The 57,671-nt window shown below is 38.0% G+C and carries 39 protein-coding genes and 2 pseudogenes (2 of these 41 running past the window's edge); 10 read left to right on the top strand and 31 right to left on the bottom strand.

Translation table 11 applies throughout. The features are described 5' to 3' along the window. From MLC52_RS01420 to MLC52_RS01375, 10 genes are all read right to left on the bottom strand, one after another. On the bottom strand, positions 1 to 589 hold the beginning of the coding sequence (locus MLC52_RS01420) for a DUF4214 domain-containing protein (RefSeq protein ID WP_434580946.1). Its footprint begins 4,475 nt before the window's first position; 589 of the gene's 5,064 nt are visible here — the first part of the coding sequence; its start codon is at positions 587 to 589; its stop codon lies beyond the left edge, outside the window. A gap of 42 nt (positions 590 to 631) precedes the next feature. Next, complete coding sequence (locus tag MLC52_RS01415; RefSeq protein WP_434580943.1) at positions 632 to 802, bottom strand: type II toxin-antitoxin system YoeB family toxin; 171 nt, start codon at positions 800 to 802, stop codon at positions 632 to 634. A 2-nt stretch (positions 803 to 804) separates the two neighbouring features. Beyond that, positions 805 to 1,050: a type II toxin-antitoxin system Phd/YefM family antitoxin gene (locus MLC52_RS01410; RefSeq protein ID WP_434580941.1), complete on the bottom strand. Its 246-nt coding sequence runs from the start codon at positions 1,048 to 1,050 to the stop codon at positions 805 to 807. Between the two features lie 219 nt (positions 1,051 to 1,269). Continuing rightward, positions 1,270 to 1,521, bottom strand: a complete 252-nt coding sequence (locus MLC52_RS01405) for a hypothetical protein (protein ID WP_434580940.1) — start codon at positions 1,519 to 1,521, stop codon at positions 1,270 to 1,272. Between the two features lie 257 nt (positions 1,522 to 1,778). Next, entirely contained in the window at positions 1,779 to 18,953 is a 17,175-nt protein-coding gene (locus MLC52_RS01400) for a DUF4214 domain-containing protein (protein WP_434580938.1), read from the bottom strand. Positions 18,954 to 19,131: 178 nt separating this feature from the next. Further along, complete coding sequence (locus MLC52_RS01395) at positions 19,132 to 20,079, bottom strand: acyltransferase family protein (RefSeq protein WP_434580936.1); 948 nt, start codon at positions 20,077 to 20,079, stop codon at positions 19,132 to 19,134. After that, a complete protein-coding gene (locus MLC52_RS01390) occupies positions 20,063 to 23,614 on the bottom strand; it encodes a glycosyltransferase (protein WP_434580934.1) in 3,552 nt (1,183 codons plus the stop codon). The genes MLC52_RS01395 and MLC52_RS01390 overlap by 17 nt, the downstream gene beginning before the upstream one ends. Further along, positions 23,601 to 24,815 (bottom strand): ABC transporter ATP-binding protein, encoded by a 1,215-nt coding sequence (locus MLC52_RS01385; protein ID WP_434580932.1) that lies wholly within the window; start codon positions 24,813 to 24,815, stop codon positions 23,601 to 23,603. The genes MLC52_RS01390 and MLC52_RS01385 overlap by 14 nt, the downstream gene beginning before the upstream one ends. Continuing rightward, positions 24,816 to 25,589 carry an ABC transporter permease gene (locus MLC52_RS01380; RefSeq protein ID WP_434580931.1) on the bottom strand — a complete coding sequence of 258 codons (774 nt, stop codon included), beginning with the start codon at positions 25,587 to 25,589 and terminating at the stop codon, positions 24,816 to 24,818. After that, entirely contained in the window at positions 25,590 to 26,960 is a 1,371-nt protein-coding gene (locus MLC52_RS01375) for a mannose-1-phosphate guanylyltransferase/mannose-6-phosphate isomerase (RefSeq protein WP_434580929.1), read from the bottom strand. Positions 26,961 to 27,016: 56 nt separating this feature from the next. Here MLC52_RS01375 and MLC52_RS01370 point away from each other — a divergent pair, with 56 nt between their 5' ends. Then, complete coding sequence (locus tag MLC52_RS01370) at positions 27,017 to 27,928, top strand: AEC family transporter (protein ID WP_434580927.1); 912 nt, start codon at positions 27,017 to 27,019, stop codon at positions 27,926 to 27,928. Positions 27,929 to 28,053: 125 nt separating this feature from the next. Here MLC52_RS01370 and MLC52_RS01365 read toward each other — a convergent pair whose 3' ends face one another. Next, entirely contained in the window at positions 28,054 to 29,478 is a 1,425-nt protein-coding gene (locus MLC52_RS01365; protein WP_434580925.1) for a hypothetical protein, read from the bottom strand. 231 nt (positions 29,479 to 29,709) lie between these two features. Between MLC52_RS01365 and MLC52_RS01360 the strand changes: the two genes are divergently transcribed. The 5 genes from MLC52_RS01360 to MLC52_RS01340 all read left to right on the top strand — a co-directional run bounded on the left by MLC52_RS01360 (position 29,710) and on the right by MLC52_RS01340 (position 36,748). Beyond that, the gene (locus tag MLC52_RS01360) at positions 29,710 to 31,257 is read left to right on the top strand and encodes a SagB family peptide dehydrogenase (protein ID WP_434580924.1); all 1,548 of its coding nucleotides are present in this window, start codon (positions 29,710 to 29,712) and stop codon (positions 31,255 to 31,257) included. Between the two features lie 97 nt (positions 31,258 to 31,354). Further along, positions 31,355 to 33,250: a TonB-dependent receptor plug domain-containing protein gene (locus tag MLC52_RS01355; RefSeq protein WP_434580922.1), complete on the top strand. Its 1,896-nt coding sequence runs from the start codon at positions 31,355 to 31,357 to the stop codon at positions 33,248 to 33,250. A gap of 1 nt (position 33,251) precedes the next feature. After that, complete coding sequence (locus MLC52_RS01350) at positions 33,252 to 33,674, top strand: hypothetical protein (RefSeq protein WP_434580920.1); 423 nt, start codon at positions 33,252 to 33,254, stop codon at positions 33,672 to 33,674. Then, positions 33,674 to 35,566 (top strand): putative bifunctional diguanylate cyclase/phosphodiesterase, encoded by a 1,893-nt coding sequence (locus MLC52_RS01345; RefSeq protein WP_434580918.1) that lies wholly within the window; start codon positions 33,674 to 33,676, stop codon positions 35,564 to 35,566. Before MLC52_RS01350 ends, MLC52_RS01345 begins: the two co-directional genes overlap by 1 nt. Positions 35,567 to 35,638: 72 nt before the next feature. After that, positions 35,639 to 36,748, top strand: coding sequence for a GGDEF domain-containing protein (locus tag MLC52_RS01340; protein WP_434580916.1), 1,110 nt, complete (start codon positions 35,639 to 35,641; stop codon positions 36,746 to 36,748). 3 nt (positions 36,749 to 36,751) lie between these two features. Here MLC52_RS01340 and tkt read toward each other — a convergent pair whose 3' ends face one another. The 20 genes from tkt to MLC52_RS01240 form a co-directional block, all read right to left on the bottom strand. Next, entirely contained in the window at positions 36,752 to 38,674 is a 1,923-nt protein-coding gene (gene tkt / locus MLC52_RS01335; RefSeq protein WP_434580914.1) for a transketolase, read from the bottom strand. Positions 38,675 to 38,676: 2 nt separating this feature from the next. Next, on the bottom strand, positions 38,677 to 39,525 hold the full coding sequence (locus MLC52_RS01330; protein WP_151901211.1) for a polyprenyl synthetase family protein: 849 nt from the start codon (positions 39,523 to 39,525) through the stop codon (positions 38,677 to 38,679). 19 nt (positions 39,526 to 39,544) lie between these two features. Further along, on the bottom strand, positions 39,545 to 40,525 hold the full coding sequence (locus MLC52_RS01325) for a DUF7488 domain-containing protein (RefSeq protein ID WP_434580912.1): 981 nt from the start codon (positions 40,523 to 40,525) through the stop codon (positions 39,545 to 39,547). After that, positions 40,526 to 40,819, bottom strand: a complete 294-nt coding sequence (locus MLC52_RS01320; protein WP_346389203.1) for a YbaB/EbfC family nucleoid-associated protein — start codon at positions 40,817 to 40,819, stop codon at positions 40,526 to 40,528. 21 nt (positions 40,820 to 40,840) lie between these two features. Then, entirely contained in the window at positions 40,841 to 41,206 is a 366-nt protein-coding gene (gene panD, locus MLC52_RS01315; protein WP_151901213.1) for an aspartate 1-decarboxylase, read from the bottom strand. A gap of 10 nt (positions 41,207 to 41,216) precedes the next feature. Next, positions 41,217 to 41,591 (bottom strand): (2Fe-2S) ferredoxin domain-containing protein, encoded by a 375-nt coding sequence (locus tag MLC52_RS01310; protein ID WP_151901214.1) that lies wholly within the window; start codon positions 41,589 to 41,591, stop codon positions 41,217 to 41,219. Positions 41,592 to 41,691: 100 nt separating this feature from the next. Next, entirely contained in the window at positions 41,692 to 42,987 is a 1,296-nt protein-coding gene (locus tag MLC52_RS01305) for a UDP-N-acetylmuramoyl-L-alanyl-D-glutamate--2,6-diaminopimelate ligase (protein ID WP_434580910.1), read from the bottom strand. Next, complete coding sequence (locus MLC52_RS01300; RefSeq protein ID WP_151901216.1) at positions 42,977 to 43,570, bottom strand: hypothetical protein; 594 nt, start codon at positions 43,568 to 43,570, stop codon at positions 42,977 to 42,979. Before MLC52_RS01300 ends, MLC52_RS01305 begins: the two co-directional genes overlap by 11 nt. 9 nt (positions 43,571 to 43,579) lie before the next feature. After that, entirely contained in the window at positions 43,580 to 43,855 is a 276-nt protein-coding gene (locus MLC52_RS01295; RefSeq protein ID WP_151901217.1) for a NifU family protein, read from the bottom strand. 324 nt (positions 43,856 to 44,179) lie between these two features. Next, entirely contained in the window at positions 44,180 to 45,424 is a 1,245-nt protein-coding gene (locus tag MLC52_RS01290; RefSeq protein WP_434580908.1) for an aldo/keto reductase, read from the bottom strand. A 116-nt stretch (positions 45,425 to 45,540) separates the two neighbouring features. Then, entirely contained in the window at positions 45,541 to 45,891 is a 351-nt protein-coding gene (gene rplQ, locus MLC52_RS01285; RefSeq protein WP_151901219.1) for a 50S ribosomal protein L17, read from the bottom strand. 11 nt (positions 45,892 to 45,902) lie between these two features. Next, positions 45,903 to 46,907 (bottom strand): DNA-directed RNA polymerase subunit alpha, encoded by a 1,005-nt coding sequence (locus tag MLC52_RS01280; protein WP_151901220.1) that lies wholly within the window; start codon positions 46,905 to 46,907, stop codon positions 45,903 to 45,905. 27 nt (positions 46,908 to 46,934) lie between these two features. Next, on the bottom strand, positions 46,935 to 47,561 hold the full coding sequence (gene rpsD / locus MLC52_RS01275; protein ID WP_151901221.1) for a 30S ribosomal protein S4: 627 nt from the start codon (positions 47,559 to 47,561) through the stop codon (positions 46,935 to 46,937). Between the two features lie 11 nt (positions 47,562 to 47,572). Continuing rightward, on the bottom strand, positions 47,573 to 47,965 hold the full coding sequence (rpsK, locus tag MLC52_RS01270) for a 30S ribosomal protein S11 (RefSeq protein WP_151901222.1): 393 nt from the start codon (positions 47,963 to 47,965) through the stop codon (positions 47,573 to 47,575). Between the two features lie 11 nt (positions 47,966 to 47,976). After that, positions 47,977 to 48,339, bottom strand: a complete 363-nt coding sequence (gene rpsM, locus MLC52_RS01265; RefSeq protein ID WP_151901223.1) for a 30S ribosomal protein S13 — start codon at positions 48,337 to 48,339, stop codon at positions 47,977 to 47,979. A 2-nt stretch (positions 48,340 to 48,341) separates the two neighbouring features. After that, positions 48,342 to 48,455, bottom strand: coding sequence for a 50S ribosomal protein L36 (gene rpmJ, locus MLC52_RS01260; RefSeq protein ID WP_041675103.1), 114 nt, complete (start codon positions 48,453 to 48,455; stop codon positions 48,342 to 48,344). Positions 48,456 to 48,696: 241 nt separating this feature from the next. Beyond that, on the bottom strand, positions 48,697 to 51,855 hold the full coding sequence (locus MLC52_RS01255) for a hypothetical protein (RefSeq protein WP_434580905.1): 3,159 nt from the start codon (positions 51,853 to 51,855) through the stop codon (positions 48,697 to 48,699). Between the two features lie 70 nt (positions 51,856 to 51,925). Further along, positions 51,926 to 53,140 (bottom strand): O-antigen ligase family protein, encoded by a 1,215-nt coding sequence (locus tag MLC52_RS01250; protein WP_434580904.1) that lies wholly within the window; start codon positions 53,138 to 53,140, stop codon positions 51,926 to 51,928. Beyond that, a complete protein-coding gene (locus tag MLC52_RS01245) occupies positions 53,137 to 53,772 on the bottom strand; it encodes a sugar transferase (RefSeq protein WP_434580903.1) in 636 nt (211 codons plus the stop codon). Before MLC52_RS01245 ends, MLC52_RS01250 begins: the two co-directional genes overlap by 4 nt. Positions 53,773 to 53,933: 161 nt before the next feature. After that, positions 53,934 to 54,209 (bottom strand): hypothetical protein, encoded by a 276-nt coding sequence (locus tag MLC52_RS01240; RefSeq protein WP_434580901.1) that lies wholly within the window; start codon positions 54,207 to 54,209, stop codon positions 53,934 to 53,936. Positions 54,210 to 54,446: 237 nt separating this feature from the next. On the opposite strand from MLC52_RS01240, the gene MLC52_RS01235 reads away from it, so the two are divergent. The 4 genes and pseudogenes from MLC52_RS01235 to MLC52_RS01220 all read left to right on the top strand — a co-directional run. Continuing rightward, positions 54,447 to 54,584: a transposase gene (locus MLC52_RS01235; protein WP_434580899.1), complete on the top strand. Its 138-nt coding sequence runs from the start codon at positions 54,447 to 54,449 to the stop codon at positions 54,582 to 54,584. A gap of 166 nt (positions 54,585 to 54,750) precedes the next feature. Continuing rightward, positions 54,751 to 55,689: pseudogene (locus MLC52_RS01230) on the top strand (IS3 family transposase); the annotation flags it as partial. Between the two features lie 27 nt (positions 55,690 to 55,716). Next, a pseudogene (locus MLC52_RS01225) lies at positions 55,717 to 56,061 on the top strand (IS30 family transposase); the annotation flags it as partial. A gap of 199 nt (positions 56,062 to 56,260) precedes the next feature. Continuing rightward, positions 56,261 to 57,671 carry the 5' portion of a ribonucleoside triphosphate reductase gene (locus tag MLC52_RS01220; RefSeq protein ID WP_434580897.1) on the top strand. It continues 698 nt past the right edge of the window, so only the first 1,411 of its 2,109 coding nucleotides appear in the window; the start codon lies at positions 56,261 to 56,263; the stop codon falls past the right edge of the window.

Raw genomic sequence — 57,671 nt, 5'->3', positions numbered from 1 at the left:
AGGCTTTGTAAGCCGGGTCATCTTCAGGATCTTGCGGATCTGCCACATCTGTCCTTTCTCCCAGTTTGCTGACAAAATCAATGGCAACAACTGTTTTGTTGGTAATGAGGTTTTGTCTCAGTATCGCAGCATCGAGTTCACTTTGGGAGAGATTTGGAAAGTTCTGCGGTGTCAAATCGAGCGTCAGAGACATCTCTATAAATGTTGCTACCATGTCGGAACGGCTTAAACCGTTGTTGAGCAAATTTGTCCAGTATGCTATCCCTTCTGCATCGCCCTCTCTTCCCAATGAGTTTATATATATGGCTTTTACAAAAGATTCATTGTCCAGGCTGCTGTAAGTAGAAGTAAAGACAGGATGTGTGGCAAAACCTGCTGAGAGCTCTTTTAGAACAACCAAAGCACTCTGTCCGTTTGCCTGCACGGCATTGGCTCTTTTTGTCCAGTAAGAGAGTCCTGACATATCAGGCGCACGGTTAAAGAATGCCACATACAGACCGGCTATTTTTTGCTCTGTAGAAACTGTTTTTGCATATAATGTTACTGTGAGAAGTGTTAGAGAGATTAAGACGAGGATCAACTTTTTCATTGTTCTATCCTGTTATTTTTTATAATTATATCATGTATAATTTTAAAGAATTCTTGCATAGAGAAGAATACCGACTGTTCCAAGTCCGTTTGAGTCATCAGGGTTTCTCTTGATATCTTCAAGAAGTGTATTTATTCTTTTTAATATTTTTTTATCATTCTGTACCCAGTACTGATAATCTTCCCAGCCTTTATCAGCAAAGCCTATAAGCATATTTAAATCTCTTTTGTAATAAATTTACTACTTTCAATCTGCTCAATAGCATCATTTAGTCTATCTCTGTTATTTTTTGAGCCCAATAAATACAGAGTTTCTTTTAGGGAACTATATTCAGCATAAGAGATGATGACAGCAGACTTGTTGTTTTTTGTAGTAATTATGTACTCATCAAAGTCATCACAGACTTTATCTATGATATTTCTAAGATTATTTCTTGCTTGTGAATAAAATACAGCTTGCATCAAAACTCCTTTTGTCAATATATTGTCATTATAGCTAAAGCATATACAATATGTCTATGTTCATTGTTTTACAAAACAAAATAGCAAAATAGTGCCTGACACCTTTTCCTGGCACCTTTTTTTTAAAAATAATCTACTATTTTCCAATGCTTTTTATATGCAAATATAGCAATCATAGCTGCAGTCACAAAACCTATACTGTATATCAATATTCCTAAACTACTCATCTCTCAAATCCTTTATTAGTATTTCTAATCTATTTAATTTTAAATAAGCTAACACTATACCAAATGATAAAAATAAAAAAGGAATTAGTAATAATAAACCTACCAATAATTCTTTTTCAAATACAGATAATCCAAAGCCACCGATGGCTCCATTTACTGCCATAAGAATAAAGATTTTTTTATATACTATATCCGCTTCTTTAGATATTATATTTGCTTTATCTTTCCGTTCCTGTAATGTCATAAGATTATTATACAATAAAAAAGGTAAAAAATGATTGGAGTAACATAATGCTTAATTCTGCAGGAAAAGGTTGGTTTGGTGGATGCAAAGAATGGTGCCTGGCAGCTTTGTTAAACTTAAGTTTTTAAAAAGTAAAGTTTCTTTTTGGTGCCTTAAAAAAAAGCCCCGCATTCTCAAAAAGAGAGTGCGGGGCTTCGTTACGCTTTTGCGTGTGCGCAAACCTGCGGGTGCAGGTTTACGAGAGGGTTGAATGCCTGTTAAGCAAAGTCTGCGAAGTCTGCTGCAGTCAATGTACCTGCATCAGTTATACCTGTAAGTGTAGCTATCAATGTAAGTTCATCAGCATCAATAACTAAATCAATACTTGCACCACTAGCTGCATCAGCTTCGAATATAGCTGTGTGCGTTCCATCTGAAACAGCGAGGTAGATTACCGAGTTATTATTTTCATATGCAACATTATCAGTATTTGCGGCACCTTGTTCAATATTTGCAAGATAAGTTGCTACGCTTGCAGTATCCAGTGCTGCCGCATCTGCTGTATTTGTATCACCATTATTAATAATCACCATTCCTGAATTTGCAGTCAGAGTTTCATTTCCAGTTGTATCCGCACTTGCTATAGTTTGCAAACTAACAGCATTAGTTACATTTGCTACATCACTAGCACCAGTAAAGTCGATAACATCTTCTGCTGCTGTAAAGCCGCTTATAGTATCTGCACCTTCACCACCAAATGCGATAGCTACCGTGTCTATTGCTGAATCTGTATCTGTAAGATCTATAGAATCATTACCTGCGCCGCCTGTGATAGTATCTGCACCTGCGCCGCCTGTGAGTGTATCATCACCTGCATTACCATTGAGTATATCAGCATACGCAGTTCCTGTTATAGTATCAGCATTTACTGTACCGTTGATAGTCCATCCTGTATCACCACCGGCACTACTCATGTCTACACCTAAACCGCCTGTAGCCATATTTATAGTAGTTGTTCCACCACCTGTGTTAAAAGTATTGGCATCTGCTATAAATGTTGTAATATTATTTACAGTTAAATCACCGCCAGTCGTCGCTTGGAAGTAATCATTGTTTCCACCATCTGTAACAGTTGCACTTGCACTGTTTTGAGAAACAAATGTATCAGTACCTCCGTTACCTGTAAGTGTTGCTGTGACACCATTACCATCAACTTCAAACAGATCATCACCTGCTCCACCAGTTAGTACTACTGTTATAGCTGCTACATTATTATTATAGACTCGAAGCTCTAAATCACCATCTGTTTCAGCACTTCCATCTATAGTTACATTGTTTGTAAAGCTAAATGCACTAATATCCATCGTAGCACCATTTGCAACAGTTGTATCTAGAAGAGTAATACTTGTTGCAGCATCACCAAGAACTACTGTCTCAACATTGGTTACACTATCAAGATCATCTGTACCAGCACCATTATCTGTAAATCTCAATGTATCAATTCCGTTACCGCCATCAATCATACCTGATTGTGCTAAATTTAGACCAAAGTCGATATCGTCATCACCGTTACCACCTGTAACATTTACAGTTCCGTTACTCTCGGCAGAAGCATCAAGAGTCAGAGCATTTGCAGCAGAGAGTGCTGAAGCATCTATGCTCATTGTATCTCCATTCGCAACTGTTTCATCTATCAGTGTAATACTTGTTGCAGCATCGCCTAGTGTTACTGTCTCTACATTTGTTACACCATCTAAATCATCTGTAGCACTATTGCCGTCTGTAAAGTTCAGCGTATCTGTTCCGGCACCACCATCTATAGTGTTTGCACTTGTTAAGTTAGTACCAAATGAGATTGTGTCATTATTTGCACTACCTGTAACATTTACAACTCCATCTGTTTCTGCTGAAGCATCAAGTGTTAAAGTGTTTCCGTTTCCAGTAGTTAATGCAGAAGCATCTATACTCATACTTTCAGCAGCCGCTACTGTTGTATCAACAAGAGTTATAGCTGTAATAGCATCACCCAGTGTTACAGTATCTATAAATGTCACACCGTCTAAATAGTCAGTAGTCGTTGTAGTATCATCACCTGTAAAACTTAGCGTATTGTAACCTGTACCACCATTAATAGTATCTGCACTTGTTAGATTTGTTCCCATGATGATATCATCATCACCGTCACCAACATTTATATTATCTACACCTTGTGAAGCTGTGACAACATTTGAGCCTGTACCTGTCGCTGTCAGAGTCATATCGCCTGTTGAACCGCTTGCATCTACATCACCGTCAGTAAGCGTTACAGTAAATGCGTCATCACCTGTTACACTAAGTATTTCAGTATCAGTAAGAGCCGTGGCATCTATAGTGTTTGTGCTTGAACCGGTTGCTACACTCATAGCAGTATCAGAAGCAGCAGTTACATCAAGGCTGCCAGTTACATTTGTAGCTGTAAGAGCACTTACAAGACCTGTTACAGTAAAGTTTGCACTTCCGGCAAGCGTTGCATCAGCATCTACTGACATATCGATAGCAGCAGCACCTGTTGCACCTGTCATATTGATAGTTTTACCATTTGCAATTGCTGCAGTAGTAGAAAGTGTTGCACCGTCATCTACACCTGTTGCCACAGTATTATCCAGAGTACCGATAAATGTCAAGCTGTCAAGAACTGTTACAGATGTGAAGTTCGCAGATCCTGCTACAGTTGTCAGGTCATAGCTTAATGCTTCAAAAGTACCAGTTGTAGTATCTCCATCATCATCAGCATTATCTGTATCATAGTTTGCATCCGCATTTGCCATAGTAACTGCTAAAGCACCTTTATCAGGTGCTAACGCTCCACCTACTTCATCAAATGTATGATTTTCCGCATTGGCAACAGATGTTGTCATAGTTACATTGTCAGCGATAGTCACTACAGTATTTGCACCTATGTTACCTGTAAATGTTCCTGTTGTGTTAAAGTCTGCAGTCACAGTTGTCGGCAGAACATTTGACAAGTCAGCATCCAGCGTTGCATCAAGTGCTGTTACATGTAAAGCACCTGTTTCTCCTACTTTGTCTGTTATAACATTACCTGTTATAGTTGCAGCATCAGCAGTTACTTTGACATCGTTACTTATAACAGCTGCATGACCAGCTAGGCTACCTGTAAATGTCTGATCAGCCGTAAATTCTGCGCTGATTTGAGAAGCAGCCATATTTGAACCAATAGTAGCCAAATCAGCCGTTGATTCAGTTTCATCGATTGTTACAACTAATGTACCCTGTGACAGTGTTGTATTGTCTGCATCATCGTTAATAGTATGACCTGTTGCTATAGAGTAGCTTGTTCTCATCTCAACATTATCTTTTACTGTTACTACTGCAGTTCCAAGATTACCTGTGAAAGTTCCTGTTGTATCGAATGCTGCTGTTACAGTTGTAGCAGTGATATTTGATAAATCCGCCGCAAGTGCTGTTGCATCTGCACCTAAATCCGCTACCGCAACCGTACCTGCACCATCTGCAACTCTACTATCAGCTTGATCACCTGTTAGGCTTAGAGTAGCACCACTGTTTACAGTAAATGTTGCCATCACCGTTTCATCTAATGTACTATTATCATTGTCCACATCATAAGTTGCATCCATTGCTGTAACGCTTACTGTAGAATTGCTATTTACAGTTACATGAGCTTTTCCAATATCGCCTGTCAATACTATATCATCAGGATTACCGTCACCGTCAACATCTGCTTCATTAACAGTTGCACTAAGAGTTCCGATATCGCCTGCTGAAGTAAATATACCACTTAAGTCTGCAGTTTGAACACCAGGTGTACCCGAATTAATATCTGTTTGAAGATCCGTTACCACTACACTTCCTGCACCTGTGATAGTCATAGCGTTTGCTTGCGCTGCTGTCAAAGTCAATGTATCACCTGCTGCAACTTCGATAGTTGTGTTTGCGAGTGTCAATGAATTTAGTGTTGAAAAATCTACATTTCCTGTAGTTATCAATGTGCCACCGTCCATATCGATAGAGAGATTACCAGCACCAAGTACTACGCTTTCATCTATAGTCAATGTACTAGTGTTAGCAGAACCTGAGAAATCAAATTTCCATGTGCTTCCTGCATCGAGTGTCGGAGTACTGCCGTTTGCTGCCGTTACTGTTACCGTATTTCTACCAAGACCTGCAGTATATGTGAATGCATCATCTCCTGCATCGTCATTACTGTCGATTTGAGATAGTGTGATGTCTAATGAACCTCGCAAAGTGCTTGCATCAATACTACTTAATTCATTTCCTTCAACCTCTTGAAGAACAACTGCAGTTGTAGAATTTCCAGACGAATCAGTAATCTCCAATGTTTCTGTGTTATCCATATGCATAACAGGGTCAAGTGTACCTGTAAATCCTGTTGTGTTGATAGTTAAACCTGAGATATGTACATCTTCTGTACTAATAGCCCCTATAGTTACATCTGAAGTACCTGTGAGTGTTAGAACCGCATCTACAGTTGCATCATTTCCTGCATCTGAACGAGTTACATAACTCATTTCCAGCTCACCAGTAATCTCAATATCATGATCTGCATTGATAGTTACATTGTAAAGGTTATTTTCATCTGCATTGAATGCACCGTCCGTAACTGCTACTGTTGGTGTACCTATCGTACTGCCAGCACCGTTTAGAGCAAAAGCGATCTCATTTGCAGCTGCATCATTTGGATTTGTTCCACTGTAGATAGCAGCATTTGTAGCATTTCCTACATTGACATTTGTAAATGTAACACTACCATCACCGTTGTCTACAGTTGTATAATTATTGTAGCTACCTGCTGCTATTTTAGCTGCTGCAGTGATATTTGTATCACCATCTGCAAAAAGCACAACTTCCCCGTCAAACTTCATAGAGTCTTCTGCACCTACGATAGCAGTTGCAGCGTCCAAAGTAAGAGTAAATGTCTCTACTGTAGATTCGCTATTTACACCGTCTGTACCATCATCTGCAAATATATTACCATTTAATTTATTTACTGCAGCACCACCTGCAATTGAATCATTAGAGTTAATAGTCAAGGCAGTGAGATATGTCGGCATGTTTACCGGTACCAATGTAACTGGGTCAACATTTGCCTGCGGATCAACATTTTGTGGCAATGAAAGATCTCCATTGATAACAGAATTTCCATTCAATGTAAGATCCAGTGTTCCCACTACTACATCAGGCTGTAAATCATTAAATGCAACATCTGAAGTTAACGCAGTTTCAGAATCAATAGCTACATATCTGTTGATACTTGTAATCGCTTGTGAACTTCCAAGATTAGCATCTAAGATTGTATCTGCATCGTAAATAGTCACAGTTGCTGTTTCAGGAAGACCTGTTAGCATCTCTTCCATATTGACTGAGCCGCCAAATTCGTTTTGGATGTATTCGTTGATAACCCATACATTTTCAACATCAAACCCAGAAGCGAGAATGTTTGCATCAGCATCAGTTGCATCTGCACTTGTGAAACCTAGAATTACAGTGTTGCCTGTATTTGAGCTACTGTCCACCACTCTGCCGTCTGCTTGAGTTTCGCTTGAGAATGTGATAGATTGGTTGTCTGCTGTCATGACTATAGATGCAGTACCTAAGTCTGCTGCTTGGTCTAGAACAATACCGTCAGTATCTGTAGGATCGAGTGTTATAGTGCCTACATTTGCTGTAACGCCACTTAAATCGATCGCTGTGTTGTCGCTATCGAATGCAGTAAGGTTAAGTGTACCAGCTCCTGTGATAGTGCCATTTCCTGGCATTGCCATAAACTGATCCGCTGTCATAGTAAGCGTTGTACCTTCCGGAATCACTACGTTTTGAACATTTGAAAGGTTTGCTCCTGCATCAACAGTAATGTTTGTGTTCGTATCTAAAACCGTTAGAGTTTGGATAGTAACATCATTACCCAGAGCCGTTGAATCAATTGCTTGTCCGCTATAGTTGGAAACAATAAGTGTTTCAGTAACACCGCCTACTGTACCTGAGATGTCTGCTGCGCCCACTGCAAGAAGTTGCGCTGTAGTCATACCCAAATCTACACCTTCTGCAAGAGAAAGATCAAAGTTGCCTAAATCTGAAGCCTGATCAAGTGTAGTATCTGCCGGCACATTTCCTGTCAATGTAAGGGCATCTATACCGCTAAAGTCAACCAAATCACTGTCAATGTTATTTACAATAACAGTTGAATGAGGCTCTACTCCAGCTGTTGTGATTGTAGCAGTTCCTGCTGTATAGCCAGTTGCTGCTGAAACATCTACACCTGCGATTGCCGGCATTGCTGCACCGCTTACATCACCTGTGAATGTTATAGTATCACCATTGATTGCATAAGTAGCTGTTGTATATCCTTGTGTTGCCATTTCTGTTTGAACAGCTAAAGCCAAGTTGTTTAATGTTATTGCTTCATTTGTATCAAAGTTTTGAGCAACAGTTACTCCACCCACTGTAAGAGATATAGTTCCACCTATCATATCGCCAGTGAAAGCCAAATCCACAACTTCTGCTGTTGCTACTGCAGGGTTAGAGTTTGTAACTGTAAGAAGGTTTGCATCGTTTGCATCAAATACCAAAGTAAGGTCATCTGCTGCAATGTCAAATATAGTTCCTGCACCTGTACCGTCTGGGTTAAGAGTACCCGTGAATGTTACAGTATCTGCACCTACTACACTGTCAGTTACTTCAACAGTCATGTTCGTACCTAAGTTTGCACTTAGTGTTACACCGCCGTTTGCATCAAGAGCTGCTGTTTCTGTGTTCGCAACAATACCTGAAAGGTTAGCTGCCGGAGTTGCTTCAAGAGCTGTTACATGTACTGCTACACCTGTTGGAGTTGCATCACCTGTAATATTAAGCCCATCTGCCTGCGCAGCTGAAAGAGTCAATGCCTGATTATCAGCTACTACTACATCAAATGTACCTAAGTTAGTCGCTGCATCTAAAGTTGCCGTTGCAGGAACATTCGCTGTCATAACATTTGCACTGATTCCTGAAAGGTCAGTTGCTACATCAGCTAAATCATTAACAGTTACAAGACCACCATGTGGAGCTGAAGTAATTGTTTGACCGTTTGCCTGAACTGCTGTCATAGTTACAGTTTGTGGAGCTATTGGAGCCGGGTTGCCATTAGCATCTACTGCTGTATCATCACCATAAAGTACAGGGAAAGTAACCGTACCTACTACTGCATCTGTTACAAACTCAATGTGAAGAGCTGTTACATTGCTTAAATCTGGAGTTACTGCTGCATCAGCACCATTTATACCTAATCCAAGATTCTCATCATCAACTGAAAGTGTTCCAAGACCAGTAATAGTTTTACCGCTTACAACAGAAGCTGCAGCTTGCATATCTACCGTATCTGCAATCGTTACAACCGCAGTTCCCAGGTTACCTGTAAAAGTACCTGTTGTATCAAACGCAGCATTTACTGCAGCTGAAGTTATAGATGACAAGTCAGCTGTAAGTGTTTGACCTAGATCAGCCACATTTGTTGTTCCTGCACCATCTACTACTCTGGTATCAGCCTGAGCTGCTGTTAAGTTAAGAGTTGCTGCCGAACCAACTGTGAATGAAGCTGTATCAGCTGGAGTAGCCGCATCTTGATCTCTATCGTAACCTGCCATTGTACCTGTAACAGATACTGAACCGTCACCTGAGATTGTTACATGTGCTACACCTAAGTTTGCACCTGTAAGTGCTATATCTTGAGGCAACAAGTCTGCATCAGCATTATCTGAAGTATCAATTGCTGCTTCAACAGTACCTGTGTCACCGTTTGCTGTCATAATAGCAGAGAAGTCAGCTGCCGGAGTATCTTCAAGGTTTGTGATAACTACTGAACCAGCTCCTGTTACTATCATACTGTCAGCTTGGGCTGCTGTCATAGTAAGCGTTGAACCTGCCGGAACAACAACTGTACTTGTTGCATCAAATGTGAAACCTGCCAGACCTGTTAAATCAACATTGCCATCGATTGTAACATCAACATCTGTAAAGTTCATCGTACCAGCACCAAGAGCTACTGTATCACTTAAAGTAAGTGCCAATGTTCCAGTACCAGCAGTATTAACAAATGACCATACAGCTCCGTTTTGTAGTGTTGGAGTATTTGTAGAGTCTGCTTCAAGTGTTGCTGTCGCTTTACCTGCAAAACCAGTTGTATCTAAAGTAAACGAAGCAACAGGGTTCCCGTTTGCATCAGTTTGTGCTACACCGTCGAGTAAAGATATAACACCTAAATTAACAGTTGAATCTACATTATTGCCATTTATTTCTATAAGACTTAAATCTGCACCTGCTACACCTGGTTTTCTATCGTTATCTGCTGTACCTAGAGTCACAGTGCTTGCACTGTTTTCAACGAAGTTGATAATCAACTCTTCAGTATTTGAGACTGCTGCTGCCGGGCTTGCACCTGTAACAGTCAAGTCACCAGTACCGTCTTTATTAATAATCAATGTTGAGATATCTGCATCATCAGTATTTAATGATGCGATAGTCGTATTGTTTGCACCTGTAACACTCAATACAGCTGTTGAGCCTGCAACTTCTGAGTCGAATGTGATTGTACCAACTGTAAGGTCTGCACCAGCACCAGTTGAAGAGTCTCCAACTACAGATAAATCGCCTGTATTTATAACTACTGATGTCAAATCGAGACCATTGCCTGCACCAACTGAGATGTCGCCTACAGTGTTTATGTTGTTTGGTTGAACATATTCACCTGTTTCATCTGTTCCGTCATTGTTATTTATAAACTCTTCTGGAGCTAGATAGTTAGCATCGCTTAAAGCAAGAACTGAATTGATAGTTAATGTATTGAAGGTTACCGTCCCAACCGTGTTGTCTACAACATTGTCAATACTTAAGTTGCCAAGATTGACCTGACCACCCATTTCTACTGTTAATTTTTGTATATGCTCTAAGATATCTTGATCACTAAATGTTAGACCGTTTGGTAAATTAGTAAATGAAACAAGCTCTACTGTTCTCTCAACTGCAGAAGATGAAAGAAGTGCATCCAACTCTTTTAATGAAGAGAATTCTACACGAACAATACTCTCAGGAAGAGATGTAAACAGATTTTCAACATTTGCACCATCAGCAAGTGATGGAGTTATCCATAGTCTTCCGAGCGCTGCATCATACCCTGAAGTATTTACAGGATCTGTTACACTCTTAAATAACCAAACTACATTTGTTGAGTTGATATTGTCAGAATCACCACCTGTTACTACTACTACTGCATTGTCTGCCTGATCCACAGTTTGGAATCTGATAGTTTGCCCAGAAAGGTCAGTATTACTTATTGACAAGGCTGTTAAACCTACTGTAAAATCACCAAGATCTGTTGCAGTATCCAAAGTTACATCGTTGTCTTCCAATGTTACAGTTCCTGCTATATTTGCATCTATACCACTTAAATCAACCGCTGTGTCACCAAGGTCAACTATATTTACAGTACCATATACACCATTGCCGTTTGTATCAGTACCTGCAACGATATTTAGAGCATTTGCTTGAGCTGCTGTTAGAGTTAGTGTAACTTCATCAGCTAAAACAATATTTTGTGTCTGAGCTAAAGTAAGATTTAATCCACTCAAATCTGTATCTGCATCTATATAAAGTGTTGTGTTTGCACCTAGATTTATGTTTAATGCACCTTGAGTATAAGTGTTTGCACCTAAGTGTAACTCACTTCCTGCTGCAGCATTTGACATATCGATAGCAAAACCTGCTTCATCATCTGCATTTCCTGCAATATCGTCCGCACCATCTGCGTCAGCGTTTAGAGTTACTCCTACAAATGTAGCAGTAGTAATACCTGTTCCTGCTGTAAATGCAAAGTCTGTGTCATCTGTATCTGTGATAGTTCCTAAATCCAAGTTTCCACTTAGATTTGAAGCATCGATAGTTGAGAGCGTATTTGACTCTACACCGTCACCTGCAACATCTGAACCAAATATAACATTACCCGTTCCTGTAAGCACTAAAGACTCGGCATTGTCACCCATGATAGCAGCTGATCCACCTGTTACATCTAGTGTTCCAGTGTAGTTATCTGTTGCGATAGTTAGTTGATTTATAGTGCCTGTTGCATCGTCTATATCAAAACCATGAAGTGTTACATTTGCTTCGCCAGTTAGTGTTATAGTTGCGTTAGCTGCTGTATTTCCATTTGTAGTAAATACGATATTTCCGCCACCTGTAGTATAAGGATCAGCTGTATTGTCATATGGTATATAATTACCATTTACATCATATGAACCTATAGTTAAGTCTTGGTCTGCATTGATAACTACGCTTAGTAGATTGTTTTCTACTTCTGTAGCGGATGCAGGGTTAGCTGGTGCAACTGGCTCAGCTGTAATATCACCTGTGATTGTATTTGCACTAGCACCTTGAGAATTGATAGTCAATGTACCAAAGTCATCTATTCCATCAACTGCAGCAGCTGGAGTAATAGTCGGTAATCTTAAATCACCTGTTATATCATTGCCACCCTCTAGTGTAAGTGTAAGTGAAGTAAGTTCTTGCATATCCTGAATATCATTGAACACTAATTCACCGGCAATATCTACACCATTTTGAACTATTACAACTCTGTCTGTATTTTGTACTTTATCTGGATCTGTTGGATCATTATAGATACTAAGAGTAACTGCACTGTCAAGATTTTCTATGATGTACTCTACGTTTTTTCCATCCACAAAAGTATTTAGAGCTTTTAGAGTGGATATATCATAATTTGATGCGTCTATTTTGTTTGTTGTACTGCTGTTGAACTGATACTCTACTATAGTATTTGCTCCACCACTTACATGTAAGCCATCTGCTTGATCTGAAGTTGCAAGTCCAAGAGTTTGATCATCAGACATAACTACTGCAAAACCGTTTAAGCTAGTTGCTGCATCAAGATTTAAACTCTCAGCTAAAGTAACAGTTCCTACTGCATTTGAAACATTTGCAAGAGTAAATCCTGCATCTATATCTGCTTGAGTAAGTCCTGTGATGTTTATAGTAGCCTCTTCGCCAGTAGCTGTTGAAGCACCATCTAAATCAGCTAATGCCATGTATTGTTGTGCTGTTAGTGTCAATGTACCATTTGCTGGAACCGTTACTGTTGCACCTGTTAAATCTGTAGCAGGATTAAGCGTTGTTGTTCCCTCAGCCATCATTACAGTTCCAAGAGATACATCTGTACCTAAGTTTGCTGCTATGATTTCTTGTGAGCCTAAATCTGTTATGTTTAGAATTTCTGTAGCATTTGTTCCTGTGCCATCATCAACACCTGAGATGTTTTCTTCACCGATAGCATCTACTTGGTCTGCACTTAGTGTAACGCTGCTTGCTTCTGTAACATGTAGAGCTTCTACGCTTGTTAATGTTGCAGCTGATAAATCAGTAGCAGTCACAACCAGTGTCAAGTCTCCTGCAGTTCCGTCTATAATGGTACCTGCATCTGCACTAACTGCATCTAGGTTGATAGTTGCGTTTGAGCCTGTTGTCAAAGTAAATGCTGCATCCATATCTGCAAGAGTTGCTGTAAAGGCATCTGTTACACCTGTAGCGTCTATAGTTGTCAAATTTGTAGCTAAAGCATTTGTGATAGTTAAATCTTCAACTGCATTTAGTGTTAAAGTTTTAGCATCATCACTGCCAACTGTTGTAATAGTCGCATCACCGTCTGCTACATTGATAGTCATTGCATCTACATTGTTGATAGTTACACCGTCAACGAGAAGTGTTCTCTCACCGTTTGTGATAGTTGAAGATGAAGAGTCAGTAAGCACTACATTTTGGTTGTTGATATTTACAACTGCTAAAGGATTGTTTGGAGTGTAAAAAGTTGCTGTTAAAGCACCTATGTTTGAAACATTCCAAGTAGCATCGTTTTTCTCTACATCTGCCCATGAAGCAAAACCGTCACCTTCCATCAAGAAGCTCACACCTCTTTTGACACCTGCAAAGTTTATAGCGTCTCCGCCATTGCCTTGAAGTCCTAGAGTCGTAAGGTCGTGTGTGTTGTTACATACAAAGAAGTTTTGTGCTCCAGTAACTCCATCAAGTTGTGTAACCACATATGTAGGAATACCAACTGAATTCACACCGTTATTCGCATCGGTACCAACTTGAGAATTATCTACTGACATATCTACATTTACTCTTAAGTCAGGGTCATTTGAACCTACCAGGTTAAAACCACCACTTGCAGGAAGAGCAGCAGCATCCAATGTTGCAGCATCCAATGTCAAGTCACCTGTAATTGTAAGTGTACCAGCCACGCCTGCTGTTGCGATAGTAGTTATAACCACACCTAAATCAGATGTACCGTCTGCGTTTGCATCCACATCCATATGAGTTTGATCAACACCTGTTATATCTATACTGCCTGTTGCCGCACTTCCAGCTACAACTGCTGCACCTGTTAGTTGAACTGCTTGATCTGCACTGATAGTTATGTGTGAGTTATCACCTACTGTTAGATTTGCAACATTTGTCAAATCAGTTGTACTGTCTAGTGCAAATGTACCGTCAGCTGTTATAACATTGATAGTTATATCGCTGTCTATAACAGTTGAGTCAAACGGCTGATCATCTAAAATGACATTTAATACACTCGCTGCATCTGCTGTAATATTAGTCGCACCTATTGCTGCCAGTTGCGCATTTGTAAGAGTTACAATTGTCCCTTCAGCCAATACCAAGGTATCCACATCGCTAAGAGCTACATTTGATAAATCTTGAGCACCTGCGGCCAGTTCTAGTGTAAATGTACCAACAACACCACTTGCATCTAAAGATGTGATTGTATCAACTGTATAGTTTTGTACTGTTACATTGTCAGCTGAATTGAAAACTAAATCTTCAACCATATCACCGTCTAAACTGGCAATTACTACATCGCTGTCAGAACCATTGATTGTGATAGATTTTGCAGAATCTATCACAATACCTTCCACATGAATAGGTCTTGTGTCACCTTCAACACCATGAACAACATTTACAGTTGCATTTGCTTCACTCCACTTGTAGTTAGCGATTAAAGAACCTACATTTGCTGTCCCTGTAGGACCGTCTGCTTTAAGCGTAGAAGCACCTTGAAGTTCAAAATCCAAGCCCCACGCTGCATCTTCCACAACCAATGTATCATTATAGTTTCCGTATAATGCTATCGTTTCCAGGTCTTTTGCTGTATCGCAAAGTTTGATTGTTGCCGTACTGCCTGCACCGAAAGATGATCCGTCAATCTGAGTAACAACATACTTAGCAACACCTGAAGAGACAAGAGTTTGTGCATCTGTTTCATCAAAACCAATACCGTCACTTTGACTTTGATCATCTGCAGCTAAAAAAACATTTACAGTTGCATTTCCGTTACCATAAATACCACCACCTTGAGCCAACATTTCAAAATTGTCAACAGTCATGTTTGTTATAGTACCCTGGAAGTTAGAAAAGTCTATTGTAAACGGATTCGCTCCAGTCACTGTAGCATCATCACCAAGTTTGAGACTGCCTGTAAAATTTAGATCTCTTTCACCTGTAATTTCCAGATTTGTATGCCAGGTTGTCAGTCCATCATCTGTTACAGTGTTTGTACCTGTACCAGTGTTGATATGGAAAACATCTACTACTTTTGCATCGGCAGGACGATCGTAACCTGCAACTTCATTGCCATCAGCATCATAAGTAGTTCCAGCAGAAAGTTCTACATTGTACCATTCACCATTTATTTTAAAATCATCTGAAAGCGAACCACCAACATATGTAGTACCATCTATATTCGTCTTCACTGTATCGCTTGTATTGAATGGATCAAAATCTTCACCTGCATCAGTAATAACTACTTTACCATTTGCAAAGTCCGTATTGCCGTCTATATGCAGTGTTACACCATTTGGTGCTACATTTTCATGGAGTTGTTGCGCTGTCATCGATAATGTAACGCCATCATTAACATCTAATTTAAGGTTAATATTGTCTGACAATGCATCTACACCCAAATCTGTAAGTGAAATATCTTGTGTAACTATGATTTCAAGGTTGGCAAAGTGAGAGAATGCAGCACCTTCAACAGAAAAGTTTTCAGCTCCAATTGCTGCAAATTGTGTATCAGTTAAAACCAATGTACTTGCATTGTCTAAATCAGACAATACTACTGAAGTAACACCAGAAAGAGTTGCCTCTGACAAATCACTTGCATACTTCACATTTATAGTAATGTTTTCACCTGTGATTGATGACCCTGTAAGAGCTGTTAAACCTTGTGTCATATTGGTATCATCTCCCAATATTACAGTATTTTGGCCTTCACCCAAGTCAATATTTACAAGTGCTTCATCACCAAGTACAGTAGTGCCTACAGCTAAAGAAATTGCATTTGTCAAATCTGATGAATCAGTTACAAGTACTGGATTAAGTTGAGTATCATTCACACCGTCAAACGCTATCGGTTCCAATGAAGTTGTCGATGAACCTGTACCTATAGCAAATGCATTTGCAACGATATCATCATTACTTAAAAATGACTCCCAGGCAGCTGTAGTAGCAGGGCTAACTGAACTTTGTCCGTCAGAAGTAAATACAATTTGGTTGCTAGCCCCTGCAATTTTACCAGTTAATGTCCAAGCACTCATCGCATCAAGCATAGTTTGATCAAAATCTGTACTACCCGTACCATCCATCGCAATAATTTCTGCTTTTGCATCAGCAATGGTTCCCCATGTAGAGCCTGGATCAGAAGGACTGAAAGTTATAACGTTTACAGAAACATTAGTCCCTGCTGCTTCATACTTATCGAGTAAAGCAATTGTTGCTGCTTTAGTATCCGCAAGTTGTTGCGCACTTAAACTACCGGAATTATCAAGAATTAACATTAAGTTAACAGCATCAGCAGTACTTGCAGTAGACGGAGTACCTTGTGTACCTGCAAGAGTGACAGTATCACTGCCTGTACCTGTTGTTATTGCTAAATCAGCACCACTTGTAGTAATACTATTGTTCCCATTACCCGCATCAACAGCTACATTTGTACTTCCTACAGAAGTAATTACATCATTTCCATCTGCTGCAACTATACTTACATTTGTACTATTGTCTGTGTTAATAATATTGTTTCCAGCACCTGCATTAATAGTTGCATCCTTAACAGATTGTGCTTTGATATTATCATTGCCTTCACCTGAAGTGATTGATACAACATTGCTGCTAGAAGCATCTATAATGTTGTCACCGTCGCCTGCAGCGATAGTTGCGGTATTGCTTGTATTTGTAGCAGAAATTTCGTCATTTCCTGAGCCACTTGTAATGTTAACTATTACACCACTGTTTGCTGTAAATTCATTGTTGCCGTCTCCGCCATTAATAGTTACTGATTTGCCATTTTCATTCGCCTGGAAACGATCGTCTGAATTTTCAGTTCCTATAAATACGATTTCATCGCCAAAAAGATCCATTTTTAAATCAACACCGGCTGTGTTTGCTGAAGCATCAATAGTTGCCGGAGTACCTGCTTGAAAACTTGGTGTAAGACTATTTGTGATTTGTAGTTTTGAATCTCCAGAAATATTCATATTCATCAATGATGAAGCTGTGAATGTAGCATCTATCGCATTACCGCCACCCTGAGAATCAATGTTGATAGTTGCAGAGTTTTGCAAAATATCAAAAGTAGTACCTGTAGTATCGCCTAAGCGTAAGACTATGTTTGTTCCATTGTCTCCAACAGACATTCCTTCCGAATAATCCACTGTAATCGTTGAAGCCCCAAAACTGCCTTCAAGTGTCAATACTGCATCAGCTCTTACACCTGTAACAGTCAATGCACCTGCAGCAGTTTCAGTACTCTGAACCAAACCGTCATATCTGCCTTCTGTGATTGTCAGATTTTCTAAATCGCCCGCACGAGAAAGGTCAATAACGGAAGCTGTATACTCTCCTGCACCAGCTTCATTTAATGTTGGATAGCCGTTCGAACCGTCAGCATCACTAGTGTAAACATTTGGAAGATTTTCAATATTGATATTTTGAATATTTAACAACTCTTTTGGTTGTGCAAAATAACCTTTTGCATCGATTTCAAGAGTATTTACACCTTCACCACCATCAATATATGCACCATGCAGTATATCTAAACGGCCAGCTACTATCAGGTCGTCAGCACTGCTTGTATAACCTGTTTCTTCAGTGGCACCGTTGTTCATAGTTGTAGTAAGCACCAATGGAACATTTGTAGTAACTGTTGTACCTTCAGACACTATTTGTGTCAAATCAATAGTAATATAGTTTCCATCTGCATCTTTAATTGCATTAGTAGTAGTTCCGTCTAAGATAGGATTACCATCTTTGTCAATCTTAACCTGTGGATATGTTGTCTTAGTAACTTCGAAAAGACGAGAATTTCCTTCAGCATCAAACAGCATATTGTTGAAGAAATTAAACTGTTCCATAGTCAGGGTAACCTGAGTATTAAGAACATCAGCACCTTCTATATTTAAAACTATCTGATAGTTTCCGGTATAGTCACCATTTGGATTAGTATCTACTGTGATTGATCCATCATTTCCAACTGTAATAGTTCCAGAAACAGTGCTGTCACTTTGAATCTGATCTAAAACACCTGATGCTGTAATCGCGTTCATTTGTGATAAAAGACTATTTAAAGCTTCTTCATTATTAGCAAAAGCTTTAATCGCAGTAAAGTCCATACTCGTTTCTACTATACTCTGAGCAAAAGGAATACCCTCTTTTGTTGTTACATCACCCCAATAAATTTCAGTTGTAACTATAGGATCTATCGCTGTTACGATATCATCTGTTGTTACAGATGTTGTAGCTTCTTTAAGCGTAAATACATTATTTATTTCCGCCTGGATTTCTGTAGCACTTTTAATCTCTGCAACTCTCTGCATTGCATCTATAACAGTTTGCTTGTCATCTGTTACTACCAAGTCAGCACCAAAAGATGTTACTGTTGCATAAGTAGGCGGTGTAGCATCTACTTCTGTAGCCATAAAGTCAGACACTGTTACTCTGTTCATGAACTGGTCATAAGCAGCTTTTGTAGCCGGATCCGTTGCATTCTCATATGAAGAAATTGCATCAATCAAACCAGTTACAACTTCCCCTCTACTTGCCCCATTATCAAGTAAATCAACCCAATACGCAATACCATCCGGATCATCTTCAATAGTTTTATTTAGTGTATTTGCATAAATATGTTCTATGAATGCTTGATTTGAATCCAAACTAGAACCAAAATAAGTTTGCGCATCCTGTGTGGCTAACATTTCATTTGCTGCTTCTGCAGCACTTAATCCTGAATGTTGCCAAAAACGGTTCCCAGACCCTTCTGATGCTCTATTGAAAATAGCAACATATAGTTCTGAAACCTGTGTTTGTGTTAAAGCCATATTTTCCTCCTCAGGAAATAAAAATTTGGAATAATCATAAAATGTATAACTTTTGCCGTAATACAAAAGCACCTTGTACCAGGGTGCAGTGAAATCACGTCATACCCCTTACAATCACTTAGACTATCGATAGTATTATACAATACTTATGCTTATCATACACTAATAAATATAAATCTTACTTTAAAGCGAGCCTATTTAAATAGTATAAAGTGTTAAAAAATATTGCAGACAAAGCAATTGTTACGAATAGTACCAACATTGCATTTGCCTGACCATTATTAAGAAGTTTCAAAAGCCATATTACCGGGAAATGCAAAAGAAAAACCGCATAAGAAATATTTCCTAAGAATCTGTCTAATCCAACTATTTTAGAAGAGTTCGGCTTGAACAAAAAAGAGAGAATGGGGATACCGATTAAGAGTCCGAAAAGTGTTTCAACACTGTAAAAAGTCTGCAGGTTAAAATAATAAATCACCAATGCGTTCATTATAAGAAAAACATATAATAAAACAAGTGTATATTTTGATTTGTTTTGATTATAACGATATTGTTCTATTAATGCGCCTGTCAAAAACATAAACAGTACACCGACTATGAGTCTGTATGCAAAATAGTCTGTATTTAACAGTTGAAATATCGCAGCCAGATATATTATAAAAGAAGAAATTAAGAGAAACAAAATCTTTCTATTGCTTAACAATATAAAAGGAGCTAACAAATAAAACTGTAATTCAACGCCTAAAGACCATGCCGGCGGAATGAGCGTAAAAGTATCCTGTCCCGTATACATATAATATGCGAGGGGTATAACCGTAATGTTTGCAATATAATCCGTAAAAGTCGGTGTTTTTGAAATAAAGTAAGAACTGGCTCCTAAAAGATATACAGTATAGGCAAACAACAATACCATAAGATAAAGAGGAAATACTCTTTTTATTCTATCCTTATAATAGAGAATTGCATGGTTCGGATAAACACGGGTATTTAGCTTATAGGCAACCATACCGGCTAAAAGATAAAATATAACTACGGCACTTACTCCAGGATTATAGCCATAGACTCTTACATTCAAATGGCTTAACACAACAGCAATGGCTAAAAAAAATCTAAGCGTCCCATGCATTGAATACTTCTAATAGTTTTTTTGCGTTTTCTTCCCATGTCAGATAAGGCATATTGTCTGACAAAGGGTGCTTTTTCTGCTTATAGAGTTCTTTCCAGCTTATTATGGCATCGGCAATAGTTCCCGGGGTGTTCTCATTTGCAAAAAAATAGGCACAATTCTGTGCCACTTCGCGAAACACAGGAATATCCCTTGCTATAACAGGCAGATTATAGTGAGCAGCTTCAATAAGAGGCAGACCAAAACCTTCTGCTTCGCTGGCAACTATAAGGGCATCAGAAAAACTATATAGTTTTTTCAAAAAAGCATCATCAATGCCTTCCAACCATAACAGCTGTTTGTTTTGCTTGGGATGATTTGTCAGCTTTTGTATAAAATTATCGACCATCCATCCTCTTTTTCCCACTATAATCAGATTTACCGCTACACCCTCTGCCCACAGTAATTCAAAGGCTTCAAGTACCTGCCTGTGTCCTTTTCTTGGTTCTATTGTCCCTACCATCAAAAAAGTCATGTTTTTATCCAGCCTGTCCAACTGCTCTTTTTGTACTGCTGTCAGTCCCTGCGCGACTGTAATGTTTTGAATATCTGCGCCCAGATGCAAAGAGAGAATTTCAAGATCTGTTCTTTTTTTCTGTTTGTGTGTTTCTATCCAAGAGGAGAGTTCCTCAGCAACGGCATTTGAAATACAAATAAGGCTGTCAGCAACATTGCTCACAGTATCAAGCCATTTTGTATGAATATCTTCTGACTCCTTTGGGAAAAACTGCGGTTGCAGTACAGGAAGCAGATCATATACAACAAAACTTATTTTTACTCCTTTTGCTTTATATGCTTCGAACAGACCTGTTCTTGCGGCTTCTAAAATAAAAGAACCGCTTAAATCAAGTCCGTAAAAAATATCTCCCCTGTAGCAGTCTATCGGTCTGTCGGGAAGTGTAAACTCTTTTGCATCTAAAAGCTTTGCCATATACTCATGGGCATAACAGTATCTGTATCTCCCCTCTGTCTGAGTCAGATAAACCGGTTCAACTCTGTACTCGTTTGACACATTTTTTACAAGTTCCCTCAGCTGTGAGCGAACGACTCTTTGTATCCCTGTTTTAAGGTCTGTTCTTGCGATGGCAGAAACATCAACAAGCAACTGTTTTTGTCTTGTTTGCGGAGGATTTTCAAGTACTGGCTCATATGCACATGAATTTTCAATAACATTCCGGTACATCAATGCACACTTTTGAGGAGTATGTTGTTCTTGAATAATCTTTTGCGCATTGCGGCTTATTGTTTCTCTTTTGTTTTTGTCATTATAAAGTGTTTGCAGAGCATGAGAGAGTCTTTCGTCTGAAAAGTCATCTTCTATCATACAAAGCGCCTCTTGCGGCAGATCCTTCATTGCGCCATGGGCATTGACTATTACAGCCAATGCATAATTCATGCAATCCAAGACTGCGGCTGATGTTTCTCCCCGAGAATAGGCACGAAGCTGTACAGCTGTGTCTGCGATACAAAGATAGTTTTTGTACTCGTCATCACTCACCCAGCCTGTAACATGAACACTTTGTTCCAAAGAGTTCTCTTTTATCAGTTTTATCAGTTTTTTTCTATAATGGGGATCAGAATATTCACCTACAAAAATCAGCTTGCATTTTTTATCTTTTGCAAGAGAAGAGTTTGCCCAGGCATCGAGCAGCCTATGGTTCAGTTTGTTTTTTCCCAGCTGGCCAAATGAGCAAACTACGAAGGCATCCTCCGGTATAGAGAACTTTTTTCTCACTGCTGCTTTGTCTTTTTTGTCCGCCTGTTTTCTTAATAGCGGAATGATATGCCATTGTGCAGCATTGCCGGAACCATAGTGTTTTTTTGCCAACTCTTTTGAGTGGTTTGAGTGAGAGACAACAGCTGTTGCATTTTGCAAAACTTCCAGATTGCAAGGGTATTTCCAAATAATCTCCTCCCTGTTGTTTGTTTGTAAAAGTTCGTAAAGGGCTTTATAGCCATGAGATTTATAAAGAGCATTAAAAAATCCGGCTTTTGGATCTTGGCTTAGAGTAATTTTCTCTACAATATGCGAAAGATAAAAATCATGCAGTACGACAATACCCGGTACGATTTTGAGCAAATCAAACATATGCTCATGAAAAGGGGAATTTCCGAAGTGATATAACACTTTGCTGTAGTTATCGCTGTTTTGCACAAAATAATTTATATCTCTCACTTTGTATGCTGCCCTGATCTCGTTATCTACTATATCTTTATCTGCTGCTATCAGTTCTATATCGTAATAATCTTTCAAGACCTCAAGCAGATCAGCACTGTAAAAACTTATACCGGATTTTTCCGGCGGAAGCGGCGATATATAAGCCAGTTTTTTTGCTGACTTTGCTTTAGTCTTTCTTTTTTTGATGTTATAAAAAAATTCTTCTCTGTAAGAAAGGTTTTTGTTTGTCCCATTTGAATCTGTCTGCACAGGCTCATCATATTCATTTATATATTTTAATCTTGCATACAAATACGGAAATTTTCTAAGAATCTTTACCAGAAAGAACTTTAATCTTGGAAAGCGATTCAGTCTTTTTTTTAATTTTCTAAGAACATATTTAGTATTAGCTTTATACTTATTGTCTCTTAAAAATTTCATCAGCAGCCGCAATGGTTTTGTCAGTTTCCATGAATTACTGTTTGTTATGGAAACAAGCTGCTGCGTTAACATTTCATTTTGTTTTTTTGTTTCGGCAAATTCATTTTGCAGTAATCTCATTTGCCCCTCTACTTTTTCTATGCTCTCTTTTATCTGTATATCATATTTATTTGTCACTTCCTCCAAACTGACTCCAAACTGTTTATCAAAGCAGGACTGGAATAGAGTAAGAACCTCTGCTGGTGCCTCTTTTTGGGCTATGATGCCATAGTCCGGGCTGACACCGGTTATAACATCCAAAAGCGCAAAATCTTTTTTTAGCAAAATATCTTTTTCCTCTTGCAGGCGCAACACTTTTGCTTTTGAAAAACCATAGTATTTTAGAGCCAAAAGCAATAATTCCGAAGGCAAAGGATTTTTATGTGTAGGATCCATATAAAATGTTTTAGAAGCAACCATGATGTTCTCAGGATTTGGCGTTTCAATTATAAATAAACCGCCTTTTTTCAATATCTTCCATACAAGCTGTATCATCTCTTGCAATTTATCAAATGCGATATGTTCAACAAAATGAAAAGCAGAAACAAGTTCAATGCTTTGCGGAGGTATTGATTTGAGATATTCAAGAGCATCCTGCTGCAATACATGCAATTTGTTTTCTCTGCAAAGCCGGAGCATGCTTTCATCTTGATCAATACCTGTTGCATCAAACCCGTTTTCAACTAAAAGTTCTAACCACTCTCCTCTGCCGCAGCCCAAGTCCAAGGCTTTTGGTTTTGGATTTATTGTTTTTAGAGGAGATATACACTCTGTATAAATTTTCAATCTCTCTTTTATAAGTTTTCTGTTTCCTCTGTGTTTATCTTCAAGAACCTTGTAAAAACTATCTTTTTTCATTTTCTATTTCCTTAAAAGAGATGAATGGGCAGAGCTTATTCAATCCTATAAAATGGAAACCATAGTTCCCCGCTATTTCAAAATCCGCAGCTTTGTCCAGCCAATGCGAACAGTGTTCTACATGAGACTCGTTCGTATGAACAGCTGCAGTAATAGTGTATTTTCCTTTTCCGAGATTTAAATCCATTGCAAATTGGCAAATATACTTTTTCTCTTTTTCAAAATCTATCGTCATATTATGAAAAAATGTATTTGTACCAAAAATATCCTGTCCGAACCTGTCTCTTATAATAATGCCTATCGTCATATCTTTCAAATTTTTTTTTGACTGTAACAGTATTGTTATAATTGCTTTTTCCCCTGAACTTATTATGTTTGATTTTGAGCTTTCTCCCTGTATAGAAACAGTACTTATTTCTACATCAAACTCTCCATAGTAGTCATTGTTGTCTTTTTTCTTTTCTTCTTTGTCATTTAAATGAGAGATTAGAAGATTATAGTGGTTTATCACATCTTCAGCTTCGCCTTCGTCTATCAACTCTCCGTGATTCAGCAAGATAACACGATTGCAAAGAAGTTTCAGAGAATTTAAATCATGTGAAACATAGATGATACTCATATGCTCTTTTTTTCTTTCACTGAGTGCTCTTGTACATTTAGCCGAAAAATGTGCATCTCCAACGCTAAGCGCTTCATCTACAATAAGAATCTGAGGCTGTGAATAGATGGCTATAGAAAAAGCAAGCCGCATCTTCATTCCCGAAGAGTAGGTCATAACCGGCTCATCTATATAGTCGCCAAGCTCACTGAAATCTATAATATCCTGTTCTTTTTCTTTACACTCTTTATGCGTCATACCGATCAGTGTTCCATTAAGAGAGATGTTTTGCCGTCCTGTCATCTGATCATTAAAACCGGTACCGAGTTCCAAGAGTGCCGTAACTCTCCCGTGTCTCAGAACTTTACCGCTTGTAGGTTCTATAACACCGGCTATAATTTTCAGAATAGTTGATTTTCCTGCACCGTTTACACCGATGATACCAAGTGTTTCACTCTCATATAAATCAAAAGAAATATTGTTGTTTGCTATAAACTCTTTGTGATATTTTTTGTTTGAAAACACTTCTTTGAGTCTGTTAAAATTGCTACTGTACATTTTATAGATCTTGGATACATTCTTGACTTCAAGGACTTTTTTCATTTAGATAATATCCTTAATGGCGGCTATCATCTTTTTGTACAAATAGCCTGCAATAAGCAAAGAGACAAAGGCTATAAGAATAATAACAAGAAGAGACTGCCAAGAAGGTGCTTTCGCATAGAGAAAAATATTTTGATATATTTCGACAAAATAGTAAAAAGGATTGTATTTCAGAAGCAAAGGATACTTATGTTCTATCATTGTTTTTACATATATGACAGGTGTCATCCAAAACCAAAGCTGTATCACTATCGGAACAAGTTCTTTAAAATCTTTAAAGAACGGGGTAAAAAGTGAAAATACTGTGCCTAGACCATAAGCAAATATGCTTTGAATAAGCATCAAAGGAATCAGCCATAAAAAAACCCAGCCGACAGGCTGATGAATCAACAGTAAAAACATAAGACCTAAAATCATAGAAACAGCCAAAGTAAAAAGTTCTGAAAGTACCATTGCCAACTGAAAGGTATACATGGGAACATTGATTTTTTTTATGAGTCCTGCTTTTTCAAAAAAAGAAGTGTTCAGCCGCATAACTGTTGCACTGAAAGCCGTCCATGCCAACAAACCAGGAATAAGATAAATACTGTATGCATACGAGTTGTCTATGATGTTCATTTTCATCTTCATGAAATCAGAAAATATAACCGTATAAATAAAAATCATTACCAAAGGAGAGAGAACAAACCACAACTGTCCAAGTCCGGTTCCGATGTATTTTTCTTTGAGATCCCGTTTTGCAAAATCAAAGGCAAGATATATATTATGCTTCAATTACATTCTCTCATAATCATCTTCGACTCTGACAATGTCATCTTCCCTCAGATATTCTCCAACCTGTACTTCTATAAGAATAACATCTACTTTTCCGGGGTTTTCCAGGCGATGGAGCTCTCCCATGGGAATATAGGTGGATTCATTCGGTTTGAGCAACATTTCAGTGTTCCCTATAGTAACGAGAGCCATACCTTCTACGACTATCCAATGCTCGCTTCTGTGAAAATGTTTTTGCAGACTGAGACGTTTGCCCGGTTTAACAACAATACGCTTTGTTTTATATCTTTTATCTTCTTCCAAAACAGTATAGGTTCCCCACGGACGGTGTACAGTAAGGTGAATATGGTGCAGACTGCTTTCACGTCCTTTGAGTTCCTTTACTATTGTTTTTATATTTTGGGAATTGCCTTTTTTTGTAATGAGCAGCGCATCGGGAGTATCAACGACAATGAGACTGTCTATATCTGCAAGTGCCACCATACGCTCATTGGCATACACAAAATTGTCTTTTGAATTAATGGCAATAAGTTTGTCATTTTTACTGTTGCCATTTTTGTCTTTTTCAAACTCTTGGGAAAGAGCATCAAAACTGCCAAGATCAGACCAGCCTATGTCTGCTGCAACGACTTTTACCCTGTCACTTTTTTCCATCACGGCGTAGTCTATACTCTCTTCGGGAATAGCCTGCATATCTTCTTGTGAAATACGCATAAAATCAGAATGTTTGGCATTGTCAAATGCTTTTTTTGCAGTTGTATAAATCTCAGGAGCATACTTTTCCAGCTCCTGAAGATAGATTCCTGCTTTAAAGCAGAACATACCGCTGTTCCAGTAGAAATTTCCTGCTTCTACATACTTTTGTGCTGTTTGAATGTCCGGTTTTTCATGGAATGCTTTTACATATTCACCACTGGCTTCTATGTAGCCAAATCCTGTTTCGGCAAATGTCGGTTGAATACCAAAGGTAACGAGTGCATCTTCTTGTGCCAGTGCTTTTGCTCTTTGGAGTACCTGTTGGTAATTTTTTTCATCTTTTATGAGATGATCAGAGGGGGAAACAAGCACTATCTCTTCTGTATCCATCGCGAAACAGGCCAGTGCGATTGCCGGTGCGGTATTTCTGCCTACAGGTTCTAGCAAAAATTTGTTTTGAATATAATCCAACTCTTCAAGCTGATCAAGTGCCAAGAAGTACTGTTCGCTGTTTGAGACAATAAACTGCTCTTTACATGTAGTCTTGTTTCTTTGCAGTGTAAGCTGAAAGAGTGATTTGTCATCAAAAAGTTTTGCAAATTGTTTAGGCATGAGAGTACGGCTGATAGGCCAAAGTCTGGTACCGTTTCCGCCGCATAAAATAATATTTATCATAATAAGTATTTTACACAAAAAAATTTAAACTTAGCCAAAAAGTGTATAATTGAAGTATGAGTTCAATTATTTTTTCAATTTTGAGTATTTATGTTTTTATCATAATGGGCTATATTGCCAAGCGTCATTTTAAAGAGCAGATAGATGATAAGACGATTACCCTTTTAAATGTCTATTTTTTGCAGGTTTTTTTAACTTTTTGGGGACTTTTGCTCCATCCTGTGGATATTACGCTTTTGTATGCTCCTGGCATTTATCTCTTTATTGTTATACTCGTGCTGTTTTTGTCTGCTCTTTTTGCCTCAAAACTTTTTTCACACAAAAAAGAGTACTCTATTGCCATGGTAGCCTCCATCATAGGAAACACGGGAAATCTTGGCATACCCTTGAACATAGCTGTTTTTGGTGAAGCTTCCATTCCCTACACAACAGTCGTCAATCTTGTCAATGTGTTCATTGTCTACACTCTGGGTGTTTATTTTTACTCACGCGGCAATTTTGATGCCAGGACCTCTCTCAAAAACATTCTAAAGCTTCCTATACTTTGGGCAGCTGTTATCGCCATTATACTGAGTGTCAATCACTACACACCATCAGATGCAATTATGAATATGCTCATGATGGGGGCCTATGCTTCTATGACCATGCAACTGTTTTTGTTTGGTATCTATCTGTATGACATTAAAATACGCTCAATCAACAGGAAACTCATTGCCTGGGTAATGTCATTCAAATTTGTTATTTTGCCTTTGCTTGCTTTTGTTGTGCTTCTTAATGTGGAGATGGAGCCTATGATAAAAGGAGTTGTATTCATCGAACTTCTCATGCCGCTTGCCGTTGCCAATGTAAACCTTGCTTCTTTGTATGACTGTGCACCAAAACTTGTCACCGCTCTGGTCTTTATCTCTTCGGTCCTGTTTTTGGGCATTATCTTTTTAGGTGTCCAAATACTAAAGTTCATGTCATAAAATCAGGAAAACAGATACCCTGGAGATACTTAAAAAAATAAATCTTTTCTGTAATCTGAACCTTAGATTGTAAAGAGACAAAACCCGCACTCAAAAGTACGGATTTCGGGAAAGTCGTTTAATTACTACTGTAAATTATAGTGAACAAGAACATTGGATGACCCTGAAGCATAACTGACACCGGCATAATCTGCCTCTACACATGAACGGGAATAATCAGAACTGACGTATGTCTTTGTACTTATTCCGGCGCTATTAGTAACTATAGGGTTACCTGAAAAGCCTACATCTGTACAACTCGCAGTACCTGTAACAACCTCTGTGCCAAATCCGCTGTTAGTTACATACGCCTGTGTAAGACCACTCAAAAAGGTATCACTGATGTTTTTATAAATAACCACTGTACTATATCCGCTCATATCAAACGTTGTATCTGTCGGCGGAGTTGTGTCTACGGGCGGAGTTATGTCTGCCGGCGGAGTTGTATCTGTATACCCGCCTGTTGGTTCTACATTATAATGTACAAGAACAGTTGACGAGCCTGAAGCATAACTTACACCGGCATAGTCTGCTTCCACGCATGAACGGGAATAATCAGAACTGACGTATGTATTTGTATTTAGTCCAGCGCTATTAGTGACCATAGGGTTACCTGAAAATCCTACGTCTGTACAACTTGTACTGCTTGGAACGATCTCTGTGCCAAATCCATCATAATTTGCAAATCCCTGCGTAAGACTGTTAACTATTGTATCACTAACATTTCTGTAAATAACAACTGCACCGTATCCGCTCATATCAAGCGTTGTTTCTGCCGGTGGAGTTGTTTCTGCCGGTGGAGTTGTTTCTGCCGGTGGAGTTGTAAAAAATTCTACCAGTCCCATATTCTCTAATTCAGACATAACTGTTCTTTCAAAATCTTGAGCAGTTGCGTCATCCCCTAATGATGAATCAATTGTTGAAAACTGGCTTAAAACTGCATCTATATCCGGTACTTGAACATTATTTTCTTTCATATCTTTGTAAATTGCATTCGCAAGTACTACAACATCTCTAGGAGCTTCTGACGGGACTTTAAGCAAGTCTTCAACTGTAATATTAATATCTTTTCCAACTCCGCTGTCATTTAGGTGACCAAGCAGTGTATTTAGTTTTTCTTCTCGTATGCTTTCATTTGCATCTGCTATAAAGGTTGTTACAGGTGTAACAACTGTAGAATATGATTTCATAACAATATCAAGTTTTACATCACCGGTATCTTCAATAGCATTATTGTTAACATCAATCCATCCACCCTCTACAATAATCGGAAACGTAGGTGCTTTTGCAAATGTATAAACATTCTGTCCACTTTTTTCTTGTGCAACTTGGGCTGGACTTGAAGAATCTTTTACATTGGCACCAAAGACTTTTCCTCTTTCCACTACTACATCTACACCTGTCGACTGATCTGTTGCCGTACCGCTATCCGCACTGTCACATCCTGTTGTATTTAATGCAAAAAAAGTTGCCAACGCAAGACTCATTCCCATTTTTCTATATTTACTCATATTATTCCTTGTATTTTAATATGAATGAATACTATCTGTTTTTTTATTTTATTTTATTAAAAAAAGTAATAAGAAGAAAATTATGTATTATATGTGTAATTTTGTAACTAAATAATATTATTGGCAAGGAACACTCAGTTTTATTTTGTTTTCAGATTAAAAAAAGCTACTTAAAAAAATTAATTTTTAAAACGCTGGAAACTTTTAAGCAAAAAATATTACACTCCGGGCATGAATAAAGAACTCCAGACACTGTTTCACTACCATGAAACAACCAAACACTCCCAAAAAAGATATGCAAAATCTTTAGGCTATATGGACTGGGCGACACAGCCTGATCCTTTTCGTATGTATCAGGGGACAAAGAGCATAGCACTTGCATTGAGTTTTGACAATCCCACACCGCCCTATTCTCTTTTGGATGAGGAAGTACCCTCTGCACCACTGATGTTAGAGTCCCTGTCTCAACTCTTGCAGTTTTCTATGGGCATTGCCGCATGGAAAAGTTCCGGCGGCAGTTCCTGGGCTGTACGGTGTAATGCCTCAAGCGGAAACCTGCATCCCACAGAGGCCTATCTTGTCTTGCCTCCGATATCGGAAAATACAAAAAGCACCGTAGCCCATTATGCGCCAAAAAACCATTCTTTGGAAATTCTGACTGAGTTTGAGAGTGATTTTTTTGACACCCTCCCCAAAGAGAGTTTTGTCGTTGCACTTTCAAGCATTGCCTGGCGTGAAGCATGGAAGTACGGAGAGCGTGCCTTTCGTTATGTCCAACTCGATGCGGGACATGCCTGGCAGGCACTTGCAGTATCTGCAAAAATGCTTGGCTGGAAGATTACAAGAGTTGAGAGTGTCAGTGATGCGCAAATAGCGAAAATCATCGGGCTTGACCAAAAAAACAGATTTTTTGAAGAGGAAAAGCCTGATATGCTTTTGATTGTTTCCAAAGAAGAGATTTCCCCAGGCCTGGATGTTGCACCGCTGACAGACGCGCTTGTAAACAAATATGAAGGCACAGCAAACAAGCTCAGCCCTTCAGTATATGAGTGGAAGATTATAGATGAAGTTGAAAAAGCAACTTCAGTGATGCAGATTCCACAGGTACAGACAGACAGATGCAAGGTTGCAAGAGAGCCGAGCCGTGAGTCAAAAGAGGTTGTACTGGGCAGAAGAAGTGTCCATGTAATGGATAAAGAAAAATCCAAAATTTCCAAAAAACAGTTTCATACACTTCTAAAGTCGGTAGACTGCTCACTTGACGGCAAAGCCAATGCCGCCCACCTGGCAATATTTGTTCACCGGGTAGAAGAGTATGCCCAGGGACTCTACTTACATGTAAGAAACCAAAAAGATTTAGAACATTTCAAAAAAGAGTTTCATGATACATTTCTTTGGGAAAAAACAGACTTTGAAAACCTCTATCTATTGGAAACAGCTGATTTTACCAAAGCTTCCAAAATCATAAGCTGCAACCAGGATATAGCCAGTGACGGGGCTTTCTCTCTGGGGATGATATGCAGATACTCCGAAGAACTGCTTGCCTTTAATGCCCACAGATACAAAGAACTCTACTGGGAGTGCGGAATGATAGGACAGCAGCTCTATCTTGAAGCCACATCACTCGGACTCTCCGGCACAGGCATCGGCTGCTTTTTGGATGATCTGATGAATGTTAATGTATTGGGACTCAAAAACAATCTCTACCAGAGTCTCTACCATTTTACGGTAGGCCGCGGTTATGTTGACTCCAGAATAGAGACGACACCGGCGTATTAAAATCCGACTGTATTTTGTTTTAATATGTTTTAAGTGGATCTTCCCTATAATTGCTTTTTTTTATGGTAAACGGTAAAACGATGAGGAGAGCGGGAAAATGAAATTTTTATTTGTGATAGGTTTTTGTACAGCACTTTTTTCCCAGGAGCTCCATTCTCTGCTTGATGCCTACAAAAAAGAGTCTGATCTCTCAAAAGTAACAAAAAGAGACACCTCGGGATTTCTTGAGATATATACAAGAGAAGACCTTGAAAGAATGCAGGCACATAACCTTCTGGATGTTTTAAAAACAGTACCGGGTCTCTATCTCAAGAGAGGGGCAAACAACCTGACACTTTTTACAACGGCCTCTGCCCAGAGTACACCTGTCACTTTTTCAAGAATTTACATCAATGACCATGATATGACATCCAGCTCTTTTGGAAGCGGGTTTTTAATCTGGGGCGAGATGTCTATAGAGTATATTGACCACATAGAAATTTACAAAGCAACCTCTTCCATGGAGTTTGGAAATGAAAATGCTTCAATCATTGTCAAACTCTACACAAAAGATGCGGCGCGTGACAACGGTTCAAAAGTAAGGATGATAGGCGATTCGCGAGGAGGTTATGATGCCAACATCTATACAACAGACATCACAAAAAACGGTATAAGCTATTTTGCTTATGCCAACAGTGACAATATACGCAGAAAAACGTATCATAACACCTATAACAACAAAACATATGATTTTAAAAGTGATAAAAAAGGGTACAATCTTTACGGCTCTCTCGGCTATAAAGATTATAAACTGGAATTTGGAAAATATTATAAAAAAAATGACAGTTTTATAGGGATAGGAACACACAAAACACCCGAGGGAGGAGGACTTGATGCCCAACAGTTATACATACATCTTACAAAAAAATTTCCCAAGAGACTCAAACTGCAAATCTCCTACGACAACCTTGAATACAACAGACAATACAATGATGAAAACGGCATACGTATTGCCAATGCCCCTCTCATCAATAGCTACAATATAAAATTTAATGATGACATCTTTTCTGTCATTTTGGAAAAAAAGTTTCAAAACGATGCCAATACTCTTTTTATAGGATCTTTTTACAAATATAAAGCTTTTACGGCCAAAGGCGACTATTATGACACCGCTTTGATATACAGACACCAAAACCAACTTTCAAACAGCCTGAATCTGGTTTCTCTCTATGCAGAAGACACCTATGCCGTCAACGATACCACGCATATTTTGGCTTCTGTGAAAGGAGATTTTTTTCGTTATCAAAAAGATGTAAAATCGCAGAATGAATACCTTGCAAAAATCGGTTTTGTCAAAGCCGCAGGAAGGGCCCGATTTAAATTTTCATACAGTAAAACATACATTCCCCTTGCTTTTTATCAACTCTACAATCCCCAAAATATTCCATACAGGGCAAATCCTCAACTTAATGCGCCAAAAATGGATCTCTTTACAACAGGAGTCTATTATCAGGATCACTCCAAAAAGCATAAATTCTCCCTGGAATTTGTTCATGCCACGCTCAAAGATACACTTGTTTATGATCCGAGCACGGTATATGGCTGGGTAAACAGCAAGGAGGACATATACAAAGAGCTCCTGGAAATGGGTTACAGATATAAGTTTGATCTTGACAATAAAATTGTATGCAATATTGACTTTGGGCGAAACAGTAAAGATACAAACTTTTCACCTGCTTTTGAAACAACAATCCGTGCTTACAACAGGTACAAAAAATTTGATTTTTACAATGAACTGATTTATCGGAGTTCTTATACACTTTACAATATATATACAAAAGCCAGTCTTGACTTTACCTCTGCTGTAAAATACAACTACTCAAACGATTTTTCTGTAGGCCTCCGGGGTGAAAACATATTAAACCGCGGCTTTGCTTTGCCATACAGAGGGGTATCCTACGCGATTCCTGTGACTGACCAGAAATTTTTTCTGAATATGGAGTATACTTTCTAATATGAAAAAATACCTTTTGCTTTTCCTGTTTTTAACAGAACTTTTATCAGCTTCGCAAATTGAATATGAATTGAAGATATATCAGACAATTTTTCAGGCGCTTTTTCCGGGCAAAAATGTTATACATGTATGGAGTGACTCACAGACAACAAACAGAATTTTTACAAAAACAAGAGATATACAACTGGTCACAGCACCTGCGCAGGCAGATATATTACTGTTAGGTACAGGTGAAAATGCCAGCAACCTGAATGGTTTGAAATTTGCCACAAACTATAAAACATTCAAAAAATACAAAAAGAGTCTTATCGGTGGTTTTTATTGGCAAAAAGGGCGTCCGAACATTATTTTTATAAAACGGAATTTGGAAAAATATCATATAACGCTTCCAAAATCAATGTCTGAATATATTGAGGACTATTGATGAAAAATTTAGCAAAAATATATTTTTTTATTTTTATTTTAATCGCTGTTGGTATCGGATATCTCTATTTTTCGCTGCAGCATACGACACAAAAATTATCTGCAAATGTCAACAGACTCTTTATACAGCAGGCAAACGAATTTGCAAAAAACATATCCCGTGAGATAACACAGCAGCTGCCGCAAGATGAAAATTTTTTTGATGCACTTTTTGAGGGAGAGTATCTCAGAGAAGAGTTGGAACGGGAAATAAGCCTGATTGCAACAGATACTTACAAATATGTTTTTGTGCTCTACAGAGATGAATCGGGAACCTACAGATATCTCCTCGACGGCAGCAAAAAGGACAAAGGCGAATTTGGAGAGAAACTGCATGTAAACAAAGAGATATGGGATCAGGTCTGGAAAAATGCCCGCAGTCATGTTTTTTATCACAAACAAGTGGAAACTCTTTGGGTTACCTATCTTTATCCTGTTGTAATACACGGAAAAACGCAAGCGATAATTGCCATAGATTTTTCAAACAATATAGAAAAACAGATACATGAAGCACTGTTACCGCTGAAGACAATCCTTTTTTCAATTTTTGCCGCTATTTTTCTCATGTTTATTGTCATACTGCTGCAACTCTATTTTACTTATAAAACAAAAAAAGAAAATCTTACAGATCCGCTTACCGGAGCATACAACAGAAACTATTTACGGGAATTTTTAAACAATGTACAGATAGAAAACTATAAAATACTGATGGTGGATATAGATCACTTTAAGCAGGTCAATGATACATACGGGCACCAGACAGGGGATAAAATACTTCAGGAAGTCTCCAAAATTATAAAAAATACAATCCGCGATGAAGACAGGCTCATCCGTTTCGGCGGTGAAGAATTTATCATATTTATCAAGAAAAGCAGAGGTCTGGCTTCTGAATGCAAGGTTGCAAAGAGAATCAGAGAAAATATTGCTGCTACAAATTTTCATTATAACAACCAGGATCTTCGCATCACTGTTTCCATAGGCGTTACATGTAGACCGCAAACATTTAAAACGGTAAGTGATGCTATCAAACATGCAGACGAAATGCTCTATGTCGCCAAAAGAGACGGGCGCAACCAAGTTGTATTAGATGCTGTAAATAGGCAAAAAGAAGCAGGAAAACAGAAACTCCTTCCGGTGTATGAGGTACAAGAAGCAATAGAAGAGGGAAGAGTTGTTTGCTATTATCAACCTATTTTCCATATAAAAAGCAGAAAAATTCATAAATACGAAGCACTTGTGAGAATTCAAAACAGAGACGGCAGTATTACTCCCCCGATGGAATTTTTGCCGGTTGTCATGCATACGAACATATACAATTTACTGACAAAAACTATCTTAGGCATTGTTTTTGAAAAAATCAAAGAAAACAGAGTTTCTATAAGTATCAATCTAAACTTTTCGGATATTATTGACAAAAATATATTTTCACTGATTCTCAATGAATTGGAACAAAACAAAGAATATGCCCACTGGCTTATTATAGAGTTACTGGAGTATGAACCACTCGATAATTCAAGTGAAATATTTATAAAAAACCTGCAAAGAATTAAAGCCTGCGGTGTAAAAATAGCTATAGATGATTTTGGAAGCGGATTTGCCAACTATACACTGTTTCAGTCACTGCCGATAGACATTGTCAAAATAGATGCCTCTATTATCAAAAATATAGATACATCAAACATCTCTAAATCAATTACAGAGTCTATTCTCACTCTGACAAACGCACTCAACATTGAAACTGTGGCTGAATTTGTCCATTCGCAAAGTGTTTTAAAAACCCTTGAAGATATGAATATTGATTATGCGCAGGGATATTATCTGGGCAAGCCCGAAGCGACAATCAGTATTTTATAAATTTTCAGTTCAAATTAAAATTTTTTCTCCCCCGATATAAAAAAGATGTGATGATTGTGATATAATTATTACATGAATAAAATATTAGATTTTTTTATCCTGGAAAAAGAGAGTGATTTTTGCAACAGACGTTCTGTTGTTATAAAATTTGCCTTGATTGCCACTATTGTTCTCTTTTCACTTTTTGCCTGTATCAACCTTTTCATTGGGCAGTACTGGGCAGCGATTATAGACTCCGTCTCTGCCGTAGTCAGCATACTCTCTTATATTTATATGCAAAAAACGGGCAATATTCTTCTGTCTGTCCGTATAGTGACTTTCAATGTTGTTGTCTTTTTTCTTGTTTTTGCATATATTTCACAGGCCTCTCATTTCTCTTTAATCTGGACTATTTTTGTTCCTGTTTTTGCCATTATCAGTAACGGCAAAAAAGCCGGGTTGTATTTTTCACTCCTGTTTTATACCTTTCTTTTTGCTCTTTCCTACCATTACATCAATGTATGGAATGGAGGAGAGTGGCACTTTACAGACTGGGTACGACTGGTCCTTGCTTCTACAATTCTCACGCTTTGTATGTATATTTATGAAGCCCTTTTGGATGCGGCACAACAGGACTTACAGCTTGCAAGAGCCAAAGAGCGCCAAAGAAGCGAAGAGCTGCATCAGCAGTCTGTTACCGATCAGCTCACCGGTTTGTACAACAGAAGATATTATGACAATATGATCAACAAACTCTCTTTTTTGGCAAAACGCCAGGATCTTTATATCACTTTTTTTATTTTGGATATTGATTATTTTAAATACTATAATGATTATTACGGGCATATAAAAGGTGATGAAACGCTCATACAGGTAGCAAATGTACTCCGAGAACACATACAAAGAGGCGATGATTTTGTTTTCAGGCTCGGAGGGGAAGAGTTTGCGGGTATCATTCTTTCAAACGAAAAAGAAAAAACACATCAGTGGGTATCTCAACTCACTGCAATTATAGAAAATCTGAAAATAGAGCACAAAGCCTCTAAAATATCAGATTTTTTGACTGTAAGTATAGGAATCGCTACCCTTGAGCATCTTGATGGTGAAAAAAATATTGATTTACTCTATAAATATGCCGACAAGGCTCTGTATGCCGCCAAATACAGCGGCCGCAACAGAAGCCTGGTCAGTCAGGATTCGTAAAGTCTATTTGATTTTTTCCAGTATGGCATCTACTGTAAAACCAAATTTCTCAAACAGTTCTTTTGCCGGTGCTGATGCGCCAAAAGTATCCATGCCGATGACTTCATCCGCCAAACGGTACCATTCCAGTCCGCGCGCCGCTTCAATGGCTACTTTTTTTGTATCCGGAAGAATAATTTCATCGATATAGTCCTGATCCTGTTCTATAAACAAATCATAGCACGGAACAGAAACAACATTGGCAAAAAGACCTTTTTCATTCAGTGCCTCTTTTGTTTTGAGTGCCAGTTCCACTTCGCTTCCTGAAGCAATAAGCGTCAGCGAAGCATTTTCATCACTTGCCAGCAGATACCCTCCGCGGCTTATTTCCCCTTTTACCGGAGCAGGGACAATAGCGAGACCCTGGCGGGAACATACAAAAGCAGACGGAGATTTTTTCATTGTCAGTGCTGTTTTCCATGCTGCAACATTTTCAGCACCGTCAGCCGGACGCCACACATAAAAGTTCGGCAGGGCACGGAACTGTGAAAGATGCTCGATCGGTTCATGTGTCGGGCCGTCTTCTCCAACACCGATACTGTCATGCGTCCATACAAAGAACTGCTGAATGCCTGTCAGTGCCGCAATCCTTGCAGCAGGCTTGAGGTAGTCCGAAAATACAAAGAACGTTGAAGTAAACGGCATGAGCGGACCATACAATGCCATTGCATTGGCAATAGCCGCCATCGCATGCTCGCGAATCCCAAAATAGATATTTTTTCCTTTTGGAAAAACACCCATATCATTCAAATATGTTTTGTTTGAAGGACTTAAATCCGCCGAACCGCCGATAAAACCGGGAATCGCTTTGGCTATGGCATTGAGAATTTTTCCATTTGTATTTCTTGTTGCATCGGCTTTTTCAAAAACCGGCCATTGTATTCTTGAAAAGTCATGATTCAGGAGTGCCTCAAGTGCTTCATTCTGTTCCATTAAAGGAGCAGTTTTAAGCGAATGTATCCACTCGCGTTCTGCCAGATCACCCGCTTCAACGGCACATCGAAAACGTACCATCACATCCTCAGGCACAAAGAATTTCTTCTCCGGATCAAATCCTGCACCTCTTTTGGCATCTGCAATCACATCTTCACCAAGCGGTGCCCCGTGAGCATGATGAGAACCTTCAAGAGGACCTGCTCCCTTGGCTATAATAGTATTTGCAATGATAAGGACCGGTCTGTCTGCTTTTTTTGCCTGAGCAATTGTTGCGTCTATCTCATCATAGTCATGCCCGTTACACTCAAGTACTTCCCAGCACTGCGATTCAAAACGTGCTCGGATATCTTCACTGATACTTAAGTCAGTATTGCCCTCGATGGTAATACGGTTTGAGTCATAAATAAGAATAAGATTGTCCAGTTTGTTGTGTCCCGCAAGAGAGCATGCCTCATAAGAGATACCCTCTTCCAGGTCACCGTCTCCGCACAGACAGTAGACAGTGTGATCAATCAGTTTCGCTGTATCCGAATTCACCTGTGCACCGACATATTTTGATGCCATAGAAAAACCTACCGCATTGGCGATTCCCTGCCCCAGCGGACCGGTTGTGATTTCTATGCCTTCAGTGTGTCCGTATTCAGGATGTCCCGGTGTTTTTGAATCAAGCTGACGAAACTGCTTTAAATCATCAAGCGTCAAGCCATATCCCCAAAGATAATAGAGGGAGTAGATAAGCCCTGTTGCATGCCCGCCTGAAAAGACAAGTCTGTCACGGTTCAGCCATGAAGGATTTTTAGGGTTATGCTTGAGATGTTCACTCAAAACCACTGCAATATCGGCCAGTCCCATTGGTGCGCCCGGATGACCCGAATTTGCCTTTTGTACCATATCTGCTGCTAAAAATCTTATCGTATTCGCCATCTTTTGACGCATTGCATTTTCATTCATTTTTATTCCTTGTGCCTGTTTATGTATTTTGTTAATAAAGGTGACAACTCGCCTGACAAGCTCTCATCAAAATTACACATTTCACTGTTGAGCTCATCTGCCAAAGCATCTGCCTCTCTTACTGCCGTTTGCAGTCCAAGTATCGTTACGAAACTGTTTTTCTCTTCATCATTGTTTGTCAGCTTTCCTGCTTCGTCTGAACTTTGTGTGACATCCAAAATATCATCCTGAATTTGAAACAGCAATCCGAGTTTAATCCCAAAATCATACAACTTTTCTGCCATATCATCACGCCCGACAATAATCGCGCCCATTTTCAAAGAGGCGGCAATGAGTTTTGCTGTTTTGTTGGTATGCAAGATCTTAATCTCTTCTATCTTCAAAGGCTTGTTTTCAAAATAACAGTCTATAGCCTGTCCCAGCACCATGCCGCCCAGTCCTCCGTTGCTTGCAAGCTCACGAATCAGTTTTACCCGTATTTCATCAGAAAAAGGAGCATTGGACAAAAACTCGAAGGCATAGGTGTTTAAAGCATCCCCCGCCAATATTGCCGTTACTTCATCGAAGCTTACATGTAAGGTCGGATGTCCGCGGCGCAGTGGAGAATTATCCATAGCCGGCAGATCATCATGAATAAGCGAATAAGTATGTAAAAATTCTATAGCCAGGGCTGCATGGTTTGCAGATTCAAGCATGAGAGGGTTGTACGCTTTGACAACACCCAGCAGCAATGCAGGACGAAATCTTTTTCCGCCTGCTTTGAGCATATCTTGCAAAGCACGTTCATATGTAGGATGAATACTTTGTGATGTCGGTAAGTTGTCTAATAAAAATTGTTCGAAGTTTTGCATGTGAAATTGTATTGTTTTTCTACTTAATCTTTACAAAAAACTGAAAGTTATTGCGTTCAAATAACAAAGAAGAGCAGTCTTTAAAGTTTTCTATATATTTTCGCAGTTCTTCCTGGTTCTTTACAGTGATGCCGTTCACCTGTATGAGTCTGTCTCCACTCTTGAGTCCATAGTTTTTAAAGGCTTTTTTTAACCGGCTTACATGTAAACCCTCATCAAAATAGATCCCTTTTTGTTCCAAGAAGGTATCACTCAAAAAACCACCGCCGTATCTTTGCCTGCTCTGCACTTCAAAAGTCAGCAACTTTCCTCCACGCTTTATCTGCACCGTGTGTTTAACTCCCAAAGAGCCAAAAAGAACTTTTTTCATAAATGATGCGGCATTTTTCACTTTTTTGTTGTCGTAATACAGGATACAGTCACCTTTTTTAAAAGGATTGTCCGGCATATAGGGATCACTTGCAATGACGACTACTGACCTGTTTGCATCATTTACACGAACACCGATGTCAGCATAACGGACCTTTTTTGTTTTGAGAAAATACTGCAGATACTCTTTTTCTATCACCCCTTTTTTACTGACAACAGCTTCCAAAGAGCAGCAGCTGCTGCTGATGATAGCCGGCAAAGAAAGTTTTTGACTGTATTTTCCAAAAAAGTCGAGTCCTACCTGATGTACCAGCATACTTCCTTCTTTGGCTTCCCTGGCATTGACTATAGCAGTTCCAAGCTGTAAACGCATATTCAGATCATACGGATAGGCAAAAGAGGTTTTCTCTTCGATAAGATACAGAGACAAAAAGGGGTCATGTTTTAAAATTTTTGATTGGGGTTTTTGTCGGGAAAAGACAATACGGTGATTTTTTTCGACAGGAATAAAAAGTGCCCTGTCATGTATGATTTTTGCATCTTTTGCTTTTTTGACACAAAAATCATACCCCCCTTTACAGGCATAAACATTGAAAAAGAATAAATGCAGTATGAGAAACAGGCGAAGCACCTATTTGAGCCCGCCAAACATACTCAAAGCACTGTTTTGTTGATTTTGTTGTACCATTTTATTTGCATCATTGATGGCGCCTATAAGTAAAATTTGCAGGGAGTCTTTGTCGCTTAAGAGCTCTTCATCAATATTAAGATCAATGACTTCGCCGTTGCCGTTGAGGGTGAGTTCAATCATCCCTCCACCGCTTTTGACACTAAAAGTTTTGTTTGCCAGCTCTTCTTGAAGTTTTGCAGCATTTTCCTGCATTCCTTCAAGGAGTTTGCCCATATCGCCAAGATTACCAAACACTATGACATCTCACATTCATCATTAAATCTCATCGTGAATAGCGTCGATGTTATTGTCATCATCCAAAATAACAACTTTTGGTTTGTAGCTTTCAAGTTCTTTTTCGTCATAAGTACCGTAGGCTACAATGATAACCTTGTCGCCTTTGTGTACTTTTCTTGCTGCTGCACCATTTAAGCAAATGTCACGTTTTCCTCTTTCGCCTAGAATGATATAGGTAGAAAATCGCTCACCATTGTTAATATTAAGGATTTCTACCTTTTGTCCGACTCTCATCTTGGCAGCTTCTAAAAGTTCTTCATCTATGGTAATCGAACCAACATAGTTCAAATTAGCATCAGTTACAGTGGCACGGTGTATTTTGCTGTACAACATTTCCATTAACATGACTGTTTTCCTACATTCCCATCTGTTTTTTTGCATCAGCAGGAGATATAGGCTCATCCCACATTTCAGAATCAATTACATATTCTTCAACAACTTTTCCGCCGATTATATGTTCTTCTATAATACGGTCAATTTTTTCCTTGTTTAGGCCTACATACATAGTATGTCCCGGCTCTACTAACATAACAGGACCTGCCGAACAACGGTTAAGACATGAAGTGCGCACGATTGGTGCTGTCATCATAATCCCTTCTTTCATCAGTTTTTGGGCCGTGTATTGAAACAGGTCCTGCGTCTCTGGTGTAACACATGATGGTTTTGGCATACCCGGAGGAGCAGACTGCTCACACTTGAAGATATAAAATGCCGGTTGTGGAATTCCCATTGAAATAATCCTTAATTTTTTCGCAATTATATCGAAAATTTGCATCTGTTTTCTAATAAAGTGAAATAAGTTTAGATTTTTAAGCTATTTTCTACTATTTTCACTCTAAATTCAAAAGTTCTTTTACAACTTCTCTGTCATCAAAAGGAAATTTTTCATCATAAATAATTTGGTCTGTTTCATCGCCTTTTCCGAGAATAACAACAACGTCATCTTCTCCTTGCAACGCAAGTGCCATCTGTATTGCTTTTTTTCTGTTAAGCTCAACCATAATATTTGATTTTTCCTGTATGCCTTCTAAAATATCCTCTACAATTGTCTGCGGATCTTCATAACGCGGATTGTCACTCGTAACAATGACCTTTTTGGCAAGACTTGCCGCTACCCTGCCCATAAGCGGTCGTTTTTTTCTGTCTCTGTCACCGCCTGCTCCAAAAACGACAATCAGTTCTTTTTCTTTCAAAGCATTGAGTACCTGAGCCATGCCGTCAGGTGTGTGTGCAAAATCCACTATGACATTCGGAGCAGCACAGACCTGTTCCATTCTTCCGCTCACCCCTGCAAAATTATCCACCACATCTGCAATCTCTTCAAGACTTTTGTCTGTTATGAGATGCGTTGCCGATATGGCAGCCATCAAATTATACAGATTAAAAAAACCGTGAAGTGAAGCGGTAAAAGGGACAATCTCTTGAAAATGCTGGATAATACCACTTGAACCGTCATTGAGAGAATATGCCATAAGTCTGTATGTTGCAGGATTTTCTATACCGTATGTGTAGGCATTTTTAAAATTAAATGCAGCCTTGGATTCATCTTTGTTTATAAGTTTTTTGCTCTCATCCTGAAAAAAACTGTTTTTTACATGTATATATTCTTCTAAAGTTTTATGATAGTCCAGATGATCCTGAGTGATATTTGTCAAAATTTTCAGCGCAAAACTGAGGCCTTCAATACGTTTTTGCACGATTGCATGGGAACTGACTTCCATTACAAAATACTCACATCCTGCTCTCACTGCCTGGTAAATATGCCTGTAGGTATTGAGTACGGATGGGGTGGTAAGCGTTTTTCCCTCACATGCCTCATCATTCATAAACAACCCGCGGGTTCCCTGCATTGCAGCCTTGTAGCCAAGATCGAGTAAAAATGAATAGATTGCACTTGCCGTTGTAGTTTTGCCGTTTGTACCGGTAATACCGATTATTTTAATCTGGTCAACACCAAAGAACTCTGCAATGTCTTCGATTTTGACAATAGAGTGGGCATTATTCCTCTTTGCGTCTTCTATGTAGCCGCTGTTTTGGTGCGTCAGAACGAACGCCGTCTCGGCATCACACTCTTTTGAGTTTTCAGTGATATATTTATACGCTTGATTTGGCAGTTCAATTTTCAATATTTTTGCCCTGTGCCAGTTTTTTCAACAGTTTTCGCAAGAGTTTGTCACCGGGATATACACTCAGAGCATTTTCAAGATAGGTTAATGCCATTTGTGCAAAATCATGTTCAATCAGTTTGTCTAAAAAATCTAAAAAATCTTCTTTGTTTGTTATAATTACTCGGGTAGAAAACATAATATTTTCAAAAGTTTCTACAAAATCTCCGCCTTCATCCAAAATTTTTTGAAAATCACTGTAGAGAATCCCCTCTTCAAACTCCAATCTGTTACGCAAAGGTTCGGCAAATACTTCACTGAGTTTTTCCAAGGTACCGTCCATGCTTTCAAGTATTTCACTCATAATAGCATCAGCTTCTTCTTTGTCTTCTTCTCTTAATATTTCATAATAATCAAACAGTGCTTCGGCACCCTCTTCTCCGCTCATAGCCATTTCCGAAAGGATAACTCCGTTAAAAGCCTCTTTTGAATCCGGATCATTTTGCAAAACCTGTGCAAATTTATCTAAGGCATTTTTATATTCCGCCCGCGAAAAATTCTCTTTTGCCTGTGATAATATTTTATATTTACTTATTGTTCCCATATGCTTCTTTTATAAATTATCTATATCGTTTTCCATGCCCATCGGGACATTGACAACAGTTATTTCAGGATGGATATCCATTCTCAACTGTCTCTCGACACCGTACTTTAATGTACTTCCACTGCTCGCACACCCTATGCATGCACCTTTTAGCTGTACATAGACACTTCCGTTTTTCACGGTAATAAAATCTATGTCTCCCCCGTCAAGCGCCAAAGAGGGGCGCACCTTGTCTATAACACGCCGAACCGGTTCCAATAATTCTTCATCTGTAAATGGAATCATACTTATCCTTTTTATATTATTGCCATCCCAAAGCAAACTTAAGCATACCAGCGATTAAAAGAATATGCAATTGCGAGGCACAAATTCGCAGGAGCTACTAGTAGCTTCAAGGATTTGTAACGAAGTCAAGTGTATGTTCTTTTAATCGTCCTTTGGATAACACATAAAGAGGCAACCTGCAAAGCATCTATTCCTCAACTCTACTAGTAGAGCCTTCAGAATAGCTACTTCACATCTTACCTCTTGATGAGTTACTGGTATGCTTAAGTTTGCTTTGGGATGGCAATATAACTCTTCTATTATCATAAAATATGACAAAATCGCTTAACAAGTCATAAAATTATTATTTAACTCATCTTTTAAAGCCATAACCTCTTGTACGTAAGAGGGCTTTCGCATACCGACGAGTATATAATCAATTACATCCTGTTTATATAAAAATTCCAAAGCACACACCTGGGTTTTTTTATGACACCCCTGAAATTCTTCTTTAAGTTCACTTCTCACACGTTTTGAACACTCGTATGCAACCATTGTTCTGTACTCTTGTAAAAAAAGATCTACAAATCTGAGTAATTCATCCAAAGAATCCGGTTCTAAATTCTTCAATGCTTCTCTTATGTGAGGAATAATCTGTGAATGCAAAAAAGTGTCATACTCACCAATCCATCCGAACCTGTGCTTATTTTCATCCATTTGTTCAATCAAATTATACAACGGTTTGAGTAAATCATTGTCACAGGCCTGAAGCAATTCATTCAGATAGGTATAGTATTCCCTGCTTTCATCATAATCGGCCAGTCTGTGCATCAGTTTGTTCTTCTGTGCATTTAACGGACGGTTGGCAAGGACTCTCAACCCATTTTTTTTCGCCCAGGCCGCACATTTGAGACCTTCTTTTTCAACTTTGTTTATTGGCAGTTGCACTGTGGTAAAACTGTGTTGTCTGTTTCCCACTTCATCTGCGGCATTTTGGGCAAGTGTCAGTAAACTTTCATAGGGCAAAAACTCCAAATCGTCCTCTGCCTTTGCAAAGCTGTTGGAACTGATACCATAGGAGCTGATACGTCCCTCTTTGACCTCTTCTTCCAAGCCCACAAATGCTTCATAGATTCTTTGGTACATTTCATCCAAAACTTCATCTCTGTTTTTGCCCTTATTGAGAGCATCAAGCAAAAAATACTCAGGATTGTGAATTAAATAACAATCAAGTTTACTCATTTGCAGTCTTTGGAGTGAAGCATCAAGCTGTTTTTTTAGAAACGATTTTGCAATTGAGTGGTAACAGTGTTCACTGAACTCTACAACATCTTCAAAAGGCATTTCTTTGTGTGTGAGCAAATTTGAACCCTGGATATATCCGTATTTGCTTACAATTTTAATTTTATCTCTGATTTCATCAGGAACACTGCGCAGCACTTTGCCGATTGCTCTTTCGGCACCGCCGTCTGTATAATTTGTAGAGGTGTCAATCAGTTCTATCCCGGCGTATACAGCCTCTTTCAATGCTTCTATATGCAAAGGATTCTCATCTGTGACTCTGTAAGTTCCGAATGCGAAAGTACTCATAATGCGTCCTGTATTGTAAAGTATTTTAGAATTCGTAAATTCTCTCTGTCTAATGGGGAAAGTTTAAAAAGAAGTTACAATAACAGACACAGGGTCTGGTATTGTAAATATAGTAACTATACTAATTCGATAAATGCCATTGGTGTAGCATCACCACGACGAATACGAGTTCTCACTATTCTAGTATATCCACCTGTACGATCAACATACTTCGGTGCGAGTTCATTTACTAAAGTTTTCGTTGCTTCTTTGTTTTGAAGCGCAGCAAATACTGCTCTGTGTGCATTTGAGTCATTTTTACCAGCAGTTGTGATAAGTTTCTCAATATAAGAGCGCAGCTCTTTTGCTTTTACAGCAGTTGTTTCTATTTTACCATGTTCTATTAACGAAATACTAAGGTTCGCTAAAAGTGCTTTACGGTGTGCACTTGTACGACCTAGCTTACGATATCCATGACGGTGTCTCATATCTCATTCCTCTATTGTGCCTGTACGGCTTCTATTTTCTTTTTTAGTGCAGTAACTACATCATCAGCTAAATCAGCACCAACTTCAAAACCAAACTCTTGAACTTTTTCTACGATTTCATCGTAAGATTTTTTTCCAAGATTTTTCACATTTTTCAAATCGTTTGTACTCATAAGTACAATCTCACCAATAAGTTTAATGTTTGAGCGATCAAGACAATTAAAGCTACGCGCACTTAATCCTAAACTGTCAATGTTTGTTGTTAGTTTTTTCAAATCAGGTGACTCTTCAACTCTTTCAATGGTAGCAGGCGCTTTAATACTGATTTCTGAATTAAATACAGCCAACTGTGCATACATTACTTCCAAAGAGTTTCTAAATGCATCGATTGGTGAAATTTGTCCATCAGTTCTGATATTCATAATAACTCTTTCAAAGTTAGGGTTATCTTCCACCAGTACATTGTCAATTTTATATGTAGCACTTCTTACCGGAGTAAAATATGCATCCAATGCGATATATTCATCATCATCAACTTCCGCAGCAGTATCTTCACTCGCAACATAGCCGATACCCTGTGCAATTTTAAGCGTAAAATTCAGTGTAGAATCTTCATTTAAAGTTGCAAGCGGAGCATCCGGTGTTACCACCTCTACTTCATCATTGCTGAGATCGCCGCCTTTAATGGTACACGGTCCCGCAAAGCTGTAGTTAATCTCAGCTTCTGTTGCATCATTGTTCAGTTTAAAGCGTATCTCTTTCAAATTTAAAATAAAATCTGAAATATCTTCAAGCATACCGCGAACCGAGTCAAACTCATGTTTGGCACCTTCGATTTTAATTGCGATTGGTGCATAACCAACCGAACTGCTTAATAAAAAACGGCGAAGTGGATGAGCCAAAGATATAGCGTACCCTACTTCAAAAGGGTATGCCATAATGTTTGCTTCATTGTCACTTATTTGTTCTACCTCAAACTCTTGTGGAGCAAGTGGAGTAGTTTTAATTTTTTTCATATCTTTTACGCCTTTTGTATTAAATTATTATTTCGAGTAAAGTTCAACGATTAAACGTTCTTCAACTGGAATAACAACTTCTTCACGCTCCGGAAGACGAGTAAAGATACCATACACTTTTTCAGCATCAATGTCTACCCAAGGAGCAAGACCAGTTTGGTTTGTAAGCTCAATAGCACGAACAATCTGATTGTTCTTTTTGCTCGCTTCTTTTACTTCAATCTTTTGTCCCGGTTTAACACGGTAAGAAGGAATATCAAGTTTTTTGCCATCTACCAAAATATGACCGTGTGTTACAAGTTGACGTGCAAATCTACGAGTAGATGCGAATCCCATTCTGTACACAACATTGTCTAATCTCTGCTCGATTAATGTAATAAGGTTTGTACCTGTATTTCCATCACGACGCTTAGCTTCAACGAATAAAGCACGGAATTGCTTTTCAGAAATACCATACATAAATTTCGCTTTTTGCTTTTCATTAAGCTGTAAACCATACTCAGAAACTTTTTTACGACGCTGACCATGTTGGCCTGGACCGTAAGGACGCTTCTCTAAAGCAGATTTTCCTGCCAAACGACGCTCACCTTTTAGGTTAAGGCTTACTCCGAATCTTCTCTCGATTTTTTCTACTGGACCTCTATATCTTGCCATCAGTAATCTCCTTAAACTCTACGACGCTTAGGCGCGCGACAACCGTTGTGTGGTAATGGTGTAACATCTTTCATAAATGTAACACGGATTCCTTCGATAGCTCCGACAGCTTTTACTGCAGTTTCACGACCAGAACCGGGACCTTGAACTTTAATACCAAGCTCTTTTATACCATGTACCTGTGCTTTTGCAACTGCATCTTCAACAGCAGCCTGTGCAGCAAACGGAGTTGATTTTTTAGAACCTTTAAATCCTAAAGAACCGGCAGAACTCCAAGCAATCATATTACCCATTTCATCTGTAATAGTCACAAGAGTATTATTAAATGATGCCGCAATATGAATGATACCACGTGATATATTCTTTTTTATTACTTTTTTTCTAACAGCTTTTCTTTTTGCCATACTATAATTCCTTACGCTGCGCCGACAGTTTTACGTTTACCCTTACGAGTACGCGCATTTGTCTTAGTTTTTTGACCACGGCATGGAAGACCACGACGGTGACGAAGCCCTCTGTATGAACCTAAATCCATAAGTGCTTTAATATCCATAGCAACTTTTTTACGCAAATCACCCTCAACCATATGGTTTTCACGGATCTCTTTTGTTATAGCTGCTACATCTTCTTCGTTTAATTCGAAAACTCTTTTATTGTAGTCAATTCCTGTCGCGTCTAATATTTGACGGGCAGTATGAAGACCAATTCCATAGACGTATGTTAATGCATACTCTATTCTTTTTTTCTTAGGTAAATCAACACCAGCAATACGAGCCATGATTATCCTTGTCTCTGTTTATGTTTAGGGTTCTTGCAGATTACTCTTACAATACCTCTTCTTTTGATAACTTTACAGTCATCACACATCTTCTTTACTGAAGCACGTACTTTCATTGAAAGTCTCCTGTGGTAACATCTTTACTGCCTTTAGGCAAGCGCATAACACTTGTAATAACGTTGCTTGCCAATACTTTTATCTACATGTATTCATATAGATAGAAATACTCTTTGCTTTGTTAAAACAGTAAAGTGGATGGGAATTATATCGAAATAAATGTAAAAGTATTATTAAGTGCATTGGAGGCATGACTAAATAATGTCATTTCCTCCAAGCTATGCATCTTTTTAGCTAAAATCAATATATAGTGATTATCGCCTCATCACTACCTGATGATACACCACCATCTTTAGTGTATTTAATTAATAAAGTATCCCCATTGGATACATTTATACTGCCGTTGTTTTCGCCAGATTCACTAACCACTCTTGTACCGTTGCTGTCTATTGTCAAATAGTCATATCCAGCTTCACTGCTTACACTGTAATCAATAACCGTATCTTTTAGAATTTGAACTTCCAATTGACTTGTTGATGAATTCGTATGATTATTTGATGTAAAGGTTGTACCGTTTTTCTTCCAGTCTGCATTTGAAATAATATTAAAATCAGCCTTTGCAACTGTTTCTGTAAATGACGCAGTTCGAGTATAACCATGAGTACTAAAAGTCACTGTAACAGGATATGTCTGATCTCTATCGCTAAGCGCTGCACGTGGTTGTGCCGGATCAAATGTAATGTCTACATCTTTATTGGTATAATTTCTTTTTTGACTGTCATCCAAGGCATTAAATTCTTCTTGAGCATTTTGAACTATTGCATCATAATCCAAATGAGAATATGTTACCTCAACATTGGAACCTGTTGCCGGCATATGTGTTGCGTCAAATACTATAGCCTGTTCTGATGAATCATATTCCCAGTCATTTACCAGTTGCCCGTCTACAGTAACATTTATTGATGAGGCAATTGCCGGATACTGGAGTTTTATTGGTGAACTTTTGGCAACTGCATAGCGGACAGCCAATTGCATCATTCTGTCATAACCACTTTGATAATTATACAGATTTGCAATATCTCCGCCTGTTGCCAAACTCATGTCATAAGATAAATTTCCTTTAATCTGTAAACTTTCAGGAAGAATAACATTATATTTTATATCATTAAGCACAAAATAAGAATTAGAAAGACTTTCTCCGTCTTGTAAACCAATTTCATTATATGTAGCATGTTCAGGCTCATCTGAAAGATAAATGACAGACATACTTGAATTAGTTCTTGTAACAATATCACCATTACTCAAGTAGTTGTATGCTATCTTCATACCTCTTTCATCTCCACCATTCGTACCTAACATTGACATTTCATCGGTAAGCTGTGTAATATTATTTTCAACCGGCGATTGTGTATAGCTAGAATAATCACGTCCGTTTTCAGTTCCGACTACAGTTGCTTTCCAATCCAGTCCATATTTTGCTGTTGCCGTAGCAAAAGTTCTTTGAACGGCATCAATGGCACTAGACTGAGAACTGCCCATGCTGCCAGAATCATCAATAATAAGTAGGAAATCTCCTTTTTTGATTACTGTTGGCATTGTAAACTGCTGTTTTTCATTAACAATTTTTTCACTACTTGTTACAATTGAATCCTTATTGACTACTTTGTAAATTTCATTGTCGGCTGATAAATTTTGATCGACTACTGTTGCTAAAACATATGCGTTGCTGGCAGTATTATACTCTATATAAAAATCTACAATAACGTCACTTACAACCGGAAATTGCGTTAAATCCAAATTATCAACAGAATAGTTAATCCCGGAAAGTAAATCATTCAAAATATCATACAAACTCTGCGTCTGATTTCCTGTAATTTCATATCTTGCAATCAATGATCCGTCACTGTTGTGATTGACATTTATTGCATTTAAATTAGAACTGTTACTCAGCAGTTGATTTAATAAATCTTCTGAAGATGCCACATTTGCACCAATTAAAGATGGGTCTACTGCCATTGCTGTTCCAATAAAACTGTTTTCATCGCCGATTCTATAAAATACTTTACCTTCTTGCCAGGATGCAGTATCTAAAACATCATAAGCATTTTGATAATCTTGTGTCAGCAGAGCCTGTGTTCCGTTGTTAAGATCAACTGAAACATTATTTGTAGGCACAAACTCACTATAAGTAATATAATCCGTTGCATTACCTTTTGTTATTGTCACCGTTACACCATAGCGCTGGTCTATTGCAGTTGGATTTCTTTTAGGTTCGCTATACGTGATAGTGTAAGAATCTCCTGTCGACCATTTTTGGTTATAGTTTAAAGAACTTCTGTAATCACCGCTTGCTATTAAAGCATTTTTAATATTTTGTACCTCTTCTTCATCACGTAAATCTTGACTAAACGGAATGGTTTCAGTATAAGTAACAGTTGTGTGTGCACTGCCTTTAGATATATTTACATCTACCGGATAAGATTGATTTTCGGTTGCAGGCGCTTCTTGTGGTTGGCTAAAGGTTAAAGAAAAACTGTTTCCTGTAATATCATATTTTGGATGGTATTGAAATGTTCTTTTATTAACTGCTTGTTCAAATAACTCTTTTGCCATTTGCACATCACGTGCATCTAATGTTTGATTATCAGGACGATATACAAATGGTTCGCTTGTTCTGTTTAAATCATCTACCAAAGTGATAGACGCATGCAGGTTTGGATTATTCCAATCATAATTTGCAAGACTAATATTTCCCTCATTTGTTACATTAATATCCACACCTGTATAATTTGCATCAACATTGATTTGAGCGCCTGGCATTCCCAATAAACTTAAAGTATCCGAATAAATACTATCAGCCATTAAGATGGGAGTAGCCGGCGGAACTGTAGAAACAGTACTGTTTAAATCATTTCGTAATGTTTCTTCATAGTGCGCAATTGCATCATTTTGTCTAATCAGACTTTTACCAATTGCCTGCAATGTTGCATTTAGATCAGCTTCGCTTACATTTCCTGTCATATCCAGTGTAATGCCGTTTAACGCTTGTTCTGTTGCTTTATCAATATAAATTCCGTTATAAGGATTGGCATCATTATCCAATGATTGGAACAACTGTACCAAACGGGCTATTTTAGAATTATTTGTATCTGTAATATCAAAATTCAAAAGATTGGCAGGGTATAATGTATCTCCGCTTTGCGTGCTGTTAATATCAACAGAACCAAGTGTAATTCCGCCTAAATTAAACTCTACAGTAGAACATTTTGCAGGGTCAAAAGTAAAAGCACCATCCGAAGAGGTGTATCCTTCATCAGAACCACAAGTGAAATGTACCCCTTCAATCTCTGAATCACTTAAGTAATTTGTATTTAACTCTGAACTACCGCTGCCGCTGCCACTGCCACAACCTGTAAGCAAAAGAGATATCACTGTTGCCGCCAACATTGTTTTTTTCATAAATATCCTTTTTTAGGTTAAATTATATTATTTTCAACTTAAAAAGAAATTAAACATCATATAACAAATTTTATACTATTTTCTGTGTTTCTATTCTTGATATTCCGCTAAAAAGTCCGGTAAATAGAGCGAAATAAACCATAGAATTCATAAGATGCATAGTATTGTGCATTATTGAAAAGAGAATAAAACTAATAACAAATATAATATTTAGTGCAAAGTATTGCCGTGTTTCAAAAGAAAGTCTTAAAAGAGAATAAAATATCAGTAACAATAAAACTAATCCAATAATGCCCAATTGTGCCGGAATATTGATAAAAACATTATCATAATCTGCAAATACGTTCATATCTCTTGTTTTCAAGTCATATTTTTCAGCATACTCATTTGCTTCTTTCATGACATTGCCAATACCTGTACCTGTTATAGGATTATCTATGAACACATTAATTCCGATAATCCACATAGCAGCCCTCATACCTCCCTGATCTCTGTAATCATTTTCTTCCACAATTTTTTCAATACCATTTTTAAATTGATGCACTCTTGATACAAAATTATCAGAAAAGCTGTATGCCAGTAAAAATGTAACAAAAACGATTGTAGTTGCAAAAAACAATGCTTTAAGTTTGTGCCGAATATATATAAAAGAAAGAACAAACATTAAAACAGCAAAAACAACTTGTCCTGTCCTTCCTCCGTTTATAAATAGATTTGTCACTATAGTAATAAAAAACAAAGCATCGAAAAATCTGTATTTTAAGCTTTTAGCAGAAAAAAAATTTGTTAAAAGTATTGTACTTGTGAAAGCAAGGAGCACACTGTATGCTATATGATCCATAAATGGTGTTGGCATTTCATGCGTTGCATTTCCATAAGTAAACAGGTTAAAATAAATACCGTAAGACATTAACTCGCTAATAAGCATACTTACAATAAAAGCTAAAAAAACATATTTGATATAACGTTTTTCCAGTACTGTATAAATAATTGGAATCGTTAAAAAATGATGATATTTGAAAATGTATTTAACTGCAAATGTCGTATTAGAGGCTAAAGGTATGGAAAAAATCATAAGTAGTATAAAAGCCCCTAAAAAAATCATAACTTTGTTTGACTTAAGAAGTTCATATTTTATCTTCCATTTTCCTTGATATATCCAAAGAAGAACCATGAGAAGTTCCACAATATTAACAGCAGCTTTAGAGATAGGAAAACTAAATGCATATGCTATTATTAGGAAATTTAAATACTTGTTAATATCTTTTGATTGAAATTGAATCATTTTGCACCTATTTTGCCAAGAACTACTTTTACTGTTTTTATTAAAATAACAAAATCAGCCCATAATGACCAATTTTTTATATACCATACTTCAAGTTCATTTCTTTGTGCAAAACTAAGATTGTTTCTTCCGCTCACTTGCCATAATCCAGTAATTCCAGGGCGTACACGCAATATAAACTCTTTTTTATTACCTAATTTTTCTGCTTCATTCAACATATACGGTCTCGGCCCGACCCAACTCATTTCTCCTTTAAGGATATTGAGTATTTGCGGCAGTTCATCAAGCGAAAAAATACGTAAAAATTTTCCTATTCTTGTAATTCTAGGATCATTCATATATTTATGATATTTTTCAAAGTATCTTACTTCTTCAGGGTGGGACTTCAGATATTTTTCCAAAACTTTTTCACTGCTTAACAGCATTGTTCTGTACTTGTAGACCTGAAAAGTTTTATTATCTTTGCCAAGACGCTTCTGACGAAAAAAAACAGTTCCTCCATCATCTAATTTGATTGCAAAAGCGATTATAATATGAATAGCAAAAAAAACAGGAAGTACACTACAAAGCAGTATATAATCAACACTGTTTTTTATCATGATGTTGTGCTTTAACAAAAGTCTATTTTGCACTTGAATAGTATTCCTTCTAATATTAGAATACTCTAAAATATTTGAATGCATAAAATTAATATCTTTTAAATATGGAACCACAAATATTTCACTTGTTATTCTAATATATTTATCGATTAGTGCATGCAGTTTTTCTTCTTCGATTCCCTGTGATATTATTATTACTTTTTCATATTTTTTTCAGAATACACTTGTCCAAGATACCAGTTTTCTTGAAGTTCTTTTTTAAAAATTTTCACTTCACTCTCTTTTCCAAGCACAAGAATTTTTTGTTTACACACAGGTAAAAGAAAAATAATTTTTTTCGCATACCGTTTAAAAACAGGTAAACTTATAAACAGTAAAACAAAATACAAAGTTATAAACATTCTAAAGTATTCCAAATGTGTTTTGGTAAGTGTCAACAAGGATAAAATAATCGCCAATTCTAATATCAAGTGCAATTTTTTAAAAGTAAGTTGAAAGGTAGGGTTAACTGATAACCTGCTAATCTATTTCAACCAAAAAATAAGAAGTAGCATGAGATATAAACAATTAACCCTAGAGAAACGATACCATATTTCAGCTTTGCAAAAGGCTGGATTAAACCAAAATGATACGGCTACACTTATTCATACTCAGAACATTTAGCAATTCTGAGATAAAATATCACTATGAATAAGGATAAGAAGAAGATGAAAAACAGTAAATACACAAGAGAATTTAGAGATTCAAGCGTACAGTTGGTCATGAATTCAAACGAATCAACAGCAAAGATTGCAAAAGATTTGGATGTAAACGAAAAAACGCTTTATAACTGGGTAAGAGAGTAGGAGCTGCCCCTTGAGGGTACAAGAAAGCCAACAATATTCCCATAGAATCCAGAGGAGGATTTTCAACTAATCAGAGTATCAAAGAGACAACTGAGGAAGAGAATAAACGCCTACGTGCCGAGAACAAACTCCTTAAGCAGGAGCGTGACATTCTAAAAAAGGCAACAGCATATTTCGCCAAAGAAACTCTGTGAAATATGCATGGATGCGAGAACACTCAAACGAGTTTCAAATAGCAGTGATGTGTAGGGTACTTCAAGTCGATAAAGCAAGTTATTACCACTGGATCAAGCAAGGTTGCAAATTGCAACAGGTAGATGAGAAGCTCAATGAACTTATTGAGATTATCTTCATGCAGGGTAGAGAAAATTACGGTACACGGCGTATTAAGGATAAGTTAGTGCAAAGATATGGCTTTATCGTTTCTCGTCGTCGTATAGGGCGCATAATGCGTGAGATAGGACTTGTTGCAAAAACTAAAAAACGCTATAGAATCAATACGACAAATTCAAATCACAACTTGCCTGTTGCGCCCAATATATTAAACAGAGATTTCTATGCAACTTATCCTGATGAGAAATATGTTGGAGATATAACCTATATTCCAACAAATGAAGGATGGCTCTATTTAGCTACTGTCATAGATTTATACTCCCGTCGCATCGTTGGCTGGTCGATGGATGATACAATGAAAGTATCACTTGTGAATGACGCTTTAAATATGGCACTTATTGCAAGAAAGCCTCAAAAAGGTTTGATCTGGCACACTGATCGTGGTAGCCAATACGCTTCATATACTCACAAGGATTTATTACAACAGCATGGAATCGTTCAAAGTATGTCACGCAAAGGGAACTGTTGGGATTGTGCCCTGAACGAAGTGAGGAAATGCCCTTGGGGTGCAGTAGCTGAGAGCTTTTTTCATACTTTGAAAACTGAACTCATTTACCATGAGATTTTTGAGACAAAAGCTCAGGCTAATCAAGCTATATTCGAGTATATCGAAGTTTATTATAACCGACAAAGAATGCACTCTGCAAATGGTAATTTATCACCTGTTGAGTTTGAAGAAAAAATGATGTTACAAGTTGAAACAGCAGCTTAGAATCTTTATGGATAAGTATGAAATAGGGTTGACACATCACTTATAGAGATGCTCACACCAATGAAAAAGATCACTCATACAATTACAAGTGACAACGGCAAGGAATTCGCATATCATAAACAAGTAGTAGCTGCACTGAACACAGATTTTTACTTTGCTAATCCATATCACTCCTGGGAAAAAGGACTCAATGAACACACAAATGGTTTAATTCGTCAGTATTTACCTAAGAAAAGTACTTTTTTAAATGTCTCAAAGGATGAAATCATTATGATTCAGAACAGACTTAACAATCGACCTAGAAAAATCCTTGGATATAAAACTCCATATGAGGTGTTTTTTAGTGAAATGAGTAAAAAGTTAGCTAGTTAAATTAGGTGGAAATTGCACTTGATATTAGAATTGGCGTTTTATATTTTATATTTTATATTTTACACTAACTTATACTAATTTAACATAAATATTGCGTTAAACCCATATTTGAAGTGACACAAAAGTGACAAATTTTATTAGTGATTTTTAACGCCGGTTTTTATAAACTGTCGATATCACTTAAGAAGGAAAACAACAGATGGTAGAGTATATTTTAAAGCGAGACGGTTCCTACAAACAATTTTTCTCTTATAAAATAGAAGATGCCATCAAAAAAGCCTTTTTAAGTGAAAATGTAGATTTTGACGAAGCGGTATACATCAAAGTCATTCAAAGACTTGAAGCTAAACGGATTGTTGCTGTTGAAGATATACAGGACATTATAGAAAAAGAGCTGTACAAAGCAAAATATTTTGATGTTATGCGCTCTTTTATACTCTACAGACATCTTCATAAACTTCAAAGAGAAAAAGCCATTGAAGATGATACTACCTATATCCATTCGACACAGACTATAGAAGAGTATATCAGCGGAAGTGACTGGAGAATAAAAGCAAACTCAAATACAGGCTACTCCAGTGCCGGTCTTGTTAACAATACAGCAGGCAAAGTGATTGCCAATTACTGGCTTGACAAAATTTACTCAAAAGAAGAGGGGTATGCACATAGAAACGGGGACTATCACATACACGATTTGGACTGTTTGACCGGATACTGTGCCGGCTGGAGTCTGAGGGTTCTTCTAGATGAAGGATTTAACGGAGTAAGGGGAAGAGTAGAGAGTGATGCACCAAAGCATTTCAGAGAAGCTCTCGGACAAATGGCGAACTTTTTGGGAATTTTGCAAAGTGAATGGGCCGGCGCCCAGGCCTTTTCATCGTTTGACACCTATCTGGCGCCTTATCTTTTTAAAGATCAACTTTCATACAAGGAGGTAAAAAAAAGTATTCGCAGTTTCATATATAACCTAAACGTACCCGCTCGATGGGGACAATCACCTTTTACAAATATTACTATAGACTGGAACGTTCCTGATGATTTGAAGGATCAGATTCCAACATGTAAGCAGGAGCATCTTTTTAAAAATATTTCAGATACCGGGTTAAGATTCAAAGCACTGCAGAGGGGTGTTTCATCCCTCACAGAGATGACCTATAAACATTTTCAAAAAGAGATGCACATCATCAACAAAGCTTACTATGAGGTTATGACAGAGGGAGACAAAACCGGTCAGCCTTTTACATTTCCTATACCTACCGTCAATATTACAGAAGATTTTGACTGGTACGGTGAAAATACGGATTTGCTGTTTGAAAACACCGCTAAGATTGGCTCCTCCTACTTCCAAAATTTCATAGGGAGCCAATACAAACGGGACAAAAACGGGGAAGTCATCGCAAACGAAGAGGCCTACAAACCCGGACATGTCAGAAGTATGTGCTGCAGACTACAGCTTGATTTAAGAGAATTGCTTAAACGAGGCGGTGGTCTTTTCGGCAGTGCGGAAATGACAGGCAGCATAGGGGTTGTCACTATTAATATGGCAAGGCTGGGCTTTTTGCACAAAGGCAATATGGAATCTCTGCTTGAACGCCTTGACGAACTGATGG

Source organism: Sulfurimonas sp. NW15, from assembly GCF_051132285.1.
GTDB lineage: Bacteria > Campylobacterota > Campylobacteria > Campylobacterales > Sulfurimonadaceae > Sulfurimonas > Sulfurimonas hydrogeniphila.
The sequence above is the reverse complement of the archived record's forward strand: the minus strand, read 5'-3'. Positions and strand labels throughout refer to the sequence as shown.

Coding starts and splice junctions, on each gene's coding strand:
- MLC52_RS01415 (WP_434580943.1), bottom strand. CDS start 802: ATGCTTATAGGCTTTGCTGATAAAGGCTGGGAAGATTATCAGTACTGG.
- MLC52_RS01410 (WP_434580941.1), bottom strand. CDS start 1,050: ATGCAAGCTGTATTTTATTCACAAGCAAGAAATAATCTTAGAAATATC.
- MLC52_RS01405 (WP_434580940.1), bottom strand. CDS start 1,521: ATGACATTACAGGAACGGAAAGATAAAGCAAATATAATATCTAAAGAA.
- MLC52_RS01400 (WP_434580938.1), bottom strand. CDS start 18,953: ATGGCTTTAACACAAACACAGGTTTCAGAACTATATGTTGCTATTTTC.
- MLC52_RS01395 (WP_434580936.1), bottom strand. CDS start 20,079: ATGCATGGGACGCTTAGATTTTTTTTAGCCATTGCTGTTGTGTTAAGC.
- MLC52_RS01390 (WP_434580934.1), bottom strand. CDS start 23,614: ATGAAAAAAGATAGTTTTTACAAGGTTCTTGAAGATAAACACAGAGGA.
- MLC52_RS01385 (WP_434580932.1), bottom strand. CDS start 24,815: ATGAAAAAAGTCCTTGAAGTCAAGAATGTATCCAAGATCTATAAAATG.
- MLC52_RS01375 (WP_434580929.1), bottom strand. CDS start 26,960: ATGATAAATATTATTTTATGCGGCGGAAACGGTACCAGACTTTGGCCT.
- MLC52_RS01370 (WP_434580927.1), top strand. CDS start 27,017: ATGAGTTCAATTATTTTTTCAATTTTGAGTATTTATGTTTTTATCATA.
- MLC52_RS01365 (WP_434580925.1), bottom strand. CDS start 29,478: ATGAGTAAATATAGAAAAATGGGAATGAGTCTTGCGTTGGCAACTTTT.
- MLC52_RS01360 (WP_434580924.1), top strand. CDS start 29,710: ATGAATAAAGAACTCCAGACACTGTTTCACTACCATGAAACAACCAAA.
- MLC52_RS01355 (WP_434580922.1), top strand. CDS start 31,355: ATGAAATTTTTATTTGTGATAGGTTTTTGTACAGCACTTTTTTCCCAG.
- MLC52_RS01350 (WP_434580920.1), top strand. CDS start 33,252: ATGAAAAAATACCTTTTGCTTTTCCTGTTTTTAACAGAACTTTTATCA.
- MLC52_RS01345 (WP_434580918.1), top strand. CDS start 33,674: ATGAAAAATTTAGCAAAAATATATTTTTTTATTTTTATTTTAATCGCT.
- MLC52_RS01340 (WP_434580916.1), top strand. CDS start 35,639: ATGAATAAAATATTAGATTTTTTTATCCTGGAAAAAGAGAGTGATTTT.
- tkt (WP_434580914.1), bottom strand. CDS start 38,674: ATGAATGAAAATGCAATGCGTCAAAAGATGGCGAATACGATAAGATTT.
- MLC52_RS01330 (WP_151901211.1), bottom strand. CDS start 39,525: ATGCAAAACTTCGAACAATTTTTATTAGACAACTTACCGACATCACAA.
- panD (WP_151901213.1), bottom strand. CDS start 41,206: ATGTTAATGGAAATGTTGTACAGCAAAATACACCGTGCCACTGTAACT.
- MLC52_RS01310 (WP_151901214.1), bottom strand. CDS start 41,591: ATGGGAATTCCACAACCGGCATTTTATATCTTCAAGTGTGAGCAGTCT.
- MLC52_RS01300 (WP_151901216.1), bottom strand. CDS start 43,570: ATGGGAACAATAAGTAAATATAAAATATTATCACAGGCAAAAGAGAAT.
- MLC52_RS01295 (WP_151901217.1), bottom strand. CDS start 43,855: ATGATTCCATTTACAGATGAAGAATTATTGGAACCGGTTCGGCGTGTT.
- MLC52_RS01290 (WP_434580908.1), bottom strand. CDS start 45,424: ATGAGTACTTTCGCATTCGGAACTTACAGAGTCACAGATGAGAATCCT.
- rplQ (WP_151901219.1), bottom strand. CDS start 45,891: ATGAGACACCGTCATGGATATCGTAAGCTAGGTCGTACAAGTGCACAC.
- MLC52_RS01280 (WP_151901220.1), bottom strand. CDS start 46,907: ATGAAAAAAATTAAAACTACTCCACTTGCTCCACAAGAGTTTGAGGTA.
- rpsD (WP_151901221.1), bottom strand. CDS start 47,561: ATGGCAAGATATAGAGGTCCAGTAGAAAAAATCGAGAGAAGATTCGGA.
- rpsK (WP_151901222.1), bottom strand. CDS start 47,965: ATGGCAAAAAGAAAAGCTGTTAGAAAAAAAGTAATAAAAAAGAATATA.
- rpsM (WP_151901223.1), bottom strand. CDS start 48,339: ATGGCTCGTATTGCTGGTGTTGATTTACCTAAGAAAAAAAGAATAGAG.
- rpmJ (WP_041675103.1), bottom strand. CDS start 48,455: ATGAAAGTACGTGCTTCAGTAAAGAAGATGTGTGATGACTGTAAAGTT.
- MLC52_RS01255 (WP_434580905.1), bottom strand. CDS start 51,855: ATGAAAAAAACAATGTTGGCGGCAACAGTGATATCTCTTTTGCTTACA.
- MLC52_RS01250 (WP_434580904.1), bottom strand. CDS start 53,140: ATGATTCAATTTCAATCAAAAGATATTAACAAGTATTTAAATTTCCTA.
- MLC52_RS01235 (WP_434580899.1), top strand. CDS start 54,447: ATGAAAAACAGTAAATACACAAGAGAATTTAGAGATTCAAGCGTACAG.